Origin of the sequence: Borborobacter xinjiangensis (assembly GCF_047739745.1) — a bacterium.
Classification (GTDB): Bacteria; Pseudomonadota; Alphaproteobacteria; order Rhizobiales; family Rhizobiaceae; genus Pseudaminobacter.
In genome coordinates this window covers 113,006-166,450 of the sequence record NZ_JBLLVA010000007.1, presented here as the reverse complement: position 1 = coordinate 166,450, position 53,445 = coordinate 113,006, and the positions used below count along the sequence as shown (strand labels likewise).

At 62.9% G+C, this 53,445-nt stretch carries 60 protein-coding genes, 1 other RNA gene and 1 pseudogene (2 of these 62 only partly in view); 19 read left to right on the top strand and 43 right to left on the bottom strand.

Going from position 1 to position 53,445, the window contains the following annotated elements; translation table 11 throughout:
* The 11 genes from ACLKMW_RS10715 to ybgC all read right to left on the bottom strand — a co-directional run.
* A protein-coding gene (locus ACLKMW_RS10715; RefSeq protein ID WP_415724447.1) for an outer membrane protein crosses the window boundary here: on the bottom strand, positions 1–700 show its 5' portion. Its footprint begins 80 nt before the window's first position; 700 of the gene's 780 nt are visible here — the first part of the coding sequence; it begins with the start codon at positions 698–700; the stop codon falls past the left edge of the window.
* Between the two features lie 189 nt (positions 701–889).
* Positions 890–2,242, bottom strand: coding sequence for a phosphoglucosamine mutase (gene glmM, locus ACLKMW_RS10710; RefSeq protein WP_415724446.1), 1,353 nt, complete (start codon positions 2,240–2,242; stop codon positions 890–892).
* Positions 2,243–2,652: 410 nt separating this feature from the next.
* A complete protein-coding gene (gene ftsH / locus ACLKMW_RS10705) occupies positions 2,653–4,593 on the bottom strand; it encodes an ATP-dependent zinc metalloprotease FtsH (protein ID WP_415724445.1) in 1,941 nt (646 codons plus the stop codon).
* A gap of 104 nt (positions 4,594–4,697) precedes the next feature.
* Positions 4,698–6,044, bottom strand: a complete 1,347-nt coding sequence (tilS, locus tag ACLKMW_RS10700; protein ID WP_415724444.1) for a tRNA lysidine(34) synthetase TilS — start codon at positions 6,042–6,044, stop codon at positions 4,698–4,700.
* A 21-nt stretch (positions 6,045–6,065) separates the two neighbouring features.
* Positions 6,066–7,130, bottom strand: coding sequence for a tol-pal system protein YbgF (gene ybgF, locus ACLKMW_RS10695; protein ID WP_415724443.1), 1,065 nt, complete (start codon positions 7,128–7,130; stop codon positions 6,066–6,068).
* A 153-nt stretch (positions 7,131–7,283) separates the two neighbouring features.
* Positions 7,284–7,793: a peptidoglycan-associated lipoprotein Pal gene (pal, locus tag ACLKMW_RS10690; protein ID WP_415724442.1), complete on the bottom strand. Its 510-nt coding sequence runs from the start codon at positions 7,791–7,793 to the stop codon at positions 7,284–7,286.
* A 202-nt stretch (positions 7,794–7,995) separates the two neighbouring features.
* Entirely contained in the window at positions 7,996–9,312 is a 1,317-nt protein-coding gene (gene tolB, locus ACLKMW_RS10685) for a Tol-Pal system beta propeller repeat protein TolB (RefSeq protein ID WP_415724441.1), read from the bottom strand.
* A 38-nt stretch (positions 9,313–9,350) separates the two neighbouring features.
* Positions 9,351–10,415 carry a hypothetical protein gene (locus ACLKMW_RS10680; RefSeq protein ID WP_415724440.1) on the bottom strand — a complete coding sequence of 355 codons (1,065 nt, stop codon included), beginning with the start codon at positions 10,413–10,415 and terminating at the stop codon, positions 9,351–9,353.
* A 6-nt stretch (positions 10,416–10,421) separates the two neighbouring features.
* Entirely contained in the window at positions 10,422–10,877 is a 456-nt protein-coding gene (gene tolR, locus ACLKMW_RS10675) for a protein TolR (protein WP_415724439.1), read from the bottom strand.
* Positions 10,878–10,888: 11 nt separating this feature from the next.
* Positions 10,889–11,599, bottom strand: a complete 711-nt coding sequence (tolQ, locus tag ACLKMW_RS10670) for a protein TolQ (RefSeq protein WP_415724438.1) — start codon at positions 11,597–11,599, stop codon at positions 10,889–10,891.
* 235 nt (positions 11,600–11,834) lie between these two features.
* A complete protein-coding gene (gene ybgC / locus ACLKMW_RS10665) occupies positions 11,835–12,302 on the bottom strand; it encodes a tol-pal system-associated acyl-CoA thioesterase (RefSeq protein ID WP_415724437.1) in 468 nt (155 codons plus the stop codon).
* Positions 12,303–12,361: 59 nt separating this feature from the next.
* Between ybgC and ACLKMW_RS10660 the strand changes: the two genes are divergently transcribed.
* A complete protein-coding gene (locus tag ACLKMW_RS10660; protein ID WP_415724436.1) occupies positions 12,362–13,606 on the top strand; it encodes a glycoside hydrolase family 5 protein in 1,245 nt (414 codons plus the stop codon).
* Between the two features lie 174 nt (positions 13,607–13,780).
* Here ACLKMW_RS10660 and ruvB read toward each other — a convergent pair whose 3' ends face one another.
* From ruvB to ACLKMW_RS10620, 8 genes are all read right to left on the bottom strand, one after another.
* Entirely contained in the window at positions 13,781–14,818 is a 1,038-nt protein-coding gene (gene ruvB, locus ACLKMW_RS10655) for a Holliday junction branch migration DNA helicase RuvB (RefSeq protein ID WP_415724435.1), read from the bottom strand.
* A 37-nt stretch (positions 14,819–14,855) separates the two neighbouring features.
* Positions 14,856–15,476, bottom strand: a complete 621-nt coding sequence (gene ruvA, locus ACLKMW_RS10650) for a Holliday junction branch migration protein RuvA (protein WP_415724434.1) — start codon at positions 15,474–15,476, stop codon at positions 14,856–14,858.
* A gap of 250 nt (positions 15,477–15,726) precedes the next feature.
* Entirely contained in the window at positions 15,727–15,969 is a 243-nt protein-coding gene (locus ACLKMW_RS10645; protein WP_415724433.1) for an AbrB/MazE/SpoVT family DNA-binding domain-containing protein, read from the bottom strand.
* Between the two features lie 57 nt (positions 15,970–16,026).
* On the bottom strand, positions 16,027–16,539 hold the full coding sequence (gene ruvC / locus ACLKMW_RS10640) for a crossover junction endodeoxyribonuclease RuvC (protein WP_415724432.1): 513 nt from the start codon (positions 16,537–16,539) through the stop codon (positions 16,027–16,029).
* A 67-nt stretch (positions 16,540–16,606) separates the two neighbouring features.
* The gene (rcdA, locus tag ACLKMW_RS10635) at positions 16,607–17,137 is read right to left on the bottom strand and encodes a protease adaptor protein RcdA (RefSeq protein WP_415724431.1); all 531 of its coding nucleotides are present in this window, start codon (positions 17,135–17,137) and stop codon (positions 16,607–16,609) included.
* A 374-nt stretch (positions 17,138–17,511) separates the two neighbouring features.
* The gene (locus ACLKMW_RS10630; RefSeq protein WP_415724430.1) at positions 17,512–17,925 is read right to left on the bottom strand and encodes a hypothetical protein; all 414 of its coding nucleotides are present in this window, start codon (positions 17,923–17,925) and stop codon (positions 17,512–17,514) included.
* Between the two features lie 131 nt (positions 17,926–18,056).
* Positions 18,057–19,697, bottom strand: coding sequence for an acyl-CoA synthetase (locus tag ACLKMW_RS10625; protein ID WP_415724429.1), 1,641 nt, complete (start codon positions 19,695–19,697; stop codon positions 18,057–18,059).
* A 71-nt stretch (positions 19,698–19,768) separates the two neighbouring features.
* Positions 19,769–20,980, bottom strand: a complete 1,212-nt coding sequence (locus tag ACLKMW_RS10620) for an OpgC family protein (protein WP_415724428.1) — start codon at positions 20,978–20,980, stop codon at positions 19,769–19,771.
* 282 nt (positions 20,981–21,262) lie between these two features.
* Here ACLKMW_RS10620 and ACLKMW_RS10615 point away from each other — a divergent pair, with 282 nt between their 5' ends.
* From ACLKMW_RS10615 to ACLKMW_RS10590, 6 genes are all read left to right on the top strand, one after another.
* Positions 21,263–21,922: a thiamine phosphate synthase gene (locus ACLKMW_RS10615; protein WP_415724427.1), complete on the top strand. Its 660-nt coding sequence runs from the start codon at positions 21,263–21,265 to the stop codon at positions 21,920–21,922.
* A gap of 6 nt (positions 21,923–21,928) precedes the next feature.
* Positions 21,929–23,005 (top strand): tetratricopeptide repeat protein, encoded by a 1,077-nt coding sequence (locus ACLKMW_RS10610; RefSeq protein WP_415724426.1) that lies wholly within the window; start codon positions 21,929–21,931, stop codon positions 23,003–23,005.
* Positions 23,006–23,120: 115 nt separating this feature from the next.
* The gene (gene efp / locus ACLKMW_RS10605) at positions 23,121–23,684 is read left to right on the top strand and encodes an elongation factor P (RefSeq protein WP_415724425.1); all 564 of its coding nucleotides are present in this window, start codon (positions 23,121–23,123) and stop codon (positions 23,682–23,684) included.
* 32 nt (positions 23,685–23,716) lie between these two features.
* Positions 23,717–24,517 carry an inositol monophosphatase family protein gene (locus ACLKMW_RS10600; RefSeq protein WP_415724424.1) on the top strand — a complete coding sequence of 267 codons (801 nt, stop codon included), beginning with the start codon at positions 23,717–23,719 and terminating at the stop codon, positions 24,515–24,517.
* A 173-nt stretch (positions 24,518–24,690) separates the two neighbouring features.
* Positions 24,691–25,710 (top strand): MotA/TolQ/ExbB proton channel family protein, encoded by a 1,020-nt coding sequence (locus tag ACLKMW_RS10595; RefSeq protein WP_415724423.1) that lies wholly within the window; start codon positions 24,691–24,693, stop codon positions 25,708–25,710.
* On the top strand, positions 25,710–26,738 hold the full coding sequence (locus ACLKMW_RS10590; protein ID WP_415724422.1) for a peptidoglycan -binding protein: 1,029 nt from the start codon (positions 25,710–25,712) through the stop codon (positions 26,736–26,738). Before ACLKMW_RS10595 ends, ACLKMW_RS10590 begins: the two co-directional genes overlap by 1 nt.
* 2 nt (positions 26,739–26,740) lie before the next feature.
* On the opposite strand, the gene ACLKMW_RS10585 is transcribed toward ACLKMW_RS10590, so the two are convergent.
* Complete coding sequence (locus ACLKMW_RS10585) at positions 26,741–27,619, bottom strand: MBL fold metallo-hydrolase (protein ID WP_415724421.1); 879 nt, start codon at positions 27,617–27,619, stop codon at positions 26,741–26,743.
* Between the two features lie 146 nt (positions 27,620–27,765).
* Positions 27,766–29,568 (bottom strand): ABC transporter transmembrane domain-containing protein, encoded by a 1,803-nt coding sequence (locus tag ACLKMW_RS10580; RefSeq protein ID WP_415724420.1) that lies wholly within the window; start codon positions 29,566–29,568, stop codon positions 27,766–27,768.
* A gap of 194 nt (positions 29,569–29,762) precedes the next feature.
* Here ACLKMW_RS10580 and rpmE point away from each other — a divergent pair, with 194 nt between their 5' ends.
* On the top strand, positions 29,763–29,984 hold the full coding sequence (gene rpmE / locus ACLKMW_RS10575) for a 50S ribosomal protein L31 (protein WP_415724419.1): 222 nt from the start codon (positions 29,763–29,765) through the stop codon (positions 29,982–29,984).
* A 79-nt stretch (positions 29,985–30,063) separates the two neighbouring features.
* On the opposite strand, the gene ACLKMW_RS10570 is transcribed toward rpmE, so the two are convergent.
* Positions 30,064–30,357, bottom strand: a complete 294-nt coding sequence (locus ACLKMW_RS10570) for an Rdx family protein (RefSeq protein ID WP_415724418.1) — start codon at positions 30,355–30,357, stop codon at positions 30,064–30,066.
* The gene (locus ACLKMW_RS10565; RefSeq protein ID WP_415724417.1) at positions 30,354–31,103 is read right to left on the bottom strand and encodes a YebC/PmpR family DNA-binding transcriptional regulator; all 750 of its coding nucleotides are present in this window, start codon (positions 31,101–31,103) and stop codon (positions 30,354–30,356) included. The genes ACLKMW_RS10570 and ACLKMW_RS10565 overlap by 4 nt, the downstream gene beginning before the upstream one ends.
* A 284-nt stretch (positions 31,104–31,387) precedes the next feature.
* Here ACLKMW_RS10565 and ACLKMW_RS10560 point away from each other — a divergent pair, with 284 nt between their 5' ends.
* On the top strand, positions 31,388–31,966 hold the full coding sequence (locus tag ACLKMW_RS10560; RefSeq protein ID WP_415724416.1) for a tetratricopeptide repeat protein: 579 nt from the start codon (positions 31,388–31,390) through the stop codon (positions 31,964–31,966).
* A 10-nt stretch (positions 31,967–31,976) separates the two neighbouring features.
* Here ACLKMW_RS10560 and ACLKMW_RS10555 read toward each other — a convergent pair whose 3' ends face one another.
* Positions 31,977–32,300 (bottom strand): ArsR/SmtB family transcription factor, encoded by a 324-nt coding sequence (locus tag ACLKMW_RS10555; RefSeq protein WP_415724415.1) that lies wholly within the window; start codon positions 32,298–32,300, stop codon positions 31,977–31,979.
* 51 nt (positions 32,301–32,351) lie between these two features.
* Between ACLKMW_RS10555 and ACLKMW_RS10550 the strand changes: the two genes are divergently transcribed.
* Positions 32,352–32,831 (top strand): SRPBCC domain-containing protein, encoded by a 480-nt coding sequence (locus tag ACLKMW_RS10550; RefSeq protein WP_415724414.1) that lies wholly within the window; start codon positions 32,352–32,354, stop codon positions 32,829–32,831.
* 28 nt (positions 32,832–32,859) lie between these two features.
* Here ACLKMW_RS10550 and ACLKMW_RS10545 read toward each other — a convergent pair whose 3' ends face one another.
* The 4 genes from ACLKMW_RS10545 to ssrS form a co-directional block, all read right to left on the bottom strand.
* Positions 32,860–33,624: a TerC family protein gene (locus tag ACLKMW_RS10545; RefSeq protein ID WP_415724413.1), complete on the bottom strand. Its 765-nt coding sequence runs from the start codon at positions 33,622–33,624 to the stop codon at positions 32,860–32,862.
* An 84-nt stretch (positions 33,625–33,708) separates the two neighbouring features.
* Complete coding sequence (locus tag ACLKMW_RS10540) at positions 33,709–34,533, bottom strand: TIGR00282 family metallophosphoesterase (protein ID WP_415724412.1); 825 nt, start codon at positions 34,531–34,533, stop codon at positions 33,709–33,711.
* A 214-nt stretch (positions 34,534–34,747) separates the two neighbouring features.
* A complete protein-coding gene (locus ACLKMW_RS10535) occupies positions 34,748–35,332 on the bottom strand; it encodes a 5-formyltetrahydrofolate cyclo-ligase (RefSeq protein WP_415724411.1) in 585 nt (194 codons plus the stop codon).
* Positions 35,333–35,444: 112 nt separating this feature from the next.
* A non-coding RNA gene (gene ssrS, locus ACLKMW_RS10530) (6S RNA) lies at positions 35,445–35,597 on the bottom strand.
* A 120-nt stretch (positions 35,598–35,717) separates the two neighbouring features.
* On the opposite strand from ssrS, the gene msrB reads away from it, so the two are divergent.
* Positions 35,718–36,119 (top strand): peptide-methionine (R)-S-oxide reductase MsrB, encoded by a 402-nt coding sequence (gene msrB / locus ACLKMW_RS10525; protein WP_415724410.1) that lies wholly within the window; start codon positions 35,718–35,720, stop codon positions 36,117–36,119.
* A gap of 6 nt (positions 36,120–36,125) precedes the next feature.
* On the opposite strand, the gene ACLKMW_RS10520 is transcribed toward msrB, so the two are convergent.
* From ACLKMW_RS10520 to ACLKMW_RS10510, 3 genes are all read right to left on the bottom strand, one after another.
* On the bottom strand, positions 36,126–36,386 hold the full coding sequence (locus ACLKMW_RS10520) for a DUF2312 domain-containing protein (protein ID WP_415724409.1): 261 nt from the start codon (positions 36,384–36,386) through the stop codon (positions 36,126–36,128).
* A 115-nt stretch (positions 36,387–36,501) separates the two neighbouring features.
* Positions 36,502–36,810: a DUF1244 domain-containing protein gene (locus ACLKMW_RS10515; protein ID WP_415724408.1), complete on the bottom strand. Its 309-nt coding sequence runs from the start codon at positions 36,808–36,810 to the stop codon at positions 36,502–36,504.
* 33 nt (positions 36,811–36,843) lie between these two features.
* The gene (locus tag ACLKMW_RS10510; protein WP_415724407.1) at positions 36,844–37,641 is read right to left on the bottom strand and encodes an N-formylglutamate amidohydrolase; all 798 of its coding nucleotides are present in this window, start codon (positions 37,639–37,641) and stop codon (positions 36,844–36,846) included.
* Positions 37,642–37,979: 338 nt separating this feature from the next.
* Between ACLKMW_RS10510 and ACLKMW_RS10505 the strand changes: the two are divergent.
* Together ACLKMW_RS10505 and pyk are read left to right on the top strand one after the other, a co-directional pair.
* Positions 37,980–38,372 (top strand): annotated as a pseudogene (locus tag ACLKMW_RS10505) (DUF1036 domain-containing protein); the annotation flags it as partial.
* Complete coding sequence (gene pyk, locus ACLKMW_RS10500; protein ID WP_415724406.1) at positions 38,369–39,805, top strand: pyruvate kinase; 1,437 nt, start codon at positions 38,369–38,371, stop codon at positions 39,803–39,805. The pseudogene ACLKMW_RS10505 and the gene pyk, both read left to right, overlap by 4 nt.
* An 84-nt stretch (positions 39,806–39,889) precedes the next feature.
* Here pyk and ACLKMW_RS10495 read toward each other — a convergent pair whose 3' ends face one another.
* The 5 genes from ACLKMW_RS10495 to ACLKMW_RS10475 all read right to left on the bottom strand — a co-directional run bounded on the left by ACLKMW_RS10495 (position 39,890) and on the right by ACLKMW_RS10475 (position 42,659).
* Entirely contained in the window at positions 39,890–40,480 is a 591-nt protein-coding gene (locus tag ACLKMW_RS10495; RefSeq protein WP_415724405.1) for a tetratricopeptide repeat protein, read from the bottom strand.
* 60 nt (positions 40,481–40,540) lie between these two features.
* Positions 40,541–40,666: a type B 50S ribosomal protein L36 gene (gene ykgO / locus ACLKMW_RS10490; protein ID WP_415724472.1), complete on the bottom strand. Its 126-nt coding sequence runs from the start codon at positions 40,664–40,666 to the stop codon at positions 40,541–40,543.
* Positions 40,667–40,766: 100 nt separating this feature from the next.
* Positions 40,767–41,852, bottom strand: coding sequence for a 5-(carboxyamino)imidazole ribonucleotide synthase (locus ACLKMW_RS10485; RefSeq protein ID WP_415724404.1), 1,086 nt, complete (start codon positions 41,850–41,852; stop codon positions 40,767–40,769).
* On the bottom strand, positions 41,849–42,346 hold the full coding sequence (gene purE, locus ACLKMW_RS10480) for a 5-(carboxyamino)imidazole ribonucleotide mutase (RefSeq protein WP_415724403.1): 498 nt from the start codon (positions 42,344–42,346) through the stop codon (positions 41,849–41,851). Before purE ends, ACLKMW_RS10485 begins: the two co-directional genes overlap by 4 nt.
* A 109-nt stretch (positions 42,347–42,455) precedes the next feature.
* Positions 42,456–42,659: a YdcH family protein gene (locus ACLKMW_RS10475; RefSeq protein ID WP_415724402.1), complete on the bottom strand. Its 204-nt coding sequence runs from the start codon at positions 42,657–42,659 to the stop codon at positions 42,456–42,458.
* Between the two features lie 236 nt (positions 42,660–42,895).
* Between ACLKMW_RS10475 and ACLKMW_RS10470 the strand changes: the two genes are divergently transcribed.
* Positions 42,896–43,075 carry a YdcH family protein gene (locus tag ACLKMW_RS10470; protein WP_415724401.1) on the top strand — a complete coding sequence of 60 codons (180 nt, stop codon included), beginning with the start codon at positions 42,896–42,898 and terminating at the stop codon, positions 43,073–43,075.
* Positions 43,076–43,383: 308 nt separating this feature from the next.
* Here the strand turns inward: ACLKMW_RS10470 and ACLKMW_RS10465 are convergent, their stop codons facing one another.
* The 3 genes from ACLKMW_RS10465 to ACLKMW_RS10455 all read right to left on the bottom strand — a co-directional run bounded on the left by ACLKMW_RS10465 (position 43,384) and on the right by ACLKMW_RS10455 (position 45,221).
* Entirely contained in the window at positions 43,384–43,656 is a 273-nt protein-coding gene (locus ACLKMW_RS10465; protein WP_415724400.1) for an ArsR/SmtB family transcription factor, read from the bottom strand.
* Positions 43,657–43,686: 30 nt separating this feature from the next.
* Positions 43,687–44,931 (bottom strand): MFS transporter, encoded by a 1,245-nt coding sequence (locus ACLKMW_RS10460; protein ID WP_415724399.1) that lies wholly within the window; start codon positions 44,929–44,931, stop codon positions 43,687–43,689.
* Positions 44,932–45,026: 95 nt separating this feature from the next.
* The gene (locus ACLKMW_RS10455) at positions 45,027–45,221 is read right to left on the bottom strand and encodes a DUF1192 domain-containing protein (protein WP_415724398.1); all 195 of its coding nucleotides are present in this window, start codon (positions 45,219–45,221) and stop codon (positions 45,027–45,029) included.
* A 131-nt stretch (positions 45,222–45,352) separates the two neighbouring features.
* On the opposite strand from ACLKMW_RS10455, the gene ACLKMW_RS10450 reads away from it, so the two are divergent.
* Positions 45,353–46,333, top strand: coding sequence for an NAD(P)H-quinone oxidoreductase (locus ACLKMW_RS10450; RefSeq protein WP_415724471.1), 981 nt, complete (start codon positions 45,353–45,355; stop codon positions 46,331–46,333).
* Between the two features lie 197 nt (positions 46,334–46,530).
* On the opposite strand, the gene ACLKMW_RS10445 is transcribed toward ACLKMW_RS10450, so the two are convergent.
* Positions 46,531–47,394 carry a DMT family transporter gene (locus tag ACLKMW_RS10445; RefSeq protein ID WP_415724397.1) on the bottom strand — a complete coding sequence of 288 codons (864 nt, stop codon included), beginning with the start codon at positions 47,392–47,394 and terminating at the stop codon, positions 46,531–46,533.
* A gap of 107 nt (positions 47,395–47,501) precedes the next feature.
* Here ACLKMW_RS10445 and ACLKMW_RS10440 point away from each other — a divergent pair, with 107 nt between their 5' ends.
* Positions 47,502–48,905, top strand: a complete 1,404-nt coding sequence (locus ACLKMW_RS10440) for an aminotransferase-like domain-containing protein (protein WP_415724396.1) — start codon at positions 47,502–47,504, stop codon at positions 48,903–48,905.
* 139 nt (positions 48,906–49,044) lie between these two features.
* Positions 49,045–49,737, top strand: a complete 693-nt coding sequence (locus tag ACLKMW_RS10435; protein ID WP_415724395.1) for a DUF1013 domain-containing protein — start codon at positions 49,045–49,047, stop codon at positions 49,735–49,737.
* 133 nt (positions 49,738–49,870) lie between these two features.
* Here the strand turns inward: ACLKMW_RS10435 and ACLKMW_RS10430 are convergent, their stop codons facing one another.
* Positions 49,871–50,590: a helix-turn-helix transcriptional regulator gene (locus ACLKMW_RS10430; RefSeq protein ID WP_415724394.1), complete on the bottom strand. Its 720-nt coding sequence runs from the start codon at positions 50,588–50,590 to the stop codon at positions 49,871–49,873.
* 276 nt (positions 50,591–50,866) lie between these two features.
* Between ACLKMW_RS10430 and ACLKMW_RS10425 the strand changes: the two genes are divergently transcribed.
* Complete coding sequence (locus ACLKMW_RS10425; protein ID WP_415724393.1) at positions 50,867–51,919, top strand: dipeptidase; 1,053 nt, start codon at positions 50,867–50,869, stop codon at positions 51,917–51,919.
* 139 nt (positions 51,920–52,058) lie between these two features.
* The gene (locus tag ACLKMW_RS10420) at positions 52,059–52,211 is read left to right on the top strand and encodes a hypothetical protein (RefSeq protein ID WP_415724392.1); all 153 of its coding nucleotides are present in this window, start codon (positions 52,059–52,061) and stop codon (positions 52,209–52,211) included.
* A 626-nt stretch (positions 52,212–52,837) separates the two neighbouring features.
* Here ACLKMW_RS10420 and ACLKMW_RS10415 read toward each other — a convergent pair.
* Positions 52,838–53,035: a hypothetical protein gene (locus ACLKMW_RS10415; protein WP_415724391.1), complete on the bottom strand. Its 198-nt coding sequence runs from the start codon at positions 53,033–53,035 to the stop codon at positions 52,838–52,840.
* 149 nt (positions 53,036–53,184) lie between these two features.
* Positions 53,185–53,445 carry the 3' portion of a DUF2380 domain-containing protein gene (locus tag ACLKMW_RS10410; protein WP_415724390.1) on the bottom strand. The gene runs 282 nt beyond the window's last position, so only the last 261 of its 543 coding nucleotides appear in the window; its start codon lies beyond the right edge, outside the window; the stop codon is at positions 53,185–53,187.

Sequence of the window (53,445 nt, the reverse complement as noted above, 5' to 3'; positions counted from 1 at the left end):
TGAAATCGGGATCGTCGTTCATCAGCTGCTTGGTGCGGGCATCGCCGAGTGAGACGAAGCTGTAGCCGAAGTCGACGGTGACCCTTTCTGTTGCCTGGATGCCAAGGCCGGCATGGAGCGCCCAGGCGAGATTCCACTGCGAATCCTTGTCGGCGTAGGCGCCGCCGCCATTGATGATGTTGATGTCGCGAAAGTGCGAGATCGTGTTGTAGGAAGCGCCGAGACCCGCGCCGACATAGGGCGTGATGCCGCTGAAGGTGCCGAGATCGGCATAGGCGTTGGCCATGAAGAGCCATTCGGATTTCTTGGCGCGGTAGTCGTTGGTGAAGGCGCGGCCATCACTCAGTTCCACCCAATCGAGCGCATTGAAATCGGACTTGCCGCGATATTCCGCCGTGAGATCGCCGCGCAGATAGTCGTTCAGCCTGTAGCCGATGCCGCCGCCGAAGATCGGCGCGGAGCCGAAGCCGCCTTCGTCATGCCAGCCATAGTCGGTGATGAAAGGATCCTGAAACAGGTCCGAGTCCAGCCTTTTCAGGTCCTGGTTGCTCATGCCGATATGGCCGCGTAGATACCAGCCGCCGTAATTGACCACCACCGGAGGGACTTCCTCCGGAGGGTAATAGGGATCGGCGGCCATTGCGGGAGACGCTATCCCCGCAAGCAGCGCCGCTGCGATCAAATGTCCTGCAATACGCATTCGCTTAACCCCCGCATGAGCCGGGCATATCCAAACGAGCGCCCGGGGTGATTTCAGGCATGGATAATGAATGACAAAGGTTAAGTAGCGTTTAACCGTATCGATTAACCACGAAGGCAGACAAATCGGCTTCATCAAACAAAAAACCCGCCGAAAGGGCGGGTTTTTTTGTTGGAATTGGCCGGTGGATCAGGCTGCGGTTCTGACGTCGGAAATGACGCTGACAATGTCATTGACCACGGTTTCGACCAGGGCGGGATCGTCGCCTTCGGCCATGACGCGGATCAGCGGCTCGGTGCCGGAGGGCCGGATGACAAGGCGCCCGCCATTGCCGAGACGGTTGCGTGCATCCTCTATCACCGCCTTGACGGGTGCAGCCTCGAGCGGTTTCCCGCCGGAAAAGCGCACATTCTTCAAAAGCTGCGGCACCGGCTCGAATTTCTTGCAGAGTTCGCTGACCGGCTTGTTCTGGCGCTTGATGCAGGCCAGCACCTGCAGCGCCGAAACCAGACCGTCGCCCGTGGTCGAGAAGTCCGATAGCACGATATGGCCGGACTTTTCGCCGCCGACATTCAGCCCATGCGCGCGCATATGTTCGACCACGTAGCGATCGCCGACCTTGGTGCGGTGAAGCTGCAGGCCGACGCCGTCGAGAAAACGCTCGAGCCCGAGATTGGACATGACGGTTGCCACGACACCGCCGCCGGCGAGGCGGCCGTTGCGCTGCCAGGATTCCGCGATCATCGCCATGATCTGGTCGCCATCGACCACCTCGCCCTGCTCATCGACGATGATCATGCGGTCCGCATCGCCATCAAGCGCGATGCCGATATCGGCCCGCACCTCGTGAACCTTGGCGGCGAGGCTGGCCGGATGGGTCGAGCCGCATTCCTGGTTGATGTTGAAGCCGTTTGGCTCGTTGTGAATGGTGATGACCTCGGCGCCCAATTCCCAGAGAGCTGCCGGCGCTACCTTGTAAGCGGCGCCGTTGGCGCAGTCGATAACGATGCGCAGGCCGGCCAGCGACATCGAGCGCGGCAGCGTGCGCTTGGCGAATTCAATGTAGCGGTCGTCGACGCCGTCGATGCGCTTGGCGCGTCCGAGCGCATCGACATCGGCCAACGCCATTTCGATGTCCTGGTCGAGCAGCGCCTCGATCCGCCCTTCGATCTCATCGGAGAGCTTGTAGCCGTCGGGGCCGAAAAGCTTGATGCCGTTGTCGTAGTAGGGGTTGTGCGAAGCCGAGATCATCACGCCGATATCGGCCCGCAGCGAGCGCGCCAGCATGGCAACGGCCGGCGTCGGCACCGGGCCGAGCAGGAAAACGTCCATGCCGGCCGCGCAGAACCCGGAGACCATCGCGTTTTCGATCATGTAGCCGGAAAGCCGCGTGTCCTTGCCGACGACGACGCGGTGACGATGATTGCCGCGTTGAAATGAAAGCCCGGCCGCCATGCCCACTTTCATGGCGATTTCGGCGGTCATCGGAAACTTGTTGGCTCGTCCCCGAATGCCGTCCGTCCCGAAATAGCGTTTTGTCATTCTCGTCAGAGTCCTTAGCCGGTGGCTCTCTCCCGGCACGGTTTTTGCCACAGGATCGAAGTCGGGCCTCATCACATTGTGTGATTATCGGTTACGAATCCTTCAGGATTATTTAAACCGGGTCGAAATGGCATGGGCCGGATATTCATCATTACTACGCCTGCCGCTCGCTTTCATGCAAGACTCTACAGCGCCCGCATATCCTTGATTTCCGTAACGGGGCTGCAAACTCTTGAATCTGCGCAGAGTTTGTGGCGAAAGCGATTCCGATTTTGGGTTTATGCGTTAGTAATTATGGCCAAGCATCGCCACAATTGTTGAATGCTTTTCACCGAACTGCGAAGTCAGACCGCTTCTAAACGCGAAAATGCCGCGGAACGCAAGTCCCGCGGCATTGGAAGAAATCCGCATCATCCCTGAGGCTGCGGCTCCAGGCCGGTCTCCGGCTCTTCTCCGCCCTTCTTGCGACGACCATTGCTGGAGCCGGCCTTGGGAACGGCCGAGCCGCGCGACGGCGGCGTGTCGTCACCGAGATCGCGCGACGGCTTGTTGCCGGCGATCAATTGCTTGATCTCGTCGCCCGACAGCGTCTCATATTCGAGCAGGCCCTCGGCGAGCGCGATCCAGTCCTTCTTCTTCTTGGTCAGGACAGCTTTCGCCGTGGAATAGGCTTCGTCGATCAGGCGGCGAACTTCCGCATCGATGATCTGGGCCGTTTCTTCGGAGACATTCTGCTGGCGCGCCACCGAATGGCCGAGGAACACTTCCTCCTGGTTGTCGCCATAGGCGACATGGCCGAGCTTGTCGGAAAAGCCCCAGCGGGTGACCATGGCGCGGGCAAGCTTGGTTGCCTGCTCGATGTCGGAGGAGGCGCCGGAGGTGATGTTTTCCTTGCCGAACTTGAACTCCTCGGCGACACGACCGCCCATCATGATCGCCAGCCGCGAGATCATGTATTTGTAGCTCATCGAATAGCGGTCGCCCTCCGGCAACTGCATGACCATGCCGAGCGCGCGACCGCGCGGGATGATCGTTGCCTTGTGCAACGGGTCGGCGGACGGCACGTTGAGCGCAAGGATCGCGTGGCCGGCCTCGTGATAGGCGGTCAGTTCCTTCTCGGCCTGGGTCATGGCCGAAGACCGGCGCTCCGCGCCCATCATGATCTTGTCCTTGGCGTCTTCGAATTCGGCCATGGTGACAAGGCGCTTGTTGCGCCGCGCCGCCATCAGAGCCGCCTCGTTGACGAGGTTGGCAAGATCGGCGCCGGAGAAGCCGGGCGTGCCGCGGGCGATCACCTTGAGATCGACATTGGGGGCCAGCGGCACGTTGCGCACATGCACTTTCAGGATTTTCTCGCGGCCGACAATGTCGGGGTTCGGCACCACCACCTGGCGGTCGAAGCGGCCCGGGCGCATCAGCGCCGGGTCGAGGACGTCCGGACGGTTGGTGGCCGCAATCAGGATGATGCTTTCATTGGCTTCGAAGCCGTCCATTTCGACCAGTAGCTGGTTGAGCGTCTGTTCGCGCTCGTCGTTGCCGCCGCCGAGGCCGGCACCGCGATGGCGGCCGACCGCGTCGATTTCGTCGATGAAGATGATGCAGGGCGCATTCTTCTTGGCCTGCTCGAACATGTCGCGCACGCGGCTGGCGCCGACGCCGACGAACATCTCGACGAAGTCGGAACCCGAAATGGTGAAGAACGGCACGTTCGCCTCGCCGGCGACCGAGCGCGCCAGCAGCGTCTTGCCGGTTCCGGGAGGGCCGACAAGCAGCACGCCGCGTGGGATCTTGCCGCCGAGCCGCTGGAATTTCTGCGGGTCGCGCAGGAATTCGACAATCTCTTCGAGATCCTGCTTGGCCTCGTCGACGCCGGCAACATCCTGGAAGGTGACGCGGCCATGCGCTTCGGTCAGCAGCTTGGCCTTGGACTTGCCGAAGCCCATGGCGCGACCGGAGCCGGATTGCATCTGGCGCATGAAGAATATCCACACGCCGAGGATCAGCAGCATCGGCAGCCAGCCGATCAGCATGGAAAACAGCGAGCCGGAGCCATCATTCTCAGGGCGGGCATTGATGGTCACGCCCTTTTCCTCGAGCCGCTGCACCAGCGTCGGATCGCCCGGCGAGTAGGTCTGGAAGGTGCTCGAACTGTCGGTATAGGTGCCGGAAATACGCTCACCGGCGATGGTCACCGTCTTGATGCGGCCGGACGACAGATCCTTCAGGAAATCCGAATAGGCCACGTCGCTCGTCGCACCGCGCGTTTGCGGCGTCTGGAACAGGTTGAACAATGCGATCAGGAGAACGGCGATGATCGCCCAAAGCGCTAGGTTACGATAGTTCGGATTCATCTACGATCCTGTTCGTGCCCGACCGGCGGACGCGGCGTTGAAGAAAGCTTTGCCCTAACATAGGCACCGCCATGGACGATGCCAAGCAGAACAGCATCGATGGGTTAAGCTTTACGTTCATTGTGGCCGGCCAATGGCGGATCGGGCAATTCAGGCCCGCCGAGCAGGGTGGTGACGACCCGCGCCGGCGCCAGATCGAACGACGGCAGGAAGGATGCCCACGGCGCTGCAAGGGCTGTGGCGGCAACGCCATAGCTGCCAATGCCGCCGGGAAGCGGGCCAAGGCAGGTCTCGCCGCGCCAAAGCGCCGGCAGGCCGGCAAGCGACCGCCGAACCAGGCTCTGCGGCGCGTCATGCGGCGGAAAAGCCGCTTTTGCAGCGTTTTCCGGGCCCATGGGTGCGACGACCAGTCCCGCCGCCGGGGCTTCGACGCGGAGGCGGTATCTGCCGTCCCACAGCGCGCCGTCGCGAGGCGGCGCGGGGTCGGGCAAATCGCGCGCCTCTCGGTGGAGGAAGATGCCGCCCGACCGCTTGTCGATGACCGCCCGCGACAATGTGGCGCAAAACGGCGGCCCGCCCAGGCGGTCGAAAACGGAAGCGGCGCGCGCTTCGTCGGGCAGGAACGACGCGCCACCGACGCAGGCAAGCAGGATGCGCCAGGCGTAGATTGCGGCCTCGCGATTTGCCTCGTCGGAGAATGCGTGGTCAAGACGCACCAGGCCGGGCGCCGGACTGCCTGCATGCGTTCGAATAAGGGCGGCGGCTTCAATGCCGAGGCGGATACGATGGCCAGCCGCCGCGTCGGCGATAGTAAAGGCGGCACGGAAAGTGTCGCTGTCGCCCTTTAGCGTGGCGCGCAGGCGCGGCCGCTCGAACGTCTGGTTGGTATTGGTCGGATCGTCCAGCCAATCGACACCACGCAGCCGCAGGAAATCGCGCAGCGCTTCGCGGCGCACGGTCAGAAGCGGCCGCACGATCCAGACCGCTCCGTCAAAAAGCGTTACCGGAGCCATGCCGGCCAGACCGCGGCCTTGTCCGCGCGCCTGGCGCATCAGCACCGTTTCGGCCTGGTCGTCGGCGGTGTGGCCGGTGAAGATGAGATCCGTGCCCTCAAGCCGTGCGGCTTGCGCAAGCAGTTCATAGCGCGCCCGACGTGCGGCGGCCGGAATGCCGGTGGCGGGCTTTTGTCCGCGCCAGCTCATGATGCGATGCGTGATGCCATGACGAGCGGCCAACCGGGCCACGGATGCGGCTTCTTCGCCGGACCCTTGGCGCAACGCATGGTCGACGGTGACGGCGACCAGTCGCGTGGTCGGAGCACAATTGTCGAGAAAGGATTTCAGCAGGAAAAGCAGCGCCAGCGAATCGCTGCCACCGGAAACGGCCGCAATTACCGCGCTGCGCGAGGCGAAATCATAGCGCGAAAGAAGGGGAACAGGGTCGATAGCCACAGGAAGACGGTTTCGGTGCGATCAGCACGCAGCAAGCGCCTGTTCCTGTTTGACGCGGTCTTTCAGCGCGCTGCCGGCATCGGGGTAGCGCTTGCCGATTTCGCTGAAGGTAGCGCAGGCAACGTCGCGCTGGTTCAGGCCGACAAGCGAGATGCCGAGCTTGAGGAGCATGTCGGGCGCCTTCTTGGACTTGGGGTAGTCCTTGTTGGCTGCAAGAAAAACCTCGGCCGCGTCGCGGTATTTCTGCTGGCCGAGCAGCGCTTCGCCAAGCCAGAAATGCGAGTCTGCCGTCTTCGGATCGGCGGGGAAGCGGGCGATGTGGTCACGAAACCCGGCCTCCGCCGTGCCGTAGTCGCCCGATAGGATGAACTGATAAGAGTTTCGATAGAGTTCGTCCGGGTCGTCGGTGGCGGGCAAGGCGGCCACGACGGTGTTGTCGGCGGCGCCGCCGTTGGACTGCGTCTGCGCGCTACTGTCGACAGCGCCATCCCCAACACTGCCGCTCTTCACATTGCCGTTTTCATCGAAGGTGATCGTGCCGAAGGTTCTCGGCGGCGCGCCCTTTGCGGCTCCGGCAGCATTCGGGCTCTGGTTGGCGCCAATGATCTGCTCTACGCTCGACCCCGATGCAGCCGCCGTGCCCTGGCTTTGTGCCGCATTCGTCTGCCCGCCCGAAGGCGTCGCGGAATTCTCCGCGACGCTCCGCTTGGCCTTGCCGCCAGCGTCGGACTTCTTCTCAAGTTCCTGGAAGCGAAACTCGTTGTCTTCCTGGATTTTGCGCAGTTGCTCCTGCATTTGCAGAATCTGGAAGTTGAGTTCCTCGATAGTGCCGTTGAGCGAGCGCACCTGCTCCTCGAGCGCGGTGACGCGCGGGTCGCCGGCCTGGGCCAACTGCACGGTGCCGGTCGTCGCTTCGCCGAACACTCCCGGCAGGCCGGTCGTGGGAACGGGCACGGCATGTCTGGAACTGCCGGTCTGGAAAGTGTCGATGGTGGCGTCTGGCGTCAAAGCGCCGTCGCGCGCAAAGGCTGCGCCCGAGAGCAGGAGCACGGCCAGCGTGCCACTCAGGATAGATCGAAAATACATGTGCCTCTCGTCGAACTGAACGGAAGATCGCGCGGATGCGCTCCGCCTTTTATCAGGACGTGAGACTTCGGCCAAATTTTGTTTGTTGGGGCCCGATAGAAAAGGCGACCCGAGAGGGCCGCCTTTTGAAGCGATGTGTTGCCGATCTGCCGATCAACTGCCGGCGCCGCTGAGCGTAGTGACGGCGCGGCGGTTCTGCGACCAGCAGGAAATGTCGTCGCAGACGGCGACTGGCCGTTCCTTGCCGTAGGAGATGGTGCGGATACGGTTGCCGGCGACGCCGCGCGAAACCAGATAGTCGCGGGTGGCTGCGGCGCGGCGGGCGCCGAGCGCCAGGTTGTATTCGCGCGTGCCGCGTTCGTCGGCATGACCTTCCACGACGATTGCGTAATTGCTGTACTGGTTCAGCCACTGCGCCTGGCGGCTGAGGATGCCCTGCGCATCAGCCCGGATCGCGGATGAGTCGAGATCGAAGAAGATGCGATCGCCGACATTGACGGTAAAGTCCTGCGCCGAGCCCGGCGTGGCCGCGCCGGCGCCGCCGCCAAGGCCGAGGTCGGCCGCACTGTTCGGCGTCTTCTTCGAGGCGCAGCCGGCGATCGTCAGAGACGCCATCAGAGCGATGGCCACGGGGTTTGTTGCCAATTTAGCGATGCGGCGCATTCCCGCCTCTCCTTCGAATTTGAGTGATTTCGTTGATGGACCAATAACCACATTGGGGTTAATCGCCATTCAACGAACTTGGTTAAGATCCGGTTACAGTCATCGCAGCGAACTGATGAGTCCCACGCTGTTCACCCGCGCACCGTAGGCGAAAATACGGCGGAAACGCGGCGTTTTCCCCGCGGTGCCGGAGTTTGCACCGCTATTCGAGCAGCGGCGACCAGGCGGGATCGGAAGCGTAATTCGCCGTCGGAATGGCCTGTTCGTTGCGTCCGGTAAGGTCGATCGAGTGCAGCTTGGGGCCGCCGGCGCCCGGAGCGTCGCGGAAGAACATCAGCACGCGGCCGTTCGGCGCCCAGGTCGGGCCCTCCTGCTGGAAGCCCGTCGAGAGGATGCGCTCGCCGGAGCCGTCGGTGCGCATCACGCCGATCTGGAACTGGCCCCCCGCCTGCTTGGTGAAGGCGATCAGGTCGCCGCGCGGCGACCACACCGGCGTGGAGTAGGTGCCTTCGCCGAAGGAGATGCGGGTCTGGCCGGAACCGTCGGCGCCCATGACGTAGATCTGGGCCCGGCCGCCACGGTCGGAGGTGAAGACGACCTTGGTGCCGTCCGGCGAATAGGACGGCGAGGTGTCGATCGCGTTGGAGTTGGTCAGGCGTGTCGTCGAGCGGCTTCTGAGGTCCATGGCGAAGACGTTGGAATTGCCGTCGTCGCGCAGCAGGCTCATGATCACCTTCTGTCCGTCAGGCGAGAAGCGGGGAGCAAAGGTCATGCCGGGAAAATTGCCGACAAGTTCGCGCTGGCCGGTTTCGATCTGGAGCAGATAGACCTGCGGCTGGCCGCTCTCATAGGACATATAGGTGATTTCCTGCCGCGTCGGCGAGAAACGCGGCGTCATGGCGATCGAGCGGCCATCCGACAGGTAGCGCACATTGGCGCCGTCCTGATCCATGATGGCAAGGCGCTTCTTGCGCTTGTCCTTGCTGCCCGATTCGTCGATGAAGACGATGCGCGTGTCGAAATAACCCTTCTCGCCGGTCAACCGCTCATAGATCGCGTCGGCGATTATATGGGCGACTCGGCGCGAATTGGATTGCGAGGAAAAGAACTGTTCGCCGGTCAACTGCTGGCCGGCAAACGTATCCCACAGGCGGAATTCGGCGCGCAGCCTGCCATCGGCCTCGCGGCTGACGCGGCCGGTGACCAGCGCCTGCGCGTTGATGACCTTCCAGTCCTCAAAGCGCGGCGCCGCGTCCGGGTTGGAGATCTTCTCGATGAAGGCGCCCTTGTCGATGGGGGCAAACAGGCCGGACCGCTTCAGGTCGGCGGCGACGATGCCGGAGATTTCCGCGCCGACCGCGTCGGCCGACAGGAAGTCGGTGATGGCGATCGGCAGCGGCTCGACATTGCCTTTGTTGACGTCGATCTCGACCAATGCGTGCGCGGGCAAAGTCGCCAACGTGCTCAGACCGGCGGCGAGCGCGCCCATCAGCATGATCGTTTTGAACAGGTGCTTCATGAAGTTAAGCCTCTTGGTCGAATTGCGCGGATGGGCGGTCAGAACATCTCGCTGGGGTCGAAATTGACGATGACGTCCGCCCAGGCGTCGTATTTATCGGCGGGCAGGTTGTAGGGCGCGCAGCGGGCGACCGCCCGACGGGCGGCTTCGGCCGCAGCCCGCTCGACGCCTGAACTGCCGCCGCCGGAGATGATTTCAGGACTGCCTTCGAGCGCGCCGCTCGGATCGAGCTTGAACTTGACCGAGACCTTGAGCGTGTCGCCGTCGAGCGCGCCGGCCGGAATGTTCCAACAGCGCTGGACCTGCCCGCGCAACGCGTCCATCTCGCTTTGCGAAAGCTTCGAACCGCCGGTGCTCTTGTCGCCGCCGAGCGCCGCCTGTTCGGTCGACCGCTTGGCGCCGCCGCCGGATGCCTTCTCCTTGTTGAGAAGGGCCGCCACTTCGTCGGCATTGAAGGATTTCTCGGTCGATTTCGGCTTGGTGGCCGCTTCCTTGACGGGTTGTTTCTCCGCTTCCTTGCGCTCGGGTGCTTTGGCCGTCTGGGCCTGGGGCGGCTGCGGCCGCGCTGCCGGCGAGGGAGCGCTGTTCGGCAACTCGACGCTTTCGGCTTCCGGCTGCTCGGCGGCGATCGTTTCGGCCACGGGGTCGGGCTTGACCTCCTGCTTGGGCTCCGGCTGCGGGGTCACCTCGGTTGCCGGTACCGGTGTCGGCTTGGCTTCCGGCTGCTTGACTGGCTCGGGCTTGGGCTGGTCCGCCGGCTTGGGCATAGGTTCGGGCGAAGGCGGCGGTGCGTCGGCGGTCTCGACAGGCTTGGGCTTCGCTTCGGGCGTCGGCTTCTTTTCGGTGTCGACGGTGTTTTCGCCGACCTTTTGGGCGTCGGGCACGATATCTGGCCGTTTCGTCGGCTTCGGCGCCGGCTTCTCGTTCACGGTCGCGGTCTTGTCGCCCTGCTGAATCTGGGTGATATCCTCGATCGGCACGATATCGACCGGCAGCGACTCGACGTCGGCGACCTCAAGCGCGCTCGGTGCCGACAACGTCAGCATGCCGAAGGCAAGCAACGCCGCATGTATCGCAATCGAAGTGGTGAGACCGGTCTTCATCCCTGGTCAGGTGCCTTGCTCTGGTAGGCTGATCAGTCCGATGTTCTTGAAACCGGCGGCGCTGATCTCGGCCATCACCTTCATGACGGTGCCGTAGTCGGCCAATTTGTCGCCGCGGATGAAGATGCGTTCCTCATAGCCGGTCTTGGCGATCGCCTGCAGCTTGGGAACGACCTCGTTGATCGGGATGGGGGTTTCCTGCAGATGGACTTCGCCGGCCTGGTTCACGGAAATGGTGATTGGCTGCGTTTCGGTGTTGAGCGCCTTGGCCTGGGTTTCCGGCAGGTCGATCGGCACGCCGACGGTCAGCAGCGGGGCCGCGACCATGAAGATGATGAGCAGAACCAGCATGACGTCGACGAACGGCGTGACGTTGATCTCGGAAATCAGGCCGTGATGACGTCCGCGCCGCCTGTGGCCGCGCCCGCCGCGTCCGCCTCCTGTTCCTACCGACATTCCCATAGCTGGCTACCTCAGGCTTTCGGCGCGACTTTTTCATCGATTTGGCGCGAGAGTATGGCGGAGAACTCGTCCGCGAACCCCTCCATGCGCATGGCGAGCTTGCCCGCGTCCGATGACAGCTTGTTGTAGGCGATGACCGCCGGAATGGCGGCGAGCAGGCCGATGGCGGTCGCCAGAAGCGCTTCCGCGATGCCGGGGGCGACCACTGCCAGATTGGTCGATTTCGAGCCGGCGATGGCCTGGAAAGAGGTCATGATGCCGACGACCGTGCCGAACAGGCCGATGAAGGGGGCGGCCGAGCCGATGGTGGCGAGAAAACCCAGGCGACCTTCCAGCCGTTCCATCTCGCGTGTCAGCGCCAGGTCCATGGCCTTGTCGATACGGCTTTGCAGTGCCAGCGGCGATTTCGCGCCCTTTTCGAAGCTCTTCTTCCACTCGCGCATGGCAGCAACGAAGATTGCGCCCATGCCGGTGGTCTTGCGCTCTGAAAGGGTGCGGTAAAGCTCTTCCAATGACTGCCCGGACCAGAACACCTGCTCGAAGCGGTTGAGCGACAGGCGCATGCGGCCATAGGAAATGACCTTGTCGATGACGATCGCCCAGGTCCAGATCGATGCGCCGAGCAGGCCGAGCATGACCAGCTTGACGACCCAGCCGGCCTGCCAGAAGAGCGCCCATATGGACAGTTGTGCGCTCGGTTCGGCGAGTGCGAGATTTTCCATGTTCAGACAGTCCTTAATATCCCGGGCCCGGCTTGCGGCAGCCCATGCGCATCTTCCCGTGTGGTCCGTGCTTGCCCCAAAATGCGCCGTTGCCGGCCTTTTCGGGGCCAAATTTGGTAAAAGGAAGGCGCACGGAATCCGGGCGACTTTCATCAATTTCTTCATGAACCGTTATGGTTAAGGATGCGTTATGGAGCGCGCAGCGAAATCGGCCTGAAAGCGATGCTGCCGCTTGTCAGGATTTCGGCATGAAGGCGTCGACCCAGACCTTCGGAAAACGCCGTGGGCGACCGTTTTCGCCGATAATCGCCGCCTCGACGGACGCCTCGACCAGCAATTCTCCACCACGCTTCAATTGCTGTGACATCCATATGCGCGCCCCGGAAATCCGCATGGCACGCGTGTCGACTGTCAGTATGTCGTCGATGCGCGCCGGCGCGTGAAACGAGATTTCCATGCGGCGCACCACCCAGACGATCTTTTCGCCATGCTTGCCGTCGGCAAGTTCGGTGTGATGGACGCCTGCAAGCCTTAAGAAGTCCGAGCGGCCGCGCTCGAAGAATTCCAAATAGCGCGCATGATAGACGACGCCGGAAAAGTCGGTATCGGCATAATAGACCCTCGCCATCAGACGATGGCCGAAGGGCGTCAGCTCGCCGGAAATTCCAGCCATCAGCCCGTCGCGTTCACCATGATCGTCCATTGCGCTTTCCTTTTCAGGGCTGAACTGCCAGTTGTCTGCCCGGAAGTCGAGCCAATCGGATGGCATTATTGACAGGCATGATCAAGAACTGTCTGGCCGCACTTGTCCTGCTCGCCGCCGCGGCAGGCGCCGAGGCTGCGAGCTTCTCGATGAAGCGCGGCATCAATCTCGACCTCTGGACGACTTGGCCCAGCGAGGAGAGCTGGAGCGACAAGGCGGTGATCTTGCCCTTTCCGGAATGGCGAAAGTCGCTGGCCCGTGCCGATTTTGAAGCCTTGAAGGATACCGGCTTCGACTTCGTGCGCATGCCGGTCGATCCGGCGCCGTTTCTGTCGGCGAAGACAATTGCCCTGCGCGAGCAGTTGTTCGCCTCGGTGCTGGACTCGGTGCGGCTCATCAACGATGCCGGGCTGAAGGTGGTGGTCGACCTGCATCTGATCCCTTCCGAAGTCCGCTCGATCGACATGGGCAATGTCATGGCGGAGCCGGATCTTTTCGACGCCTATGTCGAGTTCGTGCGCATGATGGCGCGCACCCTGTCGAGCCAGGACCCGGCGCTCGTGGCGCTGGAGCCGATGAACGAGCCGGTGATCGACTGCGAGGAGGGAAAGAGCGATCTATGGCCGGGGCGTTTGCAAAGGCTGTTTGCCGCGGCCCGCTCTTCCGCCACGAGGCTGACGCTGGTGCTCGGCGGCGCGTGCTATTCGAGCGCCGAAGGACTGACCCGCCTCGATCCGGCGAAAATTTCCGACGACAACATCATCTGGACCTTCCATTCCTACGAACCATTTCTGCTCACCCATCAGGGCGCGACCTGGGCGGGGGATTTCATTCCTCATGTCGGCGGTCTGCCATATCCGCCTCATGCCGTGCCGCGCGCGGAACTCGATGCCGCGCTTGCAGCGGTCCGGGCGAGGATCGAGGCCGAAGCGCCATGGGCGCGGCGAAGCGGAATGCTTGCCTATCTCGGCGAGCAGATGGCGATGCTCGACACGTCCGAAGAGCTTCAGGCGGCTATGGATGCGCCGTTCGAACTGGTCGGCCAATGGGCCAAGCGGCATGGTGTGAAGCCGGAAAACATCCTGCTCGGCGAGTTCGGCATGATCCGCCAGGAATTTGAAAGCCCGCATGTGGTGCCGGCGAAATACCGCGCCGCCTATGTGCGGGACATGATCGCCCGGGCTGAAAGCCACGGTTTTGCGTGGTCGATGTGGTCTTATGGCGGCGCCTTCGGCGTCGTCGAGGAATTCGACGGCAGGAGGGCCGAGCCGGATGTGCTGGAGATGGTGCGCGGGCTGCCGTGAAGCCGAGCGGACATAGACGCAGCATCATCCCGGCCAGGGGCGAATGCGACCGGGAGCCGGACCTATTCCGTGACGGTGAAATTCGGATGGGTTCCGGATAACCTTGGCTTTCGCGGTTTCCGGGATGACGGCCGCATTGGCAGCTTCCCCACGCATCGGTCGGGGCTGCCCGCGTCATTCCTCCTGGAACAGGCTGATCTGCTGCACCGCCAGGTCGCGCGGCGCGTCCAGGCCAAGATGACCCCAGGCATTGGCCGTCAGAACGCGTCCACGCGGCGTGCGCTGGATGAAGCCCTGCTGGATCAGATAGGGCTCGATGATGTCCTCGATGGCGTCGCGCGGCTCCGACAGACCGGCCGCGATGGTCTCGATGCCGACCGGGCCGCCGCCGAAATTCATGGCGATCATCGAGAGATAGCGCCGGTCGAGCTGGTCGAGGCCGAGCGCGTCGACCTCGAGCCGGGTCAGCGCCTCGTCGGCGATCCGCCGCGAGACATGATCGGCGCCGGCGACCGAGGCGAAATCGCGCACCCGGCGCAATAGCCTGCCGGCGATGCGCGGCGTTCCGCGGGCGCGGCGGGCGATTTCCAGCGCGCCGTCGTCGCCAAGCGGCATGCCGAGGATGCGAGCGCCGCGGCGCACGATCATCTCCAACTCCTCTATCGAATAGAAATTGAGGCGGATCGGAATGCCGAAGCGGTCGCGCAGCGGGTTGGTCAAAAGGCCGAGCCGCGTGGTGGCGGCGACGAGGGTGAATTTCGCCAGGTCGATCTTGACCGAGCGCGCGGCCGGTCCTTCGCCGATGATCAGGTCGAGCTGGTAGTCCTCCATAGCCGGATAGAGGATTTCCTCCACCGCTGGGCTCAACCGGTGGATCTCGTCGATGAACAGCACGTCGCGCTCTTCCAGATTGGTCAGCAACGCGGCCAGATCGCCGGCCTTGGCGATCACCGGGCCCGAGGTGGAGCGGAAATTGACGCCAAGCTCGCGCGCCATGATCTGCGCCAGCGTGGTCTTGCCGAGACCCGGCGGACCGACGAACAGCACATGATCGAGCGCTTCGCCGCGGCCTTTGGCAGCCTCGATGAAAACCTTGAGATTGGCGCGCGCCGCAGCCTGGCCGACGAATTCGTCCAGGCTTTGCGGCCGCAGCGTGGTGTCTGCGTCTTCGCCGCGCAAATCGGGCGAGATGAGGCGGGGCGCGGAGTTCATGTCTTCCTCCTCGCATGCCGCATGGGTCCCGACAAGATCACCGCGCCAGTTCCTTCAGCCCGAACCGGATCAGCTTCGACGAATCGGCATCCTCCCCGGCGGATTTCAGCGCCGCTGATATGGCGTTGGCCGCGATGTCGCGCGAATAGCCGAGATTGACCAGTGCCGAAACCGCATCGGCGATCGGCGCCGGCGCTACGCCCTCGCCAAGCTCCTGTTTGAGGCCGATGGTGCCGGTGGCCGATCCGGCGAAGGCCGGAGCCTTGTTCTTCAACTCGGTGACGATGCGCTCGGCGACCTTCTTGCCGACGCCCGGCGCGCGGCTGACCATGGCGATGTCGCGCAGCGCGATCGCATTGGCAAGATCGGCGGGCGCGAGCGTCGAAAGAACGGCGAGTGCAACCTTCGCTCCCACCCCCTGCACGTTGTTTTGCAGCAGGCGAAACCATTCCCGCTCCAGCGCAGACTGGAAACCGAAAAGCCGGATCATGTCTTCGCGGACATAGGTTTCGATATAGAGCACGACTGCCTCGCCCGCGCCAGGCAGTGCCGCAAGCGTGCGCGCCGAGCAATGCGCGACATAGCCGACGCCATGCACGTCGACCACGCAATGGTCTTCGGCAATCTCGTCTATCGTGCCCTTAAGCTTGCCGATCATGGGAAAGTTCCGGTCATGGATGGGTATCCGGAGAAATGATTTGCAGCATCGGGAAATACGCCCGATAGCGGTTCTGATCGCGCGTCAGCAGCGCATAGCCGCGCACGGCCGCATGGGCCAGAAGGCGGGCAGCGGGAACGCTTCGGGCCGCCACTACGACGATAGGCGATATGACGGGTAGACCAGTCTTCCCAGGGACTGTCGGTATCGAAAAGATCGATCGGAATATTGGTGTCGACCAGCGTCGGCATCAATTCCTCAACAGCTTGAAGAACTCGTCCCCAGTCATGCCGCCAGGATTCATCGATCCTTTGTGGCGACGGATATGAGCCATGAAATCGGCGACCTCGCGGTCTGGGTCGGACGAGGCGGCCGGCCGCAATATGGCGACATCGCCCCGCAAGCTGAATTCCACCGCGTTTCCGGGAACGATTCCCAGCTTGCGGCGGACGTTCTTGGGGACGGTGGCCTGACCTTTTTCAGTAACGCGCATGGTAATACCTCTGCAGTATTGCTAATCCAAATGCAGAACAAGTCAAGAACATTGCCGTTATCCGGCCAGTGCGGCGAGCCTCGAAACCACGCTTTGCCGATGATGCGCATGGCAGATGGCAATGGCCAGCGCGTCGGCAGCATCGGGGCTGTCGAATACGGCCTTGGGCATCAGCACCTTGACCATCATCTGTATCTGGGTCTTGTCGCCGTGACCAACACCGATCACCGTCTTCTTCACCGCGTTCGGCGCATATTCGGCAACCGGCAGGCCGGCAAGGGCCGGCACCAGCATGGCAATACCGCGTGCCTGGCCGAGCTTCAGCGTCGCGGCTGCGTCCTTGTTGACGAAGGTGACTTCAACCGCCGCTTCATGCGGTGCCTGCCGGTGGAGAATTTCGGCCAGGCCGTCGTGCAATTGGCAAAGCCGCGTCGCAAGGCTCGCCTTGTCGTCGGAGCGCACGCTGCCGGCGGCCACGAAGCGCAGCGAATTGCCGAGCGTCTCGACAATGCCCCAGCCGGTGCGCCGAAGGCCCGGATCGATGCCGATGATGCGAATCGCTTGTGCCATCCGACGACTCTAGCCGCGCCAGGCGCCGGTGTCAGTCAAGGCAAACGAAAACAGTGCGGGGGCCGGCTCAGCCGCGGGCGAAGGCCGTGTTGAGGAGGGTGATCTGGTCGGAGACGGGATTGATGCCACGCGTCGAGGCAATTGTCGGCGTGGCGCCCCTGCCATAGATCTCGTCATCCATCCGGCGCACCAGCGCCTGGAGGCTGAGCGAATGGTTGACCAGTTCGACGAAAGCTTCCGGCAATTCGCTCCAGCCGGCGGCGTCCTCGCGGGCTGAAGCGGTGTCGAGGCGCACCTTGGATTTCTCCGCCGCGACCTGATCACGGGTCATCTCGCCGGAATTGGCGGCACGCTGCAGGAGCAGCCAGGAGGCAACCTGCATCAGTCGCGTCGTCAGCCGCATCGATTCGGCTGCATAGAGCGTTGCGGCCAGCCGCGACAATTTCTTGGCCTCGGTACGACCCATGCCGTCGAGATATTCCGCGGTCCGTTCGACGAGCCCCATGCCCTCATCGTAGAGCGGCTTGAAGGAGTGCGAGAAAATCCGCCGCTCCGCCAGCCTGATCGTCTTGGCTTCTTCCTTTGAAGGCTCGTTCATCAATACGCCCTTGAACTCTACACCGCCGTTTGGGCCATCGGATTTTCGCCAATCCCGTCCACGCCGGCCGTCACCCCAGACAGGTGCCACATCCGGTCATCGCCAGTCGCGCCACCGCCCGCCACAGGCTGTGGAAAATGCTCCCGCAGGCGGCCGAACGCAAGCGTATGTTTAACGAAAGGTTAATTGTCCCCGCCGCAGTCGCCAAGCCCCCGTCGCGGCACAAAAAAAGAGCCGCGGAAGAGCGGCTCTCAGGAGTTAACAGGGAGGCGTCAAACGAAGTGGCTCCAGCCACTCGGTAAGAATCCAGATCACTGGATGCCTATAGTAAACACTCGTAAAGCTTAATGACCGGTTAACGATCCGCGCATTTTTTAACGAAAATCGACTCGAGCCGGCCTCTCTCCCGCTTCTGTCGGCCGAATGACCGGCAGTGCGATCCAGGCGAAGACGAAGATCGCCAGGAAGAAGCCGAGCGAGGCGATGGCCACCAGCGGTTCGACCGTGGCGTTGCCGCCAAGCAGGAAGAACAGGCCAACCATGAGTGCGATGCCGCTGACCGCCGTCAGCCAGAAATGCAGCGGCGCCAGGCGCGAGGCGCGCGCCGCAGGGAAGAGATGGTAGAAGAAGGCGAATACCGCCGACATCAGCCAGCCCGCCACCATGGCATGTGCGTGCACAGGCATTTGCGTATGATCCTGGCTGATCGACATGGCCAGGCCGAGAATCATGCCGAAGATCGCGTAGACGATCGCCAGCGTGAAAAAATTGCGTGCTACTCCTTGCATTCTGGTCCCCTCGGTTTGCGTTCACAGTCGAACGCGTTGCCGGCCGGTGGTCTCATGCCGCCGATCCGAGCCGAATTTAGCACGCACGCAAACAGCCGAACAGGGAAGCGGAAGAGGGAGGCGCCCGCGCGTCAAAGCGCCTTCGCCATCTCCCGCAGCTTGAATTTCTGGATCTTTCCCGTCGAGGTCTTCGGTATCTCGGCGAAGATGACCGCCTTCGGACATTTGAACCGCGCCAGCAGCGTGCGGCAATGCTCGATGATATCGGTCTCCGTCGCGGTCTGGCCGGGCTTCAACTCTACATAGGCCACAGGCGTTTCGCCCCACTTTTCGTCTGGCCTGGCGACGACGCCGCATGAGGCGACGGCCGGATGTTTGTAGAGCGCGTCCTCGACCTCGATCGAAGAGATGTTTTCACCACCGGAAATGATGATGTCCTTCGAGCGGTCCTTGATCTGGATATAGCCGTCGGGGTGCATGATGCCGAGATCGCCCGAATGGAACCAGCCGCCGGCGAAAGCCTCGTCGGTCGCCGTCCGGTTCTTCAGATAGCCCTTCATGACGATATTGCCCTGGAACATCACCTCGCCGATGGTGGTTCCGTCGGCCGGTGTCGGTTCCATGGTCTCCGGGTCCATTATGGTGAGACCCTCGAGTGCCGCGTAGCGCACCCCTTGCCGCGCCTTCTTTGCCACCCGCCCGGCCTTGTCGAGATTATCCCACTCGTCGTGCCATTCGTTTACCGCCGCCGGGCCATAGGTTTCGGTCAGGCCGTAGAGGTGGGTCACGGCGAAACCGGCATCCGCCATTCCCGAAAGCACTGCTTCGGGCGGAGGTGCGGCGGCAGTGTTGAAGGTGACGATCTGCGCAAAGCTGCGCCTTTCGTGCTCCTGAGCGTTGATCAGCGCCGACATCACCACCGGTGCGCCGCACAGATGCGTCACCCCGTGGTCGGCAATCGCGTCATACATGGCTTTCGGCCTCACCCAGCGCAGGCAGACATGGGTGCCCGCCTGCACGGCAAGCGTCCAGGGAAAGCACCAGCCGTTGCAGTGGAACATCGGCAGGGTCCATAGATAGACGCAATGCTTGCCCATGCCGGCGTGGATCGTGTTGGCATAGGCCATCAAAGCCGCGCCCCGATGGTGGTAGACCGCCCCTTTGGGATTGCCGGTGGTGCCGGAGGTGTAGTTCAGCGAAATCGCGTCCCATTCGTCGTCGGGCATGGACCAGGCGAATTCAGGGTCGCCGCCGCTGACGAACTCCTCATAGTCGATCGTGCCGATGCGCTCGCCCTTGGGGTAGGGCGCGTCGGCGGGATAGTTGGGGTCGTCATAGTCTATGACGAGCGGCTTGACCTTGGTGAGCGTCAGCGCCTCCTTGACGACTGCGGAAAATTCGCGGTCGACGATCAAGAGCCTGGTTTCGGCATGGTCTAGCTGAAAGGCGATGATGGCGGCGTCGAGCCGCGTGTTCAGCGAGTGCAGCACCGCCTTGACCATGGGCACCCCGAAATGCGCCTCAAGCATCGCCGGCGTGTTGGAGAGCATCACGGTGACGGTGTCGCCCTTGCCGATGCCTTGTTTCGACAGCGCCGAGCCGAGCTGGCGGGCGCGTCGCCAGAAGTCGCGATAGGTGAGGCGCAGTCCCCCGTGGATGACGGCAACCTGATCGGGATAGGTTGCGGCTGCTCGCTCCAGGTAAGTCAGCGGTGTCAGCGGTTGATGATTGGCGGGATTCCTGTCTAGTCCGTTGTCGTAGATGCTGGTCACGATGTCCCTCGACGGTACTGCCTGCGCGAGAGTTTATCCGCACGAACTCGCCCCGTCATCAGGATTGCGCGCTATCGTTCGGGCGACTTCGCCATCGCGGGAAGCATGGTTTGCGGACCAGCACCGAGCGGCCTCGACAAGGCAGCCGCCTTGATCGGCTCGGCCGGCTTGGAAAGGGCGGCCTTGCCGTTCCAGCCGATCCTTTGCAGCCATTCCAGATAATAGGCGAAGCCGATCTGCAGCGCGATACCGGTCGAGATAAGGATCGCGTCGTAGAGCATGCCGCCGGGGCTGACGGTCTTCAGCACCTGCCCCAGCATCGCCAGCAAGGTGCCGGCGATGAACACCGGCAGCGAGTGCTTGCCGAGGATCGCCAGTGGATGATCCGGGCGCGTCCGCGCCAGATTCGAAAGAGCAGGAACCGCAACGATCAGGTAGCTGAGCGAAAGAACATGCAGCAGGCGCGGCAGCGAGAGGAACGTCTTGTCGAAGCCGGTCAATACCGTCGGCAATCCGAAAGAGGCGTCGATGCCCCACAGCGGCACCCGCACCCAGGCAAGCGACAGCATCACATAGGCGAGGGCGCAACCTGCCAGCCACGGGTTGAAGCCGATCCTGCCGCCGCGCCTGACATGCATCATCGCGGCGATGCCGATGACGAACAGGAACTGCCACGACAGCGGATTGAGGAACCAGAAGCCGTCTCCGGGAAAATTGCCCGGGGCGATCTGCCAGTTGCCTGCGAGGAGCCAGATCAAGCCGGAGATCGCAACCATCAATGGCAGGCTCACGGTGCCGATGAAAAGGAACAGCGGCGTCATCAACAGCACTGCCGCATACATCGACAGGATGTTGTTGTAGCCGACCTGATGGCCAAGCGTGGCGATGCCCACCAGCGCCTCAGGCGTGTCTTCGATGATCATGCGGATATTGATGAGCTTGAGCAGGTCCGGCCGGGAGAAATGCAGCGCCGCGGCCGAGAAGATCGCCAGCGTCGCAACCGTCGTCATGATGTGCGAGACATAGAGGACGCCGGCTCTGCGCCAGGCCTTCAGCGTCACCAGCAGGCGATTTTCGGGCTTGAATTTCGGCCCGTAGGCCAGCCCGACGGCAATGCCCGAGATCAGCACGAAGGCTTCGGCCGAATCGGAAAAGCCGAAATTCTTGTGCGTGAAATATTCGAAGATTGTGCCGGGCACGTGGTTGATGAAGATCGTAAGCAGCGCCAGAGCGCGGAACACGTCGATGCGGGTGTCCCGCTTTGAGGATGCAGTCGTCGTCATGGCCGCCATTGAGTTCGATACCCGCCCTTGCACTATCATCCGGTTGCGACAGTGCGATGTCGCACCAGGCGCCGCCGAACCCGGCCGTGTCTACGGTGAGGGAACGGTCGGAAGAAGGCGAGGTTCGGCAATCCCCCGTAAAATAATGTTTTGGCGATGAAACAATCCGGCTGGGTGGGGGCGGTCTCTCAAAGTCCGCGCGGCTGTTCAAGCCGCCCGTATTCCTCTATGCCCAAATCCAACCATCATCGCCCTGCATGGGTGGGCAATCCGGAATCCGTCATGACCGAAATGCTTCCTCCGAACCGTTGCCGCATCGTCCTTATCGCGCCTGAAGGCGAGACGCCCGCCGGGTTCGTGAAGCGGTTTCGTGAGGCAATCGCGGGCGGCGACATTGCCTCAATCCTGTTGCCGGCCTACGGCATGGACGAGGCAGCGTTCCAGGCTTTCGCCAAGCCGGTCGTGGCGGCGGCGCAGGAGGCGGGCATTGCCGCGGTCATCGCCGGAGACACCCGCATTGCTGGCCGCGTCGGCGCCGACGGACTGCATCTGGAAGGCGACAGGTCTGCCCTCGAGGAAGCTATCTCGCACTATCAGCCGAAGATGATGGTGGGCGCGGGCGGGGCAAAGACGCGCGACGAGGCCCTGGAATTGGGCGAGGCGCGGCCCGACTACATTTTCTTCGGCCGCTTCGGCTATGACACCAAGCCCGAGCCTCATCATCGCAACCTGACCCTCGGTGAATGGTGGGCGGAGATGGTCGAGATTCCCTGCATCGTCATGGCCGGGTCGGATATAGCTTCGGTCGAGGCGGTCGGTCGCACCGGGGCGGAATTCGTGGCGCTTTCCAGCGCCATCTTCGGCGAAGGCATCGACCCGAAGGAGGCGGTCGCGCGCGCCAATGCGATCCTGGATGAAACCGCGCCGCGTTTCGAGGAGTAGAGACAGATGGCGGCGGCGTTGCGAAATATCCTGGTCCTTCTCTGGCTGGCGCTCATGACGGGCGCCGGCATGGCCGCACAGGACGCGAGTGAACCGGCCCAGGAGCCAGCCACCGGGAAAATGCCTTCGCTTTCCGCTCCCGTGCCGGCGCCCTCGAAGTTGAAGCCGCTTCCGGCTCCCACTGAAATGATCGATCCGCAACGGTTTGGCGGCGGCAAGACACAAGGCGGGGGCATCGATCCCGATCGTTTCGGTGGTGAAAGGAGCGATCCGGCCTACGGGGCTTTCCAGCGCGGCCTCTACAAGACAGCCTATAATCTGGCGTTGCCGCGCGCCGAAAACGGCAATGCCGCTGCCCAGACACTGATCGCCGAGATACTGTCGCGCGGTCTCGGTGTGGCCCGTGACGATCGCGGGGCCGCCAAGTGGTATGCGCTTGCCGCCGAGCAGGGCGTGCCGGAAGCGCAATTCCAATATGCGCTGATGCTGATCGACGGCAATTTCGTCAAGAAGGACATGCAGGCCGCCTATGCGCTGATGGAGTCGGCGGCCGAGGCCGGCAATCGCCTGGCGCAGTTCAATTTCGCGCAGATGCTGATACAGCGCGAACCAGGCGGAAAGGGGCTGGAGAAGGCCGTATCCTACTATGAAAGAGCGGCCAAAAGCCACTTGGCCGACGCCCAGTACGCAATGTCCCAGATCTATGCCAATGGCGTCGGCGGCAAGCCCCGTGACGAGGCCGAGGCGCGCAAGTGGCTCGTGCTGGCGGCGCGGCAGGGCTACGACACCGCGCAGCTCGATCTCGGCACATCGCTTGTCGATTCGCGCCGCGAGCGCGACGAGAAGGAGGGTTTTCGCTGGCTGAGGCTGGCAGCCGAGGGCGGCAATGTCGCGGCCCAGAACCGCGTGGCCAAGCTCTACATGAACGGCATCGGCACGGCGCCGGACTCGATCAGTGCCGCCGCCTGGTTCATCCTTGCCCGCCGCGCCGGTCTTGCCGATCCGGCCATGGAAGATTTCCTGAATGGCCTGACCGACGAGGAAATGAAGGAAGCGCTGCAGCGCGCCAACCGGCTCAGATAGTGAGCCTTCCGGTCCTGGTTTTCGGCCTCTCTCTTGCCTCAACAGGCAAATTGTGGTCTTGGAGGCGCCGAAACCGTCTGCAGGCGGCAACCATTTTTTCCGGAAAACGCAACCAATGAAGATCAACGGCAACGAAATCCGTCCCGGTAACGTCATCGAGCACGATGGCGGCTTATGGGTGGCGGTCAAGACCAATCACGTCAAGCCCGGCAAGGGCGGCGCCTACAATCAGGTGGAACTGAAGAATCTCATCAACGGCACCAAGCTCAATGAGCGCTTCCGGTCTGCCGAGACGGTGGAAAAGGTGCGGCTGGAGCAGAAGGATTTTTCCTTCCTCTACGAGCAGGGCAATGCGCTCGTATTCATGGATACCGAAAGCTACGAGCAGCTCGAACTCGACAAGGATTTCGTCGGCGAGCGCGCGGCCTTCCTGCAGGACGGCATGATGGTTACGGTGGAACTCTATGAGGAAAAGCCTATCGGCATTTCGCTGCCCGACCAGGTGACGCTGACCATTACCGAGGCCGACCCGGTGGTGAAGGGCCAGACGGCGGCGTCTTCCTACAAGCCGGCGGTGCTGGAAAACGGCGTGCGCGTGCTGGTGCCGCCCTTCATCTCCTCGGGTGAGAAGATCGTCGTCGATACCAACGAGATCACCTATATCCGCCGCGCCGAATAGCGGCACACCCTAAACGCTGACTGGGACAAAAAATGGCGCGTTCGGCTCTCCTCAATGTCATGGTGCAGGCGGCGATGAAGGCCGGGCGCTCGCTGTCGCGCGATTTCGGCGAGGTCCAGAACCTCCAGGTCTCGCTGAAGGGACCAAGCGACTATGTCAGCCAAGCCGACCGCAAGGCCGAGGAAATCATCCACGCCGAGCTTTCGCGCGCCCGCCCGGGCTACGCCTTCCTGATGGAGGAACGCGGCGCGGTCGACGGCGAGGACGACCAGCACCGCTGGATCGTCGACCCGCTCGACGGCACGACGAATTTCCTCCACGGCATCCCGATCTTCTCGATCTCTATCGCGCTCGAACGCCAGGGGCAGATCGTCGCCGGTGTCATCTACAATCCTGCCATGGACGAGCTCTATACGGCAGAGCGCGGCGGCGGCGCGTTCATGAACGACCGGCGCCTGCGTGTCGCCGGCCGCACCAAGCTGTCCGACGCGGTGATCGGCACCGGCATTCCGCATCTCGGTCGCGGTCATCACGGCAACTATCTGGTCGAACTGCGCAATGTCATGGGAGAAACGGCCGGCGTCCGCAGGATGGGGTCGGCGGCACTCGATCTCGCCTATGTCGCGGCCGGGCGTCTCGACGGGTTCTGGGAGGAGCCGCTTGCGCCATGGGACACGGCGGCCGGCATATTGATGGTGCGCGAAGCCGGCGGCTTCGTGACCGACAAGAAAGGCGGCAACGACATGTTCGGCACGACCACCGTCGTGGCGGGCAACGAGGCGATTCACCGCGCGCTGTTGAAGACACTGAAGAAGCCGGTCACGCCGCGATAGGTCTTTGACGGCCCTGTGCCGCAGACATGCCTTGCCGGTTGACGGAGCATCCTCTATCGCCTTTGATCCGGCGGCTTCAGCGGTGGCGGAGTGGGGCAAGCGCCTTTCAATTTGGTCACAATTCCGTTTAGAGTCGCCGTCAGCTTGATTGCAGGATCGAAATCGGGGCGCGCATGGCACTGAAGAGATTTTTCGGGACGAGCGAGGCCTTCGCTACGGACTATGATCCCTACAAGCTGTCGAGCCCGCAGGTCTTTCTTCTCTCAATGCTGGTCTTCCTGGCGATCGTCGCCTTCATTGCGGCGATTCTGGCGCGCCAGATACAATCGGCATTCTCGACCAATCCGGGGCTCAATGGACTCATTCTCGGCGTGCTCCTGATCGGCATCCTGCTCGCCTTCCTGCAAGTGGCGCGGCTGTTCCGGGAAGTGCGGTGGGTCAACTCCTTCCGCATGGGCTCGGAGGAAACCGAGCCGGTGCTGCTGGCGCCGATGAAGGCACTGCTCAGCCGCTCCTCTTCCATGGCGTTCTCGACCAGTTCGATGCGCACCATGCTCGATTCGATTGCCACCCGCCTCGACGAGAGCCGCGACATCTCGCGCTATCTTATCGGGCTGCTGGTGTTTCTCGGCCTGCTCGGCACCTTCTGGGGCCTGCTGGGGACGATCGGCTCCATCGGCGAAACGATCCAGTCGCTCGATCCAGGCACGGGCGACACGGCGGCCGTGCTCGATTCCCTGAAGGCAGGCCTGTCGGCGCCGCTGGCCGGCATGGGCACGGCGTTCTCATCCTCGCTGTTCGGTCTCGCCGGCTCGCTGGTGCTCGGATTTCTGGACCTGCAGGCGGGCCGCGCGCAGACCCGCTTCTACACCGAGCTTGAAAACTGGCTGTCCTCCGTCACCGATCTGTCGTCCGATATCGCGGTGCCGGAGCCGTCCAAGACCGATTCGGCCGACGAGATCCGGGTGCTGTCGGAAAAACTGCGGGCGCTTCAGGAAACCGGCGGTTCGAGTCCACGCGTCGCCAACGCCATGGCCAATCTGGCCGATGGTATTTCCGGCCTGGTCAAGAACATGCGCAGCGAGCAGCAGATCATGCGCGATTGGGTCGAGGCGCAGTCGCAGGAACAGAAGGCGATGCGCAGCACCCTGGAAAAGATCGCCGACGCTCTCGACAAGCGGGAGCCTGACTGATGGCGCTTGCCCGCAGGCGCAGCGACCGCCGTGTCGACTACTGGCCGGGTTTCGTCGACGCGCTGTCGACCCTGCTTCTCGCCATCATGTTCCTGCTTTCGGTCTTCGTTCTGGCGCAATACCTGCTCAGCCGCGAAATCACCGGCAAGGATGCGGTGCTGAACCGCCTCAACTCGCAGATCAACGAACTGACGCAGCTTCTGGCGCTGGAGCAATCCAACACGCAGGACGCGCAGGATGCGCTTGCCAATTTGCAAGCCTCGCTTTCCGCCGCCGAAGCCGAGAAGAGCCGGCTCGAGCAGCTTCTGGCGCAAGGTGCAGGCGCAGACGCCGAGGCGAATGCGCGCATCGGCTCGCTGAGCGGCGAACTCGACAATGAGCGCCAGATCAGCCAACGGGCGCTGTCGCAGGTCGAGCTTCTCAACCAGCAGATCGCGGCTCTGCGCAAGCAGATCGGCGCGCTGGAGCAGGCGCTTGAAGCCTCAGAGGCCAAGGATCGCGAATCCAACACCAAGATCGCGGACCTCGGCCGTCGCCTCAACGTCGCGCTGGCGCAGCGTGTGCAGGAGTTGAACCGCTATCGTTCCGATTTCTTCGGGCGGTTGCGCGAAATCCTGTCCGACCGCGAGAACATCCGCATCGTCGGCGACCGTTTCGTTTTCCAGTCGGAAGTGCTGTTTCCCATCGGCTCGGAAGTTATCAACGATGCCGGCCGCGTCGAGATGAGGAAGCTCGCCGACGCGATCATCGAGCTGCAAAAGGAAATTCCACCTGAGATCAACTGGGTGCTGCGCGTCGACGGCCATACCGATGACCGGCCGCTCTCCGGCTCCGGCCGCTATCGCGACAATTGGGAACTGTCCTCGGCGCGCGCGACCTCGGTGGTCAAATTCCTGATCGAGAACGGCGTTCCCGCCAACCGCCTGGTCGCGGCCGGCTTCGGAGAATTCCAGCCGCTTGACGCCGCCGACAATGAGGAGGCGCGGTCGAGAAACCGCCGCATCGAACTCAAGCTGACCGAACGCTGATCCTACCAGGCGGCGCCGTTGAGCGCATCGAGCGGAAACTTCAGGTAGCGCTTGCCGTTGGCTTCCGGCTCCGGCAGACGGGCACCGTTGATGTTGACCTGGAGCGCATGGAGGATGAGCTTCGGCATCGGCAAGGTCTTGTCGCGAGCCTCGCGCATGGCGACGAATTCGGCCTCGCTGCGATAGCGTGTCAGATGGATGTTTTCACGCTTTTGCGCGGCGACGCTGCTTTGCCAGCGCACCTCACGGCCGCCCGGCAAGTAGTCGTGGCCGGTGAACAGCCGCGTATCGTCAGGCAGGGCGAGAAGCGCCTGGATCGATCGCCAGAGCTGGCTTGCGCTGCCTCCCGGGAAATCGGCGCGGGCGGTGCCGCCGTCAGGCATGAACAATGTATCGTGGACGAAGGCCGCATCGCCGACGACATAGGTGATCGAGGCGAGCGTGTGCCCCGGCGAGTGGAGCGCCGATGCTTCGATTTCGCCGATCTTGAACCGGTCGCCGTCGGCAAAGAGCCGGTCCCATTGAGAGCCGTCCACCGGGAGTGCCGGCCAGTTGTAGATGTCGCGCCACAATTTCTGGACCTCGACGATCCTAGCGCCGATCGCCATCTGGACGCCGGTCCGGCGCTTCAGATAGGCGGCGGCGGAGAAGTGATCCGCATGGGGGTGCGTGTCGAGAATCCACTCCAGTTCCAGCTTTTCCTCGGCGATGTAGGAAAGCAGACGGTCGGCGTTATGGGTGGCGGTCGCGCCGGATTTTTCGTCGAAATCGAGCACCGGATCGATGATGGCACAGCGCTTGGTGGCGGGATCGCTCACGACATATTGGAGGGAGTAGGTGCGTTCGTCGAAAAATGCCGCGACTAAAGGCTTGCTGGCCATCAATTCCCCCTGGCGCTTCCCGCCCGCTCGCATTCATGAAAGCATGGCAACTTGCGGCATGACAACCGCCCCGATTGAAGCAGGCGGCTTTCGAGGCGCTTACGTCCAATGGACGCCCGCTGCATCTGCTCACCCAACTCGATTTTCTATTCCGCCGCCTGGAAAGCCGTCGCCCCGGTTTCGAACTGAAGCTTGGCGAGTTCGGCATAGATGCCGCCCTTGCGCACGAGGCTCGCATGGGTGCCCTCTTCGACGATGCGCCCGCCGTCCATCACCAGGATGCGGTCGGCTTTCAGCACTGTCGCCAGACGATGGGCGACGACGATGGTGGTGCGGCCCTTCATCAGCCGTTCGAGCGCGGTCTGCACCAAAGTCTCGCTTTGTGCGTCGAGAGCCGACGTTGCTTCGTCGAGCAACAGGATCGGCGCGTCGCGCAGGATGGCGCGTGCGATCGCCACGCGCTGGCGTTGTCCGCCGGAAAGCATGACGCCGCGTTCGCCGACCGGCGTGTCATAGCCTTTCTCCAGCTTGTCGATGAATTCATCGGCAAGCGCGTCCCTGGCCGCGGTCTCGATTTCCTTGTCGGAAGCGCCGGGCTTGCCGAAAGCGACGTTTTCGCGGGCACTGGCGGCGAAGATGGTGACATCCTGCGGCACGATGGCGGTGCGTCCACGCACGGCCTGCGGATCGGCCTTGCTGATGTCGACCCCGTCGATCAGCACCGTACCCGAATCCGGGTCGTAGAAGCGCAGGATCAGCGAAAAGACGGTGCTCTTGCCGGCCCCCGAAGGGCCGACGATGGCCACCGTCTCCCCCGGGTTGATGGTGAAGCTCACCTCATGTAGCGTCGGCTTGTCCGGGCGGGCCGGATAGGCGAACGACACGTTGCGGAATTCGAGCAGGCCCTGGGCGGGCTTCGGCAGGGCTTGCGGGTTGGCGGGCATGGCAATGGCCGGGACTTCCGCCAGGATCTCGGTCAGCCGCTCGGCCGCACCTGCTGCTTGCGCCAGTTCGCCCCAGACCTCCGAAAGCGCGCCGAGGGCGCCGGCGGCAAATACCGAATAGAGCAGGAACTGGCCGAGCGTACCCGGCGACAGCGTTCCCGCCAGCACGTCGCGCGACCCGAACCACAGCACCGCCACCACCGAAGCGAAAATGGTGAAGATGGCAAAGAAGGTCAGGAAGGAGCGCGCGAACACCGACGAGCGCGCCGCCTCGAAGGCCACGTCCACCGAATGTGCGAACCGGCCCGTCACCAGTTTTTCGTTGGTGAAGGCCTGCAGCACGCGCATCGCGCCGATCTGCTCGCTGGCATAGGCGGTAGCGTCAGCCAGCGTGTCCTGGGCGGCGCGCGACTTGCGGCGCACCGAGCGGCCGAAAGCGACCAGCGGCAGCACAATCAGCGGAATGGCGGCGATGACGAGACCGGAAAGCTTGGGGCTGGTCACCACCATCATGGTGAGCGCGCCAAGTCCGAGAATGACGTTGCGCAAGGCCACCGATGCGGTGGCGCCGACTGCGGATTTAACCTGCGTGGTGTCGGCGGTAAGACGCGAAACGATTTCGCCCGACTGCGCCGTGTCGAAGAAGGAGGGCGACAGGCGGGTGACGTGGATGAAAACGTCGCGGCGGATGTCGGCCACGATGCGCTCGCCAAGCGTGATGACGAAGTAGTAGCGGCTGGCGGAAGCCATGGCGAGCACAGCAGCCACCGCCAACAGCATGGCGAAATAGTTGGTGATGAAACTCGAATCGGAAGTCGAGAAGCCGTGGTCGATCATGCGCCGCACGGCTATCGGCAGTGTGAGCGTCGTTACCGCCGCCAGGATGAGCGACACGATCGCGCCGACCACCAGCCCGCGATAGCGGGTGATGTAGGGCGACAGCCGCCGCAGTGGCTTCAATGAACGCCGGCGGGCCTCCTGCGCGGTCTGCGCTGTCTGCGCCATCGTGTCAGTCCCCTTGGCCGCATCGCGTGAAAGTGCCGGGTTGCGGCCTTGTGATTCAATTTGGCCTGTTGTATAGGCACGCCGACCGTTTTTGAAAGCCGTGGCTTCTCAATAGCTGCGGCTTCAAGTTTTCAAAAGAGGCGCATCGCCGCAGGGCAGGCGCCGGGCCGCATGGCGCATCCAGGAACAGACCGATGAAGAGCGATATCCATCCCGACTACCACACCATCAAGGTCGTCATGACCGACGGCACCGAATACCTGACCCGCTCGACCTGGGGCAAGGAAGGGGACACGATGAACCTCGACATCGATCCTTCGACGCACCCGGCCTGGACCGGCGGTCAGCAGACGTTGGTCGATCGCGGTGGCCGCCTCTCGAAGTTCAAGAAGCGTTACGAAGGCCTCGGCATCTAAGCCGCGCCATCGCAAGGATCATAAAAAAGCCCGCCTTTCGAGGCGGGTTTTTTTGTTGGTTCGAAGCGGTGATGGCCGCCTATTTGCGGTCGGAATGGCCGAGATCGCGGCCGGGATCGATGCGGTCGCGGACAAGCTGCTTGAGTTTCGCCGCCTCGGGAAAGCCGCCGTCGCGCTTGCGGTCCCAGATCAGTTCGCCGTCGCAGGCGACGGTGAAGATGCCGCCGGTGCCGGGCACCAGCGCCACCTCGCCCAGGTCCTGGCCAAATGTAGAGAGAAGCTCTTGCGCCATCCAGCCGGCACGCAAAAGCCACATGCACTGGGTGCAATAGGTGATCGTGATGCGTGCCCTGGGCGCGGGAACTTCGGTCATTCGGCGCTGAGCTTGGCCATGGTCGCCTCGTCCACCTCGAAATTGACGTAGACATTCTGCACGTCGTCATCGTCTTCGAGCGTCGCGACGAGCTTCAGGATCGACTGCGCGCGATCTTCGTCGACGGGGATGTTGTTCTGCGGCTTCCAGACCGCCTTCACGGATTCGGCTTCCCCGAGCGCCGCTTCGAGCGCCTTGGAAACGTCGCCGAGATTTTCGAAGCTGCAGATGATGGTGTGGCCGTCCTCGTCGGTCTCGACGTCGTCGGCGCCGGCTTCGATCGCGGCCTCCATGACCTTGTCGGCGCTGCCGGCCGCCGCCGGATAGTATATTTCACCCACCCGGTTCCACATGAAGGCCACCGAGCCGGTTTCGCCGAGTGCACCGCCGGCCTTGGTGAAGGCGGCGCGCACATTGGAGGCGGAACGGTTGCGGTTGTCGGTCAGCACTTCGACGATAACGGCAACGCCGCCCGGCCCGTAGCCCTCATAGCGCACTTCTTCGTAATTTTCCGCCTCGCCGCCCGCTGCCTTGTTGATGGCGCGCTGAATGTTGTCCTTGGGCATGGATTCGGCCTTGGCGTTCTGGATCGCCAGCCGCAACCGCGGGTTCATCGCAGGATCGGGTAGACCTGCCTTGGCGGCGACGGTGATCTCGCGCGCCAGCTTGGAAAACATCTTCGAACGGACCGCATCCTGGCGGCCCTTGCGGTGCATGATGTTCTTGAATTGTGAATGGCCGGCCATGGGACCCCTTTTCGTCTTCGTGTCGCTAGCGCACAGGCCTAAAAAACCGTCACCGATTTTCGCAAGAGACTATGCGTCGGTTCTGAGCGTCCGTGGCGCACCCGACCGGACGCGCGGCGCTGTCGCTGGAATGGCGGCGCTTATAAACCAGGTTGGCGTGTTACGTCCAGAAGGGCACGGCGCTGCAGTGCGTCTCCTGCAAGGCGCCCGGAATTTCGATTTCGCGGATTCTGCGCTAAACTGTCCGCCTGAAGTCGGCATACGCTCGGGGCTCGAGGTTTGGGATGAATCCGCATTTCGGTCTGACCTATGTGCTTCTGGTGGCCACGTCGCTACTTTCGCCTGCGGGTTGGGCCGGCGCGGTCGAACCCGTCGAAACCGAACGTACGGAACAGACGCATCGCGACCGTCTCTTCGATCAATTGAAGAAGGCGCGCACCGAAGCCGAGGGCCGGGCGATCGAACACGCGATCTGGGAAATGTGGATGGCCGAAGCGCCGACGCCGGATATCGCCCGCACCGTCAAGCAGGCGATGGATGCCCGGGAATCCTACGACTACGAGCGCGCGCTGAAGCTGCTGGACGGCGTCGTCGCGGCCGCTCCCACCTATGCCGAGGCCTGGAACCAGCGGGCGTTCATCCGCTTCCTGCGGGAGGATTTCGACGGCGCGCTCGAGGATGTCGAGCAGGCGCTGAAGCTCGAGCCGAGGCATTTCGCGGCGCTCTCGGGCAGGGCACTTGTGCTGATGCGCCAAGGGCGGATGGAAGCCGGCCAGAAGGCACTGCGCGAAGCGGTAGAAATCCACCCATGGCTTAAGGAGCGCTCGATGCTCATTCCCGAGCCCGGCGGCAAGGACATCTGAGCGGGTCCGGTCATCCTTCCAGATCGGATTTCAGGCGGTCGAGAATATTCATCGCATGTGCTGCATACTCGCTGATCCAGCGGTCATGAATGTGCTTGATCGGCAATGAGTTGAGGTGATTCCAACGCTCGCGTCCCTCGCGTCGGGCGACGATCAATTCGGCGTCCTCAAGGACCTTCAGGTGCTGCATCACGGTGCAGCGGTCCATGTCGGGGAAGGTCTCGCACAGCATGCCCGTGGTTCTCGGACCGTCCTTCAGGCAATCGAGCATGGCACGCCGGCGGCTGTTGGCCAGAGCCTTGAAAACACGGTCGTCTTCCGATTCGCTTGACATGTTATATTTTTATAACACTATGAACGCATAGACAAGGAAGGGAGATAACCCATGTCTCTGGGATTCAAGGTATCGGGACGCATCGCCAAGCCGGTTGCCGAAGTGTTCGACGCGGTGGTCAATCCGAAAAAGCTCAGCGCCTATTTCACCACGCTTGGCGGCGCCAGCGCGCCGCTCGTTGCCGGCACGACGGTTACGTGGTGGAAGTCCGTGCCGGTGGAAGTGGACGAGGTGGTGCCGTCGGAGCGCATCGTGCTGCGCTGGGACGGGCCGGAAAGCGAGCCCCGCTACAAGACGAGGATCGAGATGACCTTCAAGCCGCTCGACGATGGCGCCACCTTCGTGACGATCGCCGAGTCCGGATGGCGCGAGGACGAAACCGGCCGTCACGCCTCCTACGGCAATTGCGAAGGCTGGGCGGAGATGCTGTCCTGCATGAAGGCCTGGCTCGAATACGGCATCAATCTGCGCGAAGGCTTTTACCCGAGCGAAATGCGCGGCGAGTTGCCGACCTCCAGCGAGGACAAATGAAAAACGGGCGCCGCAAGGCGCCCGCTGCCTACTCTCCCGGCTCGTGCTTCGCCTTGCGTCTGCGGGCCAGCATGTTGAGCCCCTCCACCAGGGCGGAGAAGCCCATGGCGGCGTAGATGTAGCCCTTCGGCACATGATAGCCCATGCCGTCGGCGATCAGCGTCATGCCGATCATCAGCAGGAAGCCGAGCGCCAGCATGACGATGGTGGGGTTCTTGGCGATGAACTTCGCCAGCGGATCGGCTGCCACCAGCATCACCGTGACAGCCGCGATCACCGCGATATACATGATGACGATCTCGTCGGTCATGCCGACGGCGGTAATGATCGAGTCGATCGAGAACACCAGGTCGAGCAGGAGGATCTGGAAAATGGCGCCCCCCATGGAGACCTTCAGCGTGTCGCCGACCATGGAATCCTTGTGATCCATGGGATCGACGGAATGATGGATTTCCTTGGTCGCCTTCCAGACCAGGAACAGGCCGCCGGCGATCAGGATCATGTCGCGCCAGGAGAATCCATGTCCAAGGGCCGTGAACACCGGCGTGGTGAGTTGCACGATGATCGAAATCGTCGCCAGCAATGCCAGCCGCATCAGAAGCGCGGCGCCAATGCCGAGCTTACGTGCCCGCGACTGCTGGTGGGCCGGCAGTTTGTTGGTCAAAATGGAGATGAAGATCAGATTGTCGATGCCGAGCACGATTTCGAGCACGACCAGCGTCAGCAGGGCTACCCAGGCTGTGGGGTCACTCACAAAGGCGAAATGTGGTGCCAGAAAGTCGATGATCGGCATCTGTGACGGGTCCCCGGTGGTGTGAACGGAAGGTAAGAAGGCAGGTTTCGGCAGAAGTAGGTAGCCGCCCGGCCCGCGTCAACGTCACGCCCAGAAGGAAGGCACGGTTTCTTCGAGCCGCGGCCCGAGCCGCAACGGCGCGATCTTTTCGGCTAAGCCCGTGCGGTCGGAAATCTCGACGCCGAGGCCACAGATCGTCGCGGGCCCCGGGGCTGCTTCGAAGCGCCCTTTCGGCACTTTCGACAGGAAGCGGTGGAGCGGCTCTTCCTTATCCATGCCGAGCGAGGAATCATAGTCGCCGCACATGCCTGCGTCCGAAATATAGGCGGTGCCGCCATTGAGGATCTGGTGATCCGCGGTCGGCTGATGCGTGTGGGTGCCCACGACCAGGCTGGCGCGCCCGTCGACGAAATGGCCGAAGCACATTTTCTCGGATGTCGCCTCGGCATGGAAATCGATCACGACCGCGTCCGCCTGCTCGCCGAGCGGACAGGCGGCGAGTTCCTTCTCGGCGGCGCGGAACGGATCGTCCAACTCCGGATGCATGAAGACGCGACCCATGATGTTGGCGACCAGCACGCGCGCGCCGTTTTTTGCAATGTAGAGGCCAGAGCCGCGCCCCGGCGTGCCTTTCGGGAAATTGGCGGGGCGCAGGAAGCGCTCTTCGCGGGGAGCGAATGCCAGCGCCTCGCGCTGGTCCCAGACATGGTTGCCGGTGGTCACCACATCGGCGCCGGCATTCAGCGTCTGGCGGAAAATCTCTTCGGTAATGCCGAAGCCGCCGGCTGCGTTCTCACCATTGACGATGACGAAATCGAGTCGAAAGTCGCCGATCAGCCCCGGCAGACGCTCCCAGACGGCAGTTCGGCCGCTCTTTCCAACCATGTCGCCTAGGAAAAGAAGTCTCATGTCGGTGGGTCCTCAAGCCGGGCAGGAACGCGCATGACTTCTGATGATGTCATGCAGCGTATGGCAGTTCTTCCGGCACGGGTTTCCATGCCGGATAATAATCCGGACCATGATCCCCAACCGAAGGTCAGCGCAATAGAAACTTGCCGGCTTCACGACAAGATCATCGGCCGCGACAATATTTCAGGGATGCTGGCGGAGGAATCAATTCACGCTAAAAGCTGTCGCCAAACCGGCGCAGGCCGCTTTCGGTCAGGATTTCGGGAATGACCACATCATGCGGCTCGTCCGGCACATAATTCACCTGCTGGCAGTCGAAGGCGATGCCGATCATGCGCGGCTTCATACCGAGGTCGTGAAGCCTGGCGATGGCCCGATCGTAATAGCCGGCGCCGTAACCGATACGATGGCCGCGCGGATCAAAGGCGGCGAGCGGTATCAGCATCAGCGCCGGATCGAGCACGGCGGCGTCCTCGCCGGGTCCGGTGGTGCCGTATCCCATCTCGATCATTTCGGCGCCGCGCACCAATTCGCGAAACACGATAGTGGTCTTGTCGAGTATTGCCGGCAGGCAGAGCCGGGCGCCCTTTTCGCGCAAGGCAAACATCAGAGGCCGCACGTCGACCTCGGAGCGCATCGGCCAGAAGCCGGAGACGATGGTTCCCGGTTCGAACTGGATCGTAGCCGCGGTCTCGGCCATCTTTAGCGAGGCCTCGATGCGCCAGTCCAGCGGCAGCGCATCGCGGCGGGCAAGCGTCTCCAGGCGCAGTTGCTTCTTGATTGCCTTCAAATCGTTCATTGCGTCCCCTTGATGCTGTGCGGCTACGGGAAAATGGCATGAAATGGCATCGCGGACGCGACGTTTCCGGATGACGATGGCGAGAACGACAAAATCGCTTCGCAAGGGCGGGCGACGATCCACACAACCGGTGGAGAGGCGATCCCGGGAACCTACAAAGTAGGTGGGCGCCGTGTAGGAAAACCCACGGGTCTTCCCAGGGACAGCTCCCTAAGGATCGTTAAGGCCCCGGGGAATGTTCTCCTGCCGCGAAGCACAGACCGTCAGGCCAAATATAGAGCGCGGCACGGCATCGCGCCAGTGGTGAGCGCAATCGACCGGCGTCGTTTGCCGAATGGCGGCCGAGGCACTACATTTGCGGCAAATCTCAAAAAGGCGAAGCATCATGGAAACGCATCGATATCCGGTCACCCGCACCGACGCAGAGTGGCGGGCACGCCTCACGCCCGAGCAATACGAAGTCATGCGCGGACACGGTACCGAACGGCCGGGAAGCTGCGCCTTGCTGCACGAGAAGCGCGCCGGCACGTTCATCTGCGCCGGATGCGACCAGCCTCTGTTCGCCTCGACGCTGAAATTCGAAAGCGGCACGGGATGGCCGAGCTTCAACGATCCGCTGGAAGGCGCGGTGGAGACGACGACCGACCGCAGTTACGGGATGGTGCGCACCGAGGTCCATTGCGCCCGCTGCGGCAGCCATCTCGGACATGTCTTCGAGGATGGCCCGCCGCCGACCGGCCTGCGTTACTGCATCAACGGCGTGGCGCTGAAGTTCCAGCCTTCCTGACCGCGCTCATTCCATGCCGAGCGCGGCCATATAGAGGTCGAGGATCGCTTCCTCTTCCTGCCGCTCGGCCTGGTCCTTCTTGCGCAAGCGAATGATCGTGCGCACCGCCTTGGTGTCGAAGCCGGTGCCCTTCATCTCGGCGAACACGTCCTTGATGTCGTCGGCGATCGTCTGCTTTTCCTCCTCGAGGCGCTCGACGCGCTCGATGAAGGCCCGCAACTGGCCCGCGGCAACGGTCTGGCTGGTTTCGGTGATCTCGTCGGCCATTGGTAGTCTTTCTCCGGATGAAAGGGGGCCGCGACTCGCGCGGCCGGAAGGGCTGGGGTTCGATGCCTCAGCAAGCTTCGAGGGTCAAGCGGAGAAAAAAGGCTCGATTTTGACGTCAATGGTCCTTCGGACGGCGCGCTTCGAACTCGGCCTTCTTGGCCTCGGACGCCTCCGTCTGGTGCAAGGCCTGCCACTCGGCATAGGGCATGCCGTAGACGATTTCGCGGGATTCATCCTTGGAAAGCTCGATGCCGGCTTCGCCGGCCGCGTCACGATACCAGTTGGACAGGCAGTTGCGGCAGAAGCCGGCGAGGTTCATCAGGTCGATGTTCTGCACGTCGCTGCGGCTGCGCAGGTGCTCGACAAGCCGCCTGAAAGCCGCCGCCTCGAATGCGCGCTTCTGCTCCTCATTGAGTTCGGTCATGGCATTCTCCTTCAAACGGCTGATCCTTGCGGCTCACACCGGTCCGGTGCGCGAGCCGAAATGGCTGACCCGGTGTATATCGGGCCGGGCGTTGACCGCGTCAACGATCGGGGCGAGCCGCTTGGCCCAATCGTCGGCACCGCGTTCCTCGGCGATCAGGTCCTGGCGGATCTCCACCAGCACATGCGCGTAGCCGTTTGCCGTCCCGTGCCTGAACATCGTATCGCCGCGCAGCGCCCCGTCATAGGGCTCATTGTTGCCGATGACCACTGCCGGGTCGGCGGCCAGAAGCTCGATCAGCGGCGCGATCGCCCGATCATCGCGGTCCCAGAGCAGGCCGACATGCCACGGCCTGACGTGGCCCTGCATGACTGGGGTGAAGGAGTGGACGGAAAAAATGAAGGGAGCCGTGCCGCTCTCCTGCGCCACCGAGGCGACCAGCGCCCCGACCGCATCGTGATAGGGCCGGTAGAAGCGGTCGAGCCGGCGCTCGCGCTCTTCCGGGGCCATCGGGTAGTTTCCCGGCACGATCGTTCCGTCATAAAGCTGGCGAATCAAGGTCGGGTCGTCCTCGCCGCGATTGGGGTCGATCAGCAGTCGCGAGAAATTGGCAAGCAGGGCGGGCGCGCCGGTAAGTTCGGCAAGGCGGCGCGTGACGCTTTCGACACCGATGTCATAAGCGATATGGCGCTCGAATTCTCCGGCCGGCAGGCCAAGGTCGCCATATTCCTCCGGCAGGTCGCGCTTGGCGTGGTCGCCAAGAAGGACGATACCCCGCTTGCGGTCGCCCTCGATGAGCTCGAAGGGGGCAAAAACTGCGGATCGCGTCATCGGCTACTAGCATTCCTGAGGCAGGGGAAATTGAGGATAGGCCCGTCATTTCATGAAGTTAGAGGACATGCAACGCCGCACTTCAGCCAATCTTTTGACCCAAGTCTGGGAGGGGCGAAGAATCGCGCGCCAATGAGGTGTCTAAATCGATTGGATTGCGGCGCTGGACGCGTTGACATGCGTCCCGACTTTTCCGAAAAGGGCGTCAGATCATGCAGCACCGAACCGAGAAAGAATCGAGGATGGGTTTCGCCTGGCCAGCGCATATTCGCCGCGCATGGACTGTGTTGCTGTTTTTTGTGACGATTCCAGTGTTTTCAGCCGCCGGCGTCACGGTTGCGCAGGCAGATTTCCGGGTCTGCAACGCAACGCAGAATCTGGTCGGCGTGGGGATCGGCTACCGGGCGAAGGCCGGCTGGATCACCGAGGGCTGGTGGCACATCGAAGGCTCGACCTGCAAGACGCTGATCGAGGGACCGTTGTCGTCGCGCTTCTACTATCTCTATGCCGAGGACGCTGAGCGCGGCGGGCGCTGGGACGGTCCGATCAACATGTGCGTTGCCGAAAAAGAGTTCAAGATTGCGGGCGTGACCGATTGCGTCGCCCGCGGTTTCCAGCGCGCCGGCTTTCAGGAATATGACACGGGCGAACAGGCAAGCTGGATGGTCCAACTGACCGACGAGCCCGCAACGGACGGCACTGCCGCCGTCACGGGAACCAATTCTCCATGAGACGCAGTCGCAAGGTAAAGATTCTCGCAACCCTCGGGCCGGCCTCGTCCTCCGAGGAGATGATCCGCAAGCTTTTCGAAGCCGGCGCCGATGTTTTCCGCATCAATATGAGCCATACGTCGCCCGCGCTGATGCGTGAGCTGGTCGGGCTCATCCGTGCCGTGGAAACCAAGGTCGGCCGGCCGATCGGCATCCTCGCCGACCTGCAGGGGCCGAAGCTGCGCGTCGGCAAATTCCTCAACGGCAGCGAGACGCTGGAGATCGGGCAGGAATTCACCCTCGACGACAATACCGAACCGGGAAATTCCAGACGGGTGCATCTGCCGCACCCCGAAATCCTGGCTTCGGTCCAGCCCGGTCACCGGCTGCTGATCGATGACGGGCGATTGGAGCTCAAAGCGCTGACCTGTGACGGCAAGTCGATCGTCTGCGTCGTCGTTGCCGGCAACAAGATCTCCGATCGCAAGGGCGTCAGCCTGCCCGACACCGAACTGCCGGTGGGTGCGCTGACCGAGAAGGACCGGGCCGATCTCGATGCGGTGCTGGCCACCGGCGTCGACTGGATCGCGCTGTCCTTCATCCAGCGGCCGGAGGATCTCGCCGAAGTGCGCAAGATCGCGCGCGGCCGGGCACATCTGATGTCCAAGATCGAGAAGCCGCAAGCAGTGTCGCGGCTTGCCGAAATCATCGAACTATCGGACGCGCTGATGGTGGCGCGCGGCGATCTCGGCGTGGAAATGCCGCTGGAAGCCGTTCCCGGCATCCAGAAGCAGATCACGCGCGCGGCAAGACGCGCCGGCAAGCCGGTGGTCGTCGCCACCCAGATGCTGGAATCGATGATCTCCGCCCCGGTGCCGACGCGCGCCGAGGTTTCCGATGTCGCGACGGCCGTCTTCGAGGGCGCCGACGCGATCATGCTGTCGGCAGAATCGGCTGCCGGCACCTATCCGGCCGAGGCGGTGGCGACGATGAACCGCATCGCCGAGCAGGTGGAGCAGGACCCGACCTTCGCCGATATCATCAATGCGCAGCGTTCAGCACCGGAGGCTACGGGCGCCGACGCCATCTCGCTGGCGGCGCGCCAGATCGCCGAAACGCTGAAGCTCTCGGCCATCATCACCTACACCGCATCCGGAACGACGGGCCTGCGCGCGGCGCGCGAACGCCCGCAGGTGCCGATCATCGCCCTGTCGCCGGTGGTGGAGACGGCGCGGCGTCTGTCGCTGGTGTGGGGCACGCATTGCGTCGTCACCGAAGATGCCATCGATCTCGACGACATGGTCAACCGTGCCTGCCGCATCGCCTTCGAGGAGCGCTTCGGCACGGCCGGCGACCGGGTCATCATCACGGCCGGCGTGCCGCTGCGCACGCCCGGAGCCACCAATATGTTGCGCATCGCCTATATCGGGGCGGACGGGACAGGCGGCGCCTGAAGCCTCGCCCGGCTTAGGTCGCGGCAGAAAAAGATTGCCAGAGCGGGAGGCGCGGCCTCGACGGTATTCCTACGGCCGTTCGGTTCAAATGCCCTCGCCGGCCAGTTCCTCGGATAGGGTCGCGACCTCGTTCTGGGCACTGCGCATCATCGGGTAGATGTCGAGGACGCGCTGCCAGGCGCTGAGCGCCAACGCCTTGTTGCCACGGACGCTCATGATCTGAGCCATGCCGGCAAGCGCGCCGAAGTGGCGCGGCTCCAATCGCAGCGTATGCTCGATGTCGGCCATCGACTTATCGAAGCTGTGCATCATGAAATGCGCGGTGGCGCGGCGATTCCAGCCCTCGGCGTAGGACGGCAGCAAGGTGACGACCTGATCGAGGAAGTCTAAGGCGATGCTGAACTCTTTCGCTTCCATTGCCTTTTGCGACCACAGCATCATCAGGTCGACCGAGGCGCTTCCGGAATTATTCCACTCCTCCTGGATGCGAGCGGCAATGCGCGCGGCGGCACGCTCGTTGCGCTCGCGCTTCAATTCCCGAAACAGGGCGTCCAGCTTGCTTTCGGATGTGGCGGCCGCCTGGAGGGGCACCTCGAGGCCGGATTGCGCATTGGCGCAGAAGGGCAAGGCCGCCGTCAGGACGATGGAAAGAAAAAACGCAAATACGCTCCGCATGCCAGAGAATCTATTCCCCGGCAGCGGAACGTCAAACTGAAATTCGCGTGAGCGGAAGGCTCAGCCCTGGCGCGCCTTGTAGCGCGGTGCGGACTTGTTGATGATGTAGACGCGGCCCTTGCGGCGAACCAGCTGGCTGTCGCGATGACGGGTCCGAAGGGCCTTGAGCGAGTTCTTGATCTTCATGGTCTTGCCTGTCGAAATCGGCCAGTCGGCCCAATCAAAAAGCGCGCCCGCGAGCGCGCCAAACATGTGGGTGGCTCTTAAACCAGCGTGCTTGGCCGTGTCAACCGCCGCGAGGCGTCAGACGCGTGAAATGACCCATCTTGCGGCCGGGCCGCGCTTCGGCCTTGCCATAGAGATGGAGCATCAGTTCGGGTTCGCGCGAAAGCGTGTCGACGCCCGACACTTCATCGCCGATCAGATTTTGCATCACGCAATCGGAATGCCGGCTTGTCGTGCCGAGCGGCAGGCCGGCTACGGCGCGAACGTGCTGCTCGAACTGCGAGATCACGCATGCCGCCTCGGTCCAGTGGCCGGAATTGTGAACGCGCGGCGCGATTTCGTTGACGAGCAGCGAGCCATCGGGGAGGACGAAGAATTCGACGCCGATGACACCGACATAATTCAGCGATTGGAGGATGGCGAAGGCGGCATCCTCCGCCGCATTGGCGGTGTTCGCTGAAATGGCGGCCGGCACGGTCGACTTCGCCAATATGCCACCGCAATGCACGTTTTCGGCGGGATCATAGGCGGAAAGCGCGCCGTCCTGCCCGCGCGCGGCGATAATCGATATCTCACGGTCGAAGGACACGAACGCCTCGAGTACCAGCGGCACATTGCCCATTGCGACATAGGAACCATCCGCCTCGGAGGGGGTGGCGTTGCGCAGCAGGCGCTGGCCCTTGCCATCATAACCGAGGCGACGGGTTTTCAGCACGCCGGTGCCGTTGAAGGCGACCAGGGCCTGGCGCAGATCTTCATCGCTGTCGATGGGCCGGAAGCCGGCGGTCGGTATTCCGCTGCCGTTGAGAAATGTCTTCTCCGTCACGCGATCCTGAGAGATCTCGAGCGCGCGCGCCGGCGGGTAGACCGGGATGGTATCGGCCAGTGCCTGTACAGCGGAAACCGGCACGTTTTCGAATTCGTAGGTCACGACATGGCTGGCGCGGGCGAGCCGGTCGAGCGCAAAGCGGTCGTCATAGTCCGCAACGATCTGGCTGTTGGCCACTTGCGCGGCCGGGCAGTCCGGCTGCGGTTCCAGGACGATCGTGCGATAGCCGAGCCGCGCGGCTGCCATTGCCAGCATGCGCCCGAGCTGGCCGCCGCCGATGATGCCGATCGTCGAACCGGCGGGCAGCGGCGCGCTCATGACGCCTCCGACGGGTGTTCGGCGACCTTGGCGGTCTGCTCGGCGCGCCAGGCGTCGAGGCGGGAGGCCAGCGCCTCGTCGGAAAGCGCCAGCACGGCCGCGGCAAGCAGCGCGGCATTGATGGCACCGGCCTTGCCGATCGCCAGCGTCCCGACCGGAATGCCGGCCGGCATCTGGACGATCGACAGAAGCGAGTCGCGTCCGGAGAGGGCTTTCGATTCCACCGGAACGCCGAAGACCGGCAGCGGCGTCAGCGCGGCAGTCATTCCGGGCAGGTGGGCGGCTCCCCCCGCGCCGGCCACCACGACCTTGAAACCCTCGGCCTTCGCGCCTGTGGCAAAATCGTAGAGCCGCTGCGGCGTGCGATGCGCGGAGACGATGCGGGCCTGATGCGAAATGCCGAGCGCCTCCAGCGTCTCGGCGGCATGGCGCATTGTTTCCCAATCCGATTGGCTGCCCATGATGATGGCGACGTCGGCGCGCTGTCTGTCCAAATGCCTGCTCCGCGAATGACGGCGTGACTGATGGCGAATTAACTAAATGAACATGGTCCCGCAAGCATCCTGGCATGCAGGCAACGGCGCTGGCTTGCCGACCAAGCCATCAGGCGATGATGTCGGGAATGATCTTGTCTTCCAGCTTCGCCAGGCGGTCCTTCAGCAGCAGCTTCTTCTTTTTCATGCGCTGGATCTGAAGCGGGTCGCACGACGTCGCGATCATCGCGTTGATGGCCGCATCGAAGTCGGCATGCTCCTGCTTCAATTTTGCAAACTCAAGACGATACTCGGTCTGTTCCTGGTCTGACATCTCTACCGTCTGCAGAATGATTATGGCGCAAAAAACGCCGCCGGGCGGGACCGGATGCGCAATCTGCACCGGCGCGCCGCCTATAGCACATTTCAAGCCTTCAGGGAATGCTACCATGACGCATTCGACATGCAAGCAATCTGGTGGCACACTGTCATCGTGCCGTCACAGAGCGGGTCTGGCGGTGGGCCGCCTGTGGTGCACAGTCGAGGAAACCATGAAAGGGAGAACCAATCATGTCTCTTGCCAACCATCTTGAAGAGTTGCAGCGGAAACACGGCGACATCGAACGCGAACTCGATATGGCAATGAACCATCCCTCGGTCGACGGGCTCGAAATCGCGACTCTCAAGCGGCGCAAGCTGGCAATCAAGGACGAGATTGTGAAACTCAAGGCGGAAGCCACGACCCACTGAAAATTCGGTCAATATAGCCGCGCCCGGAGCGCGGGCGAAGGCTGCGGCCGCGATCACCGGAAAACGTGATTTCGGTCCTTGGCCTGCAGGCAAGCTGCGGCTTTCCTGCGGCCAATGCTCCGGGCCGGCGCCGCATTGGCGGCGGCACCTGCATTCGGCCCGAAAAATCGATTTTCGCACAATGCAGCGGTGCGGCTTGTCGTGCGGGCGCAAAGCGCACAATCGCCGGCGTACGCCGGCGAAATCCGGTACTCGGCTTGCTCAAGGCATAGGGGCAGTAAATATCGCCGGTCCCAATTGGCGATGGATCAGCTTTCGCTGCTTTCCCAGAATTGATCCAGCCAGATGTTGAGATGCAGGAACCCGCCGACGCTCACGGCGTAGACCCGTTTCGTGCCGTCGCTGTGGACGCTGACCAGCCCGGCGTCGAGCAGCACCCTCAGGTGTTGGGAGACGGCGGGACGAGAGACGGGCATTCCGGCGGCCAACTCGTTGACGGTCCTCGGGCCGCGGCGCAGTTCCTCCAGGAGGTGACGGCGGTTGGGATCGGCGATGGCCATGAACGCGTCGGACTGGACCATTGCTTTTTGTGGGCCAATCCGGGTCCGATCTCAACCGTCTTGTTCAGGTGTGCGCGGATCGAGCCGTACCGCTTCCGGCGTAACGCCGCGTTCGGACGGCAGGGTCATGAAGGCTTCGCGATCCTCGATCGGTACCGGCGCGCGGCGCCTGATGCGCAGCAACGTATAGACAGCCAGGATGAGATGCGCGAGCGCGGTTGCCAGAAACAGGCTTTCCGGCCGCATCGAGCCCATCAGCGCCGCGCCGATGACCGGTCCGATCATCGTGCCGAATCCGTAAAGCAGCAGGAGCCCGCCCGAGATCTTGACGAAATCCTCAGGCTTGGCGTGATCGTTGGCGTGGGCGACGGCGAGCGAATAGAGCGCATAGGCCAGGGCGCCGTAGGCGGCCGTCATGGCGATGACCAGCCAGCCGGCGCGGGGTGCGACCAGGAAGATCAGTATGCCGACGAGGGCCGCGATGGCGGAGGCCGCGGCCAGCACGAAGCGGCGGTCGGTACGGTCGGAAATGCGACCGACCGGCATTTGCAGGGCGGCGCCGGCAACCACCACCAGGCTCATCATGAGGGCGATCTCGGCGGTCGAAATGCCGATTCGCGAGCCATAGACGGCGCCGAGCGTGCCCCAGGCGCCGTTGGCCACCCCGACCAGCAGGCAGCCGGCGGAGGCTACCGGCGAGTTGGCGTAAAGCCCCTTGAGATCGAGCGCCACATCCTGCAGCGGCTGCGGGTGGGAGGCGGTCGATACGGCCGTGGGAATGAGCGACAGGCAGAAAAGAATGCCTGTGACCATGAAGAGCGAGGCCGACATGACGTCACCAAAGGCGACGATCATCTGCCCTGCCATAATCGAGGCATAGGTCACCATCATGTAGAGGCCGAACACCGTGCCGCGATTCTCGTTGGTGGCCTTTTCGTTGAGCCAGCTTTCGATCACCATGAAGGCGCCGGCCATCACGAAGCCGGTGAAGGCCCGCAGCACGATCCAGATGATTTCGCCGATCATCAGCCCGGTCAGGAGCGCGATGATGGCGCCGGAAGCAGCAAAGGTGCCGAAAGCGCGTACATGGCCAGCCCTTCGCACCAGGCGCGGCGCAAAAAAACAGCCGGCGACGAAGCCGCCGGCCCAGGCCGTGCCCATCAGACCAAGGGCTGCGGTGGAGAATCCTTCCGCCTGGCCGCGCAGCGGCAAAAGCAGGCTGTGCAGGCCGGATGCCGCCAGGAGAAAGGCCGTGCCGCGCAGGAGCGAAAGGATCGGTCTGTAGGCTGCAATCATGCGTCTGTCCGGCGATTCGTCCCTGGGCAGTCTTGAAGATAACGGATTTCCGGCTTTTCAACGGCGCATCAGCGACATCCTCTTGCAAATCCGCTCTATCCGCGCCGAAACAGCGCCTCGGCGGCGTTCTTGGTCGCGTCCTTTGCCTTGAGTTCGGCTTCAAGCCTGGCGATCTCGGCGCGCAGCAGGTCAATGCGTTGTGTGAGTTCGGCCACTGACAGCAACGCCAGATCCTGCCCGATGACATGGGCGGCCGCGGGCTTTACCGGTTCGTCTTCGAAGATTGCCATCTTCACCCTCCCTGCGGTTTGCCTGAACCGGCAACAGACTACATAAGGGAGCGTCAAGGATGCAAATGCCGGGCAGCAACGACCCGGAAAGGATGGTGTGAATGAGGCGCGACGAGAAACTCCCTGAAAAGATGACTGCGGTGGCGATTTCAGTGCCAGGCGGACCGCGGGTGCTGAAACCGGAGCGCCGGGATATACCCGTCCTCGATGCTGGCGAAATTCTGATCCGCGTCCGCGCCGCCGGCGTCAACCGTCCCGACGTGGCGCAACGCAAGGGCGCCTATCCGCCGCCGCCGGGCGCTTCGGACCTACCTGGGCTCGAGGTCTCGGGCGAGGTCGCGGCGCTCGGCGAGGGCGTTGCCCGTTGGCGCGTCGGCGATACCGTCTGCGCCCTGACACCGGGCGGCGGCTATGCCGAATATGCCAAGGTGCACGAAAGCAATGCGCTGCCGCTGCCGGCCGGCTTCACCTTCAGCGAGGCTGCGGCCCTTCCCGAAACCTTCTTCACCGTCTGGCACAATGTGTTCGAACGCGGCGCCTTGAAGAAGGGTGAGACCTTGCTGGTGCATGGCGGCTCCTCCGGTATCGGCACCACGGCGATCCAGCTCGCATCCGCATTCGGCGCCACCGTCATCGCCACCGCTGGCAGCCCCGAGAAATGCGAGGCTTGCCTGAAGCTCGGCGCCGACCGCGCGGTCAACTACCGCACCGAGGACTTTGTCGCTGTCGTCAAGGAGGTGACGGAGGGCAAGGGCGCCAATGTCATTCTCGACATGGTCGGCGGCGACTATGTCGCACGAAACTATTCGGCGGCGGCGATCGAGGGTCGCATCGTGCAGATCGCCACTCAGGGCGGTGCAGTGGCCAGCGCTGATTTCTCAAAGCTCATGCTGAAGCGGTTGATCCACACCGGCTCGACGCTCAGAGCCCGCACGGTCGAGGTGAAGGCCGGTATTGCCGCCGCGCTCGAAGCGCAGGTCTGGCCGCTGCTCGCCATCCGCCGTGTCGCTCCGGTCATGGATATGATTTTCCCGCTCAAGGAAGCCTGGCGCGCGCATGAACGGATGGAGGAGGGGGAGCATATAGGCAAGATCGTTCTCGACGTGGCCTAGACCCGCGTAAAGCCACTCCGGCGGTCATCTGGTGGCGCTTTCTGCGCTTCCGGTGCTCACCTACTTGAGTACGCTGCGCTCCGGTTCTTAAAGGGCACCATCATCTGGCTCCCCGGACTGGCTTTCCGCACGATCCACCAATCAATCGCCAGCGCTGTTTCTGCGCTTCGGTGCTCGGATTTCCAGCCGCCCAGAGCTCAAGCCGCGAACTTCTTCGCGCCGGCAACGCAGACGACCACGGCGGCGGTAACGGCAAGCATGATCCAACTCACCGATTCGTGCAGCAGGGTTGCGGCGAGGGCCAGACCGAAGAACGGCTGGAGCAATTGCAATTGCCCGACAGCGGCAATGCCGCCGAGCGCCAGGCCCCGGTACCAGAACACGAAGCCGATCAACATGCTGAACAGCGACACATAGGCGAGGCCGACCCATGCCGGCCGGCTCAGATCCTGGAAGGACACAGGCAGGGTCACCGGTATCAGCGCGGCCATGACCGGCAACGACAACACCAGGGCCCAGGAAATCACCTGCCAGCCGCCGAGCCGGCGGGAGAGTTTTGCGCCTTCCGCGTAGCCGAGACCGCAAACCACAATCGCGCCGAGCATCAGCAGGTCACCGACCGGCGAAGCCGAGATTCCCTGCGTGAGGGCGTAACCGGCCACAAGCGCGCTGCCCAGACAGGAAAACAGCCAGAACGCCGCGCGAGGCCGCTCGCCGCCGCGCACTACGCCGAAAATGGCGGTTGCCAGCGGCAGCAGGCCAATGAAGACGATCGAATGGGCGGAGGTCACGTGTTCGAGCGCCAGCGCAGATAGCAAGGGAAAGCCGACGACCACGCCGAGCGCCACCACGGCGAGCGAGACGAGATCGCCGCGCTCGGGCCGGGGGACGCGAAAGGCCAGCAGCAATGCGAGCCCGAGAATGCCCGCGATCACCGCGCGGGCAACTGTCAGAAACACCGGATCGAACTCAAGCACCGCGACGCGCGTTGCCGGCAGCGAGCCGCTGAAGATCAGCACCCCGAGAAAACCGTTGATCCATCCGCTCGCTGTCTTGTCCATCGCATGCTCCAGAAATCCTCCGTCTTCTATCGAGTGCGGAGCATGGTGTTTCCAGAGACAGTGAGGTACAGTTCTTACAAACTGTTATGGACAAGCTGGCGGTACGGATGGACGATTCGACGGCTCGTGGAGGGGATGGCGGAACCCTTGTCGGCAGTGTCATGGCGACGATCAGGCAGCGCATCGCGGCGCGGACCTTGACCCCTGGCGCCAAGCTGCCCTCGATAAGAGCGTTCGCCCGCACCATGCAGGTTTCCAAATCCACGGTGGTGGAGGCCTATGAGCGGCTTTCGGCCGAGGGGTTGATCAAGCCGCGCCCCGGTTCCGGCTTCTATGTCGGCGCCGCGCTCGCGCCGCTGGCGCTGGCGGAAATCGGTCCAAGGCTCGACCATGAGGTCGATCCGCTCTGGGTTTCGCGCCAGTCCCTCGAAACGGGAAGCGATGTGCTGAAGCCAGGTTGCGGCTGGCTCCCACCATCTTGGATGCCGGAGCCGGCCTTGCGGCGCGCGCTGCGGACGCTAGCGCGCTCTGATGATGCGGTGCTCACCGACTATGGGACGCCGCGAGGACTTCTGCCATTGCGCCGGCTTTTGGCACGGCGGCTCGGCGACCATGGCATCGAGGCCTCGCCCGAACAGATCATGCTGACGGAATCCGGCACCCAGGCGATCGATCTGCTCTGCCGTTTTCTCATCGAGCCCGGCGACACGGTGCTCGTCGACGATCCCTGCTACTTCAATTTCCATGCGCTGCTGCGGGCGCATCGGGTCAACATCGTCGGCGTGCCTTACACGCCGCAGGGCCCCGACATCGAACTGTTCGCCAAGGCGCTGGCTGCGCATCGCCCGCGCCTCTACATCACCAATTCCACGCTTCACAATCCAACCGGCGCAACCCTGTCGCCGCTTGTCGCGCACCGGCTGCTGAAACTCGCCGACCAGGCCGACCTGACCGTCATCGAAGACGATATCTTCGCCGACTTCGAACATACGCCGGCGCCGAGGCTTGCAGCCTTCGACGGCCTTGACCGCGTCATCCATATCGGCAGTTTTTCCAAGACGCTTTCGGCTTCGGTGCGCTGCGGCTTCATCGCGGCGCGGCCGAACTGGATCGAAGGTCTCACCGATCTCAAGATAGCGACGTCCTTCGGCGGCGGCCGGCTTTCGGCGGAACTGGTGCTGGCGCTTCTGAAGGAGGGGGCATATCGCAAGCACATGGATCTGCTGCGCCTGCGGCTGGCACGTGCCATGGACGAAACGGCCACACGGCTGAAGGCGATCGGCATCATGCCATGGATCGAGCCGCGAGCGGGGATGTTTCTCTGGTGCAGGCTGCCTGAGGGGATTGACGCGGCCGATGTCGCGCGTCGGGCGCTCGCCGCAAATGTCGTGCTTGCCCCCGGCAACGCCTTCAGCCATTCGCAGACAGCCAGCGGCTTTTTGCGCTTCAACGTGGCCCAATCTGCCGACGAACGGATCTTCCATGTGCTCGAGAAATCAATGAAGGGCTGAAGGCTATCGCAAACGCGACTTGCCATTTCCGTTGCGAAGCGGCGGATTTGCCTTTATATGAGGCGTGATTTCCCATTCTGGTGGCTCTAAAACCACCGCCCGCGTAAAGGGACGCGGGCGAACGAGAGGATTTTATTTCATGGCCAACACGCTCCTCATGCCGAAGGCGACCGCCGTCTGGCTGGTCGACAACACAGCCCTGTCCTTCGATCAGATCGCGCAGTTCTGCTCGCTGCATCCGCTCGAGGTCAAGGCGATCGCCGACGGCGAATCGGCGCAAGGGATCAAGGGCATGGACCCGATCATGACCGGCCAGCTCAGCCGCGAGGAAATCGCGCGGGGCGAGAAGGATGTGAACCACCGCCTGAAACTTTTGGACCCGAAGGTGCGGGTGCCTGAATCCAAGCGCAAAGGGCCACGCTACACGCCGCTTTCGAAGCGGCAGGATCGGCCGAACGCAATCCTTTGGCTGGTGAAGAACCATCCCGAACTGAAGGACGCGCAGATTTCGCGTCTGGTCGGAACCACCAAGGCGACGATCGAGCAGATTCGTGAACGCAAACACTGGAACTCCGCCAATCTGGTGCCGATGGACCCGGTGACGCTTGGCCTGTGTTCGCAGATCGATCTCGACATCGAGGTGCAGCGCGCCTCGCGAGGCCAGCCAGCGGCGCCGGCCGCCGGAGATACGCTGCTGCCGGCCTCCATGACCGAGCGGCTGGAGCCGGGCGACGAAGCGGCTGCCGAGGAAGACAAGGAACTCGATGCAGACGCGGTGTTCGCCAAGCTCTCTTCGCTCAAGGGGCGCGAGGCCGACGAGGACGAGGAGTAGGGCAGCGACGCTGCCATGCAGTAGGCGGTGAGTTGAGGAATGGGTCCCGGATAGCCCCCGCTTCGCTCCGGCTTCCGGGATGACGGTGTAGAGCGCTTCCGGGATGGCGCAGCCCCGCCGCGCGGCTCAGCTTTCAGCTCCCGGTCGAGCGACCAGAAATATAGGCAGCGTCTTCGCTGCGCTCGACGCGTCGATAGAAGTCGGCGAGCTGCTTGCCGCGCTCGTGGCGGAAGGTGCGGCCGGCAAGTTCGAGCTTCTCGATACGATCGATGCGGAATGCGCGAAAATCGTCGCGCATTTCGCACCAGGCGACGAGCGTCCAGACCTTTCCCCAGAACCATAGGCCGAGCGGGCGCACATCGCGGGCAGTGGCGCGGCCGGCTTCGTCGCGATAATCGAATGTCAGCACTTCCCGCTTTTCCACTGCGCGTTCAATGACGTCGATCGCGGCGCGGGCGGCGTCGCTCACCACCCACATGGGCGTATGGATTTCGGTGCGGGCGATACGGTCCTTTTCGGCGTCGGGCAGGACCGCGCCGATCTTTACCAGCGCCTCATCGGCGGCGCGTGCCATCGCCGCTCCGCCGAACGCCCGAACCATGCGCGCGCCGGCAACCAGCGCCACGATTTCGTCGCGTGTAAACATCAGCGGTGGCAGGTCGAAACCTTCCCTCATGATGTAGCCGACGCCGGCCTCGCCGTCGATCGGCACGCCGGTCGCCTGAAGATCGGCAATGTCACGGTAAATTGTGCGCTCCGAGACCTCGAGCCATTGGCCGAGCTTTTGCGCGGTGACCAGCCGGCCGCCGCGGAAATGCTGGACGATCTGAAAGAGCCGGTCGGCGCGTCTCATCGCTTCAGTTTTTCCCAGGTCGCAGTGACGAACTAAAAGACGGCGAGCAGGCGACGCACGCCAGTAAGCCAGACAATGGCATGCGGCTCCTGACAGCCTGCTGTCAGGAGGCTATCCCAACAGCCCGAAAATCGGAATTGTTTCTTGGTTGCCACGTTTCGGCGTCTGGCGGAAACAGAAAGCATATTTGCTCCAACCGAGGCCGACGTGATCGCTTGCCTCTTGATCTCGTCCGATGCATTTGCATCATCCCCTTTCGAAAACGGTAAGAATCGCATGCACGCAGTGTTCGACGGCCATAACGATGTTTTGTTGCGTCTTTGGCGACGCGAAAAAGCCGGTGGCGATGTGGTGGCCGAGTTCATGGAGGGCACGCAGCAGGGGCACATCGATCTTCCCCGCGCCCGCGCCGGCGGCCTGGTCGGGGGCCTGTGTGCGATCTACGTTCCTTCTGGCGATCTTGCGCTCAAGCGGCCGGATGCGGCGGGTCACTACGTCACACCGTTGGCGGCCCCGCTCGAACGTGAGCCCTCGCTCGACACCGCCCTGGAAATGGCGGCGATCGCGCTCAGGCTGGAGCGCGCCGGCGGCTGGCGGCTTTGTCGCTCCGGTGACGATATTCATGAGGCCCTTGGCGAAGAGAAATTCGCGGCGGTGCTGCATATGGAAGGCTGCGAGGCGATCGGTCCCGATCTTGCCGCGCTCGAAGTATTTTATGCCGCCGGCCTGCGTTCGCTCGGCCCGGTGTGGAGCCGCAACAATATTTTCGGGCACGGAACGCCTTTCGCCTTTCCGATGAGCCCGGATACTGGACCAGGGTTGACGCAAGCAGGTCGCGAGCTGGTAAAGGCCTGCAATCGGCTAGGCATTCTGATCGACCTGTCGCACATCACCGAACGGGGTTTCTGGGACATTGCCGAACTCAGCGATCAGCCGCTGGTGGCAAGCCACTCCAATCCGCATGCGCTGGTTCCGGTAGCGCGCAACCTCACCGACCGGCAACTGGACGCTATCCGCGAAAGAAACGGGCTGGTCGGGCTGAATTTCGCGGTGACCATGCTGCGCGCCGACGGCCGCGAAAACGCCGGGACGCCGCTTTCCGATTTGGTGCGGCACATCGATTATCTCGTCGATAAAGTGGGTATCGATGGGGTCGCGCTCGGCTCGGACTTCGATGGCGCGCTCATTCCGCGTGAGATCGGATCCGCCGCCGGCCTCCAGAACCTGGTGATGGCATTGCAGGACGCGGGCTATGGCGGCGCCGAACTGGCGAAGCTTTGCCGCGAAAACTGGTTGCGGGTCTTGCGTTCGGCCTGGCACGAAGGCTGATCGCCAGTCGTCATGGCTGCCTGCCGGTCGTTGGCCGGCAACCATTAATCTTTTCGTAATTGAATCGAATGCTTTGTAAACCCGGGCGGCTGGGGTGCAGTCCGTCGAAGAGCGACGGACTCTGACGGGAGTTCGCTCGATGCTTCTTACCCGGCTCGGAATCGTTTTCCTGATGTCGGCCCTGTTTGCCGGTTCCTTCGCCGGCATTGTGCGGCTTTCCGGCTTGGATCGCTACGACGCCGTCTGCCGCGTTTCCAGCAATCCAGCCTGCTTCGGTCCAAATCTGCGGTAGCTGCAGGCCGAAAGCTGGAGAACTATTCGCAGACAACCTTCACGCGGCCGCCGGGCTGCGTCCGCTCACTGCACGCCAGGGCCTTTTGCGATTGTTCGACGGGTTGCGGCGTCGGCGGACGGACGGTGCGTGGCTCTTGCCGTACTGGCTTCGTTTGCTGCGGTTTCGCCGCTGCAACGCGCTCGGCCGGTTTGGTCGGCGCCTGCGGAAAAGGTGCGACGGCGATTGGGGCCGCCTGCCGTGACTCTGCTGCCGTGCCGCGCCGCAGAAGACCTGGAGCAAGCGAAGGGGCCTTGAATTCGACCGAGCCGTCGGAGGTGCGCGTACAACCGGAGACTGCGAACAGCCCACCGCATATAACCGCTGCCATCGCAGCGTGAACGAGTTCGGGTCGGCTGTGTTTTGCCGACATCGGACATGCCATTTCACTCATCAAAATACGGTCCTTCACAACGGCTGGCGGTCGACGCCGGTCACAATCGCGGCACAAAACGGCCGGAATTGGGTCATGAAGCGAAATGGTGCGAAGAGGAGCTTAGGAGCGCGCGCTGTGCCGGAGGAGGATACTGAGCAACCTGGACTAGCGCCTTGGCCGTTCAATTCAATGAAGAGAACGCCGATGCGCTTTATCCGAAGCGCCTGTTCGCGGCATTGAGGTCCGGTTGCATCTTACGTTCATACTCGACGCTTTCGAGCGTCACTTGATCGTAGCAGAGCATTCGGGAAAGGCCGTCTATGACGCCTGCCGCCTGTTCATCCGGCGAATAGTCGTCCTCATCCGGGACCGTGACGCATACGGTAATCTTGATGTTCCCGCCGCTCATATGAACTCCCCCTCAGGAAACCAAGCGAGGCATTAGCAAGTATCGTTCAGTAGAGCCAGAGGAAAATTTGTTGAAGACCAATACGAAGGATTCGGGGGTTTTCCACAACATGTGTTGTTCTTGGCTTAGACGCGTCATATTAGTTGATCCTAAAGCGCGGCTGCACCCTTGATCACGTCTCTGGCGGTATAATGGGCCGCGCGGCGCCACGCCTCGTCATTGTCGCCGCGAAAGGTGTAGAGGCGATTCATGACCATCTTCCTTGTCGCGACATCGTAGATTTCAACGCGCGACCACAGAACCAATGTGCTCATCTTGTTGATCGCGCCGATGGCAAGATATTTGGCGCCAGCCTCACGGGCGAAGCCGACAAGCTGCTCGAATGTCAGATTGTCCCGCGAGCAACGCTG

What these genes read in the sequence shown, in the direction of transcription:
- ACLKMW_RS10620 (WP_415724428.1), bottom strand. Translation starts at nt 20,980, where the DNA reads ATGACGACGACTGCATCCTCAAAGCGGGACACCCGCATCGACGTGTTC.
- ACLKMW_RS10545 (WP_415724413.1), bottom strand. Translation starts at nt 33,624, where the DNA reads ATGCCGATCATCGACTTTCTGGCACCACATTTCGCCTTTGTGAGTGAC.
- ACLKMW_RS10565 (WP_415724417.1), bottom strand. Translation starts at nt 31,103, where the DNA reads ATGGCCGGCCATTCACAATTCAAGAACATCATGCACCGCAAGGGCCGC.
- ACLKMW_RS10680 (WP_415724440.1), bottom strand. Translation starts at nt 10,415, where the DNA reads ATGAAGACCGGTCTCACCACTTCGATTGCGATACATGCGGCGTTGCTT.
- ACLKMW_RS10425 (WP_415724393.1), top strand. Translation starts at nt 50,867, where the DNA reads ATGCACGCAGTGTTCGACGGCCATAACGATGTTTTGTTGCGTCTTTGG.
- ACLKMW_RS10430 (WP_415724394.1), bottom strand. Translation starts at nt 50,590, where the DNA reads ATGAGACGCGCCGACCGGCTCTTTCAGATCGTCCAGCATTTCCGCGGC.
- ACLKMW_RS10465 (WP_415724400.1), bottom strand. Translation starts at nt 43,656, where the DNA reads ATGGTCCAGTCCGACGCGTTCATGGCCATCGCCGATCCCAACCGCCGT.
- ACLKMW_RS10610 (WP_415724426.1), top strand. Translation starts at nt 21,929, where the DNA reads ATGGCGGCGGCGTTGCGAAATATCCTGGTCCTTCTCTGGCTGGCGCTC.
- ACLKMW_RS10435 (WP_415724395.1), top strand. Translation starts at nt 49,045, where the DNA reads ATGGCCAACACGCTCCTCATGCCGAAGGCGACCGCCGTCTGGCTGGTC.
- pyk (WP_415724406.1), top strand. Translation starts at nt 38,369, where the DNA reads ATGAGACGCAGTCGCAAGGTAAAGATTCTCGCAACCCTCGGGCCGGCC.
- ykgO (WP_415724472.1), bottom strand. Translation starts at nt 40,666, where the DNA reads ATGAAGATCAAGAACTCGCTCAAGGCCCTTCGGACCCGTCATCGCGAC.
- efp (WP_415724425.1), top strand. Translation starts at nt 23,121, where the DNA reads ATGAAGATCAACGGCAACGAAATCCGTCCCGGTAACGTCATCGAGCAC.
- ACLKMW_RS10475 (WP_415724402.1), bottom strand. Translation starts at nt 42,659, where the DNA reads ATGTCAGACCAGGAACAGACCGAGTATCGTCTTGAGTTTGCAAAATTG.
- tolQ (WP_415724438.1), bottom strand. Translation starts at nt 11,599, where the DNA reads ATGGAAAATCTCGCACTCGCCGAACCGAGCGCACAACTGTCCATATGG.
- ACLKMW_RS10540 (WP_415724412.1), bottom strand. Translation starts at nt 34,533, where the DNA reads ATGAGACTTCTTTTCCTAGGCGACATGGTTGGAAAGAGCGGCCGAACT.
- ACLKMW_RS10595 (WP_415724423.1), top strand. Translation starts at nt 24,691, where the DNA reads ATGGCACTGAAGAGATTTTTCGGGACGAGCGAGGCCTTCGCTACGGAC.
- ACLKMW_RS10580 (WP_415724420.1), bottom strand. Translation starts at nt 29,568, where the DNA reads ATGGCGCAGACAGCGCAGACCGCGCAGGAGGCCCGCCGGCGTTCATTG.
- ACLKMW_RS10515 (WP_415724408.1), bottom strand. Translation starts at nt 36,810, where the DNA reads ATGACCGAACTCAATGAGGAGCAGAAGCGCGCATTCGAGGCGGCGGCT.
- ACLKMW_RS10630 (WP_415724430.1), bottom strand. Translation starts at nt 17,925, where the DNA reads ATGCAAGGAGTAGCACGCAATTTTTTCACGCTGGCGATCGTCTACGCG.
- ACLKMW_RS10615 (WP_415724427.1), top strand. Translation starts at nt 21,263, where the DNA reads ATGACCGAAATGCTTCCTCCGAACCGTTGCCGCATCGTCCTTATCGCG.
- ACLKMW_RS10555 (WP_415724415.1), bottom strand. Translation starts at nt 32,300, where the DNA reads ATGTCAAGCGAATCGGAAGACGACCGTGTTTTCAAGGCTCTGGCCAAC.
- ACLKMW_RS10510 (WP_415724407.1), bottom strand. Translation starts at nt 37,641, where the DNA reads ATGACGCGATCCGCAGTTTTTGCCCCCTTCGAGCTCATCGAGGGCGAC.
- ACLKMW_RS10590 (WP_415724422.1), top strand. Translation starts at nt 25,710, where the DNA reads ATGGCGCTTGCCCGCAGGCGCAGCGACCGCCGTGTCGACTACTGGCCG.
- ACLKMW_RS10535 (WP_415724411.1), bottom strand. Translation starts at nt 35,332, where the DNA reads ATGAACGATTTGAAGGCAATCAAGAAGCAACTGCGCCTGGAGACGCTT.
- ruvC (WP_415724432.1), bottom strand. Translation starts at nt 16,539, where the DNA reads ATGGCACAAGCGATTCGCATCATCGGCATCGATCCGGGCCTTCGGCGC.
- ruvA (WP_415724434.1), bottom strand. Translation starts at nt 15,476, where the DNA reads ATGATCGGCAAGCTTAAGGGCACGATAGACGAGATTGCCGAAGACCAT.
- ybgC (WP_415724437.1), bottom strand. Translation starts at nt 12,302, where the DNA reads ATGGACGATCATGGTGAACGCGACGGGCTGATGGCTGGAATTTCCGGC.
- ftsH (WP_415724445.1), bottom strand. Translation starts at nt 4,593, where the DNA reads ATGAATCCGAACTATCGTAACCTAGCGCTTTGGGCGATCATCGCCGTT.
- ACLKMW_RS10585 (WP_415724421.1), bottom strand. Translation starts at nt 27,619, where the DNA reads ATGGCCAGCAAGCCTTTAGTCGCGGCATTTTTCGACGAACGCACCTAC.
- ACLKMW_RS10645 (WP_415724433.1), bottom strand. Translation starts at nt 15,969, where the DNA reads ATGCGCGTTACTGAAAAAGGTCAGGCCACCGTCCCCAAGAACGTCCGC.
- ACLKMW_RS10445 (WP_415724397.1), bottom strand. Translation starts at nt 47,394, where the DNA reads ATGGACAAGACAGCGAGCGGATGGATCAACGGTTTTCTCGGGGTGCTG.
- rpmE (WP_415724419.1), top strand. Translation starts at nt 29,763, where the DNA reads ATGAAGAGCGATATCCATCCCGACTACCACACCATCAAGGTCGTCATG.
- ACLKMW_RS10420 (WP_415724392.1), top strand. Translation starts at nt 52,059, where the DNA reads ATGCTTCTTACCCGGCTCGGAATCGTTTTCCTGATGTCGGCCCTGTTT.
- ACLKMW_RS10460 (WP_415724399.1), bottom strand. Translation starts at nt 44,931, where the DNA reads ATGATTGCAGCCTACAGACCGATCCTTTCGCTCCTGCGCGGCACGGCC.
- ACLKMW_RS10495 (WP_415724405.1), bottom strand. Translation starts at nt 40,480, where the DNA reads ATGCGGAGCGTATTTGCGTTTTTTCTTTCCATCGTCCTGACGGCGGCC.
- msrB (WP_415724410.1), top strand. Translation starts at nt 35,718, where the DNA reads ATGGAAACGCATCGATATCCGGTCACCCGCACCGACGCAGAGTGGCGG.
- ACLKMW_RS10600 (WP_415724424.1), top strand. Translation starts at nt 23,717, where the DNA reads ATGGCGCGTTCGGCTCTCCTCAATGTCATGGTGCAGGCGGCGATGAAG.
- ACLKMW_RS10560 (WP_415724416.1), top strand. Translation starts at nt 31,388, where the DNA reads ATGAATCCGCATTTCGGTCTGACCTATGTGCTTCTGGTGGCCACGTCG.
- ACLKMW_RS10570 (WP_415724418.1), bottom strand. Translation starts at nt 30,357, where the DNA reads ATGACCGAAGTTCCCGCGCCCAGGGCACGCATCACGATCACCTATTGC.
- ACLKMW_RS10470 (WP_415724401.1), top strand. Translation starts at nt 42,896, where the DNA reads ATGTCTCTTGCCAACCATCTTGAAGAGTTGCAGCGGAAACACGGCGAC.
- ACLKMW_RS10450 (WP_415724471.1), top strand. Translation starts at nt 45,353, where the DNA reads ATGACTGCGGTGGCGATTTCAGTGCCAGGCGGACCGCGGGTGCTGAAA.
- rcdA (WP_415724431.1), bottom strand. Translation starts at nt 17,137, where the DNA reads ATGAACGAGCCTTCAAAGGAAGAAGCCAAGACGATCAGGCTGGCGGAG.
- ybgF (WP_415724443.1), bottom strand. Translation starts at nt 7,130, where the DNA reads ATGTATTTTCGATCTATCCTGAGTGGCACGCTGGCCGTGCTCCTGCTC.
- ACLKMW_RS10550 (WP_415724414.1), top strand. Translation starts at nt 32,352, where the DNA reads ATGTCTCTGGGATTCAAGGTATCGGGACGCATCGCCAAGCCGGTTGCC.
- ACLKMW_RS10660 (WP_415724436.1), top strand. Translation starts at nt 12,362, where the DNA reads ATGGCATTATTGACAGGCATGATCAAGAACTGTCTGGCCGCACTTGTC.
- ACLKMW_RS10415 (WP_415724391.1), bottom strand. Translation starts at nt 53,035, where the DNA reads ATGAGCGGCGGGAACATCAAGATTACCGTATGCGTCACGGTCCCGGAT.
- tolR (WP_415724439.1), bottom strand. Translation starts at nt 10,877, where the DNA reads ATGGGAATGTCGGTAGGAACAGGAGGCGGACGCGGCGGGCGCGGCCAC.
- ACLKMW_RS10520 (WP_415724409.1), bottom strand. Translation starts at nt 36,386, where the DNA reads ATGGCCGACGAGATCACCGAAACCAGCCAGACCGTTGCCGCGGGCCAG.
- ACLKMW_RS10455 (WP_415724398.1), bottom strand. Translation starts at nt 45,221, where the DNA reads ATGGCAATCTTCGAAGACGAACCGGTAAAGCCCGCGGCCGCCCATGTC.
- pal (WP_415724442.1), bottom strand. Translation starts at nt 7,793, where the DNA reads ATGCGCCGCATCGCTAAATTGGCAACAAACCCCGTGGCCATCGCTCTG.
- tolB (WP_415724441.1), bottom strand. Translation starts at nt 9,312, where the DNA reads ATGAAGCACCTGTTCAAAACGATCATGCTGATGGGCGCGCTCGCCGCC.
- glmM (WP_415724446.1), bottom strand. Translation starts at nt 2,242, where the DNA reads ATGACAAAACGCTATTTCGGGACGGACGGCATTCGGGGACGAGCCAAC.
- ACLKMW_RS10485 (WP_415724404.1), bottom strand. Translation starts at nt 41,852, where the DNA reads ATGAGCGCGCCGCTGCCCGCCGGTTCGACGATCGGCATCATCGGCGGC.
- ruvB (WP_415724435.1), bottom strand. Translation starts at nt 14,818, where the DNA reads ATGAACTCCGCGCCCCGCCTCATCTCGCCCGATTTGCGCGGCGAAGAC.
- ACLKMW_RS10440 (WP_415724396.1), top strand. Translation starts at nt 47,502, where the DNA reads ATGGACGATTCGACGGCTCGTGGAGGGGATGGCGGAACCCTTGTCGGC.